The sequence below is a fragment of the Brevibacillus jepli genome (assembly GCF_047229145.1).
Classification (GTDB): domain Bacteria; phylum Bacillota; class Bacilli; order Brevibacillales; family Brevibacillaceae; genus Brevibacillus.
Genome location: NZ_JBFEFW010000022.1, coordinates 1 through 57,671 on the forward strand (window position 1 = coordinate 1; position 57,671 = coordinate 57,671).

Consider the following 57,671-nt stretch of genomic DNA (forward strand, 5'->3'; position numbering starts at 1 on the left):
AGCTGTCGCCGTGTCAACTCCACTTGTGTTAAGCGTCCGGTAACGACGACACATAAGAAATCCCCACTTCAACCGGTAGGTAAGTGGCGGGAGTATTCATTCAATGGCGGGTGATAGAGTGAAACGATTGGACTTAATATACCAGAAGTTGGTAGACTCTGGTCCTGATAAAAAAGTAAGCGCTTCAGATTTGGCAGAGCTGCTTGGTCTGAGTCGTGCGAATGTGAGCAGTGATTTGAACCGTTTGTGGAAGGAAGGACGAATTGAGAAGGAAGAGGGGCGTCCGACGCTGTTTTTTGCCAAGCAGGGCAATGATTCCTTATATTTGGCAGAGACATCTCTGGACAGGCTGGCGAAAACCAACAAGAGCTTGATCACGCGTATTGAGCAGGCAAAGGCGGCCGTGTTATATCCACCGCGAGGAATGAATTGCTTGATTTTGGGAGAGACCGGCGTGGGCAAGTCATGGTTTGCTGGTATGATTCACGAGTTTGCCGTTGATATTGGGCGCTTGGACAAGCATGCACCGTTCGTGATTTTTAACTGCGCTGATTATGCCAACAACCCACAGCTCTTAATCAGTCAATTGTTCGGGGTGAAAAAAGGGGCGTATACCGGAGCGGAGATGGATCGCAAAGGACTGGTGGAGAAGGCAGACGGCGGTATTCTTTTTCTCGATGAAGTTCATCGGCTGCCAGCGGAAGGACAGGAAATCTTTTTTACCTTCATGGATAAGGGCATTTTCCGCCGAGTAGGGGAAACCGAGGTGGAGCGGACGGCTCACGTGCAGATTGTCATGGCGACGACAGAAAATCCGGAGTCGAGTCTTTTAAAAACGTTCATGAGGCGTATTCCCATGGTCATCAAGCTGCCATCATTGGTGGAGCGTGGCTTGGAGGAGCGTTTTAGTATTACGATGGAAATTTTTCAAGAAGAAGCTTTTCGGTTGGGGAGAGAGATTCAGATATCGGCGAATGCTGTGCAGGCATTCTTGTGCTATCACTGCCCGAATAACATTGGACAGCTAAAAACGGATATTCAGCTCACCTGCGCCAGCGCCTATGCCGAATTCATTTCGTTAAAAAAGAATCAGCTGCACGTGTCGGTTCAGGACCTGCCGCATCATGTCAAGCAAGGGCTGCTTTTGGTGAAGGATTATAAGCAGGAGCTGGATGGAATCATTGGGACGGAGCACAACTGCTTTGTCGTGCAGCCATCAAAAGAGGGCATATGGATCGGACGAGAAACAGGGGATACGACGGACAGTGTCTATGAAAAAATCGAGCAAAAAATATATGAGCTGCAAAACCTGGGTGTGAGTGAGGAAGAACTGGAGTTTGACATCGAGAATTATTTTACGACCTTTATCAAAGGCGTTCATCAACGAGTGAATCAGGGCGACATGGCACGAATTATCGATCCGTTTATCATTCACCTTGTGGAGGAAATCGTTCGCTACGCAGAGGCCAAGCTGGAGAAAATATTGAGCCAGAAGGTGATCTTTGGTCTTGCGCTGCATATTCAGACGTCGAAGGAACGTCTGGCGCAAGGCAAGCAGATCGTGAATCCGCAGATCAACCATGTGCGAATCAAATACAAGAAAGAGTTTGCCGTAGCGCTGGAGTGTGTGCGCATGATTGAAGAAGCGATACTGATGGATCTGCCGATTGGTGAGGCTGGATATTTGACCATGTTTTTCGTGCTGGACGATGTCAGCATGGAAGAGGAGCGGGAAACCATCGGGGTGCTTGTCATTACGCACGGTAGCGGTGGCGCGACAGCGATGGTCGATGTGACGAATCGACTTCTTGTTACCCAGTATGCAAGAGCCATTGATCTGCCGCTCGAAGAAGATTCCATGAGTGTTTTGGAGAAAGCACTGAAGGTAGCCAGAGAGATCGGAAGCAAGGCTGGACTGCTGTTGCTCGTCGATATGGGGTCATTGCTTGGTTTTGGCGAGATTATTGAACGGGAGATTGGCATTCCTGTAAAGGTCATCCCTATGGTCAGCACGCCGCATGTGATTGAAGCGACGCGCAAGGCTATGCTCGGTCATACACTAGAGGACGTTTACCGCGATGTTATGGGCATTTCACTGTACCAGCGCGAGGAGCAGCCGAAAGAGCTGGTGCAGAAGCATGTCCCGGCACTGACCATCGTCGCCGCCTGCTTGTCTGGGGAAGGCAGTGCTTTGTTCTTGAAAAAGCTGCTGGAATCGCGGCTCAGGTATGACGATAACCTGCTGGAATTTGTACCGCTGCAACTGATTGATAAAGCACAGGCCCGCAGCCAGCTTCGAAAAATCAAGGAAGAGAGAAAAATCCTCTTCGTGGTGAGCAATTACATTCTCGATCGGGACTTGCGCCATCACAGCATGGACGATGTTTTGAACGGAGAGGCGATGTCTGATATCCAGCAAGTGATTGATTTGGAAGAGGCCTACCTGAAGATGCAAGAGTCGCTGGGAGAGCATCTGCAAATGGTAGAGGGTCAAGATATTCTCGCTGACGTGAGGATGTGTGTGGGCCGTATGGAGGAGCGCCTGAACAATTCCTTGGTTTTTGACACGCGAATCGGGGCCTACTTGCACATCTGTTGCATGGTAGATCGCTTGAAAGCAGGGACGCAATCAGTGGCGTATATTCAAAAGGACAGCTTTTTGCTGGAGAACCGCAAGCTGTACAGCTTAATCCGACATGAATTATTGCCGCTGGAAGACAAATATGATGTATCAATTAGTGAAGACGACGTTTGTTTTATCATGAATTTCTTCATACACAATAAAACACTGGCGTAACCAGTGTTTTATTTTTTTGCTTTTCGATCTCTGATCTTAAACACTACAGCGCTTACAAGAAAACACTAATGGGAGTGACAGGCGATGACCGGGCGAAATATGGCTAAGCATGCGGGTTTTTCGGAAAGCGCATACATTTTTTGGTGTTTTGGCACGTAACTTGCTCTTACATAGGGGCATAACGGGCCAAGAGGAGGGGGTACAATGAATATTTTATTGTGTTGCGCAGCGGGTATGTCGACTAGCTTGCTGGTTCAAAAAATGGAGGAGGCTGCCAGAGAAAAAGGGTTGGACGCAAAAATATGGGCAGTTTCCGCAGATGAAGTAAAGCATCATATCGATCAGGCAGCAGTGCTCTTGTTGGGGCCACAAGTACGTTACAAGCTGACTGAGATGAAAAAAGAAGGGGCATCCAGAGGAATTCCTGTAGACGTAATCAGTACGGTCGATTACGGAACGTTGAACGGGAAAAACGTGCTTGAGTTTGCACTTCGTCTAAAACAGTAGGAGGGGGATGCGTATGGGCGGATTTGTTTCTTTTATGGAAAATCGCATGATGCCGATAGCAGGAAAAATGGCGGAGCAAAAGCATCTGCAGGCCATTCGTGACGGAATTATCCTTACTTTGCCTTTGTTGATCATTGGTTCACTGTTCCTCATCATTGGCTTCATACCGATACCTGGTTATGACGAATTCATGAGTGGTATTTTCGGTGAAAAATGGCGGACGAAGCTGCTGTATCCGGTAGGTGCTACTTTTGACGTCATGGGATTGATTGTCAGCTTTGGCGTCGCCTACCGACTGGCGGAGAAGTACAAGGTCGATCCGCTGTCGGCTGGAGCGATCTCTGTCGCATCTTTCTTGCTCGCTACTCCGTATAAAATCATGTTCACTCCTGAGGGAGCGAGTGCAGCCCAAGAGGTTGGTGGAGTCATTCCTCTTACGCTGATGGGGAGTCAGGGACTTTTTGTAGCCATGATATTGGCGATCTTATCAACGGAGATTTATCGCAAAATCATTCAAATGAAAATCGTCATTTCCATGCCTCCCGGAGTTCCTCCTGCCGTTTCCCGTTCATTTGTGGCATTGATCCCCGCGGGTGCTGTGCTTGTAGTTGTCTGGCTGCTTCGGATTCTTTTGGAAAACACCTCTTTCGAGAGTATTCATAATATTGTGCGAGATCTGCTTGTTGGACCATTGAGCGTTGTTGGCAGCAGCTTGATTGGGGGCATTATATGCGTGTTGCTTATTCATGTGCTCTGGGCCGTCGGTTTGCACGGTGCGGCAGTTGTCGGCGGAATTATGAGTCCGATCTGGCTTACGTTGATGGACCAGAACAGAGCGGCGTTTCAGGCAAATCCGGACGGTGATTTGCCGAACGTCATCACCACGCAATTTTTTGATATGTGGGTATATGCAGGGGGATCAGGTGCAACTTTGGCCCTCGTCGTCCTGATGGTATTCATGGCACGCAGCAAACAGATGAAAAACATCAGCAGACTCTCGCTCGGACCTGGTTTGTTTAACATTAATGAACCAGTCATATTCGGGATGCCGATCGTCATGAACCCACTCTTGATCATTCCTTTTGTGCTTACACCTGTCGTATTGGTCATTGTCAGTTATTTTGCCATGTCGCTCGGATGGGTAGCAAAACCAAGCGGAGTATCTGTTCCGTGGACGACACCATTGCTTATCAGCGGATATTTGGCTACTGGCGGAAAAATATCGGGAATGGTACTCCAACTTGTAAATTTCATCATTTCACTAGCGATCTACTATCCGTTCTTCCGACTGTGGGATAAACAAAAAGTAAGCGAAGAAAAAGCTGGTGCTGCTTCCGATACAGCTGTGACTATGTAATCGCTAGAGGAGAGGCTATCTATGAAATTGATTGTGAATGCAGACGATTTTGGGTATTCCAAAGGCGTCAATCTGGGTATCGTCGAGGCGCATCGGGAAGGAGTCGTTACTTCCGCGACCATGATGGTCAATATGGATGGTTTCGAGCACGCTGTAGGATTGGCCAAAGAACATCCCTCGCTCGGAATAGGCATTCATCTGGTACTGACATGCGGTTCGCCAGTCAGTCAGGATGTGCCATCGTTAACGGATGGGGAGGGGCGTTTTCGACGGGGGCAAGATCATTTGTCTTCTGCTGCACCGGAGGAGATCGAGAGGGAGCTGCGGGCTCAATTGGAGAGGTTCGTGGCATCAGGGCTCAAGCTGACGCACATCGACAGCCACCACCATGTGCATGCACATCCAGCCGTTTTGCCGATTGTTCTGAAACTGGCAGAGGAGTATCGGGTGCCTGTTCGCTATCCGTGGATGTCCGGGTCTCGGGAGCAGCGAGACCAGTCGAGTGTTCCTACGACAGAAGGCTTTTCTCATCATTTTTATGGAGACGACCTAACCGTACAATCATTCATAAGGATTGTGGAGGATATGGCAGATTATCCAGTAGTTGAGATCATGACGCACCCTGCTTATTTGGATGAAGCGGTACTGACAGGCAGTTCATACACAAAGCAACGAGCCACAGAATTGAAGATCTTAACGGCAGCAGAGTTAAAGCAATACATTCGTGATCAAAAAATACAGCTCGTGACATTTAGCGAACTTGGATAGGTGGAGATAGATTTGGACCATACAGACGTTATTTTTCAACTAATACTTCACGGAGGCAACGCACGGAGTCTGGCAATGGAAGCGATCGCTCTGGCTAAAAATAGAGACTTGTCAGGCGCGCAGGATGCGTTGAAACGTGCTGGAGAAGAACTCGGTCGTGCACACCAAAATCAAACGGCCCTTATTCAGAAGGAAATTGCGGGTGAAAAAACAGAGATCAGCATGCTCTTGATTCACGCCCAGGATCATTTGATGAACGCGATAACAGTCAAGGATTTGGCTACGGAGTTCGTAGAGCTGTACAGCCAAATCCATGCAGGTAAGGAGGCAGGAGTATGAGCGGAATCAAAATTGTAACGATCGGTGGAGGGTCTAGCTATACACCTGAGCTGGTAGAAGGCTTCATCAAGCGCTACGATGAGCTGCCCGTGCGGGAATTGTGGCTGGTTGACATTCCAGAGGGCGAGAAAAAACTGCAAACAGTGGGTGCTCTTGCAAAACGGATGGTGGAGAAAGCAGGGGTACCAATCGAGATTCATTTGACCCTGGATCGCCGAAAAGCACTTGCAGGCGCTGATTTTGTCACGACACAAATGCGCGTAGGTCTTTTGGAAGCGCGGATCAAGGATGAGCGTATTCCTTTGAAATACGGCGTAATCGGACAGGAGACGAATGGACCTGGCGGCTTGTTCAAGGGCTTGCGCACCATTCCGGTCATTTTGGATATTTGCCGTGAAATGGAAGAGCTATGTCCAGATGCTTGGTTGATTAACTTTACAAATCCGGCGGGGATGGTTACAGAGGCAGTGCTGCGACACACAAATCGCAAAAAGGTAATCGGACTGTGCAACGTTCCCATCGGCATGAAAATGGGTGTCGCTACTGTATTAGGCGTGGAGCAATCGCGGGTTCATATTGATTTCGCAGGTCTGAATCATATGATTTTCGGACTTGGTGTGTACCTGGATGGGGAAAATGTCATTTCCCAGGTAATCGATAAAATAACGGGCGACCAATCCGGTATTACGATGCAAAACATATTGGACCTTGGCTGGGATAAAGACTTCCTCAAAGCCTTGGGGATTCTCCCGTGCCCGTATCATCGTTACTACTATCAGACCAGCACGATGCTTGCGCATGAGCTGGAGGATGCGGAGAAGAAAGGTACACGGGCTGAAGTGGTTAAACAAGTGGAAGCAGAGCTATTCGCGCTCTACGAAGACCCAGACTTGGATATCAAGCCACCACAGCTGGAGAAACGTGGCGGGGCTTATTACAGTGAGGCTGCGTGCAATCTCATTTACTCTATTTACAACGACAAGCGCGATATCCAGACGGTAAACGTTCGCAACAATGGAGCGATTGCCAGCATTCCGGATGATTCGGCGGTCGAGGTAAACTGCGTCATTACAAGAGAAGGACCGATTCCTTTGGCTGTTGGTGATTTGCCTGTTTCCGTGCGTGGACTCGTACAGCAAATCAAATCGTTTGAGCGAGTAGCTGCTGAGGCTGCAGTAACGGGTGATTACCATACGGCGCTGTTGGCTATGAACATTAACCCGCTGGTGCCGTCGGATGTGATCGCCAAACAAATACTCGATGAAATGCTGGAGGCGCACAAGGAGCATTTGCCCCAGTTTTTCAAGCCCGTAACGTAAGGATGGGACTTGTGTGAAATACAAGCTTCTCGCTTTGGACGTAGATGGAACGATTCTCATGTCGAACCATTCCTTATCCAAAGTAACAGAGCAGGCTATCACCCAGTTGGTGAAGCAAGGAGTCCACGTCACACTGGCTACAGGCAGAGCATATCCATCGGCCAAATCGTTGGCGCAGCAGTTTCAGATCAGTGCACCGCTTGTTTCTCATGATGGCGCATTCGTAGCAGATCCCAAGACGGATCAGGTGCTGTATGTTCAGCGTATTCCATTTGAAATAGCGGTGAGAATTACAGATATACTCGTAGCACATGGCTTGGATGTCATGGTGCTGCATGAATCATATGCTGTCACGAATCGCACTTGGAAATGGACGGACTTGTTTCCGCTGTTAAATGCCTGGACACTGCGTCAGCTCTGGAAAAATCAATACCCGCTAAAAATCCAGGCGTCACGCTTGTTAGCCGGATACGTTCGAAAGCATGAAGTGTGTGCTCCAAAAATATTCGTCACGGGGGACGAGAAGCGCTTGTCGGCAGCAAGACGGGAGCTTGCGAATGCCGAACTCACAGGGGTTCGAGTGACAGCTTCAGGAGCAAACAATATGGAGATTTTGCCTGAGGGCATTTCCAAGGCGAGTGGTCTTGCTGTGGTGAGTGAAAGGCTTGCGATTTTACCTGAAGAGATCGTAGCTGTGGGCGACAATTACAACGATGCCGAGATGCTTCAATTTGCCGGAATGGGTGTCGCGATGGGCAATGCTCCTGATGACCTGAAACAGCTCGCCAGGCATGTCACGGAAACGAATGATCGGCATGGAGTGGCAGAAGTCATCGAGAAGTTTTTCGGGGTGAAGATGACGACATTTTGAACGTGCAAGGCAAATACAAGGACAGGAAGGGAGGCGTGAAATGATCCGTATTAATCTTGAAGTAGCCGTGAGTGGAGGTCTCCATGCTCGCCCTGCTTCTGTCTTGGTGAACCTGCTCAATCAATACAGCTCGTCGGTCAAAATGATCTACAACGACAAGCAGGCCAATGGCAAAAGCATCCTCAGCGTAATGGCTCTGGGAGCAAAGACCGGAGATGAAATTATGTTTGAGGTGGAGGGAGCGGACGAACAAGAAGTGGCTGCTAGCGTTCAATCGCTTTTTGAAAGAAATTTTGCAATCTAGCAGTTGAATTGCCAAATAATAAAGCCAGTGTCTAAACAATGAATTGTGACCATGCCTGTAGATAGTTTGACGCCTGAAATCATCGAAGCCACTGATAAAGTCTATATCTGAAAAAGAGAATACCCTTCCGTGCGTTTCAGGAAGGGTATTCTCTTTTGCTGTATAATGGTTGTACTATTATGTTTTCTTAAACGATATAGTTTATTATCAATGGTTGTTTTCTAATCTTATAAGTCTGTTAAAATTAATTCGATTGTCCCTGTGTTCATTTTAGATTGAGAATTGAGATTTCTGTAATAATTAGCGTAATGGTTATGTTTAAATACTATACCCGCATCGTTGTTGGTCACGCGAACACCAGGTTCATAAACAAAATTGCTTTTAGCTGTTTTTTTTCCTAAAACAAAATCAACAACCCACTTCGTGTAATTATCAGAGATGCTAGATTCATCAGAAATACTTGATGATTTTGTGTTGAAAGTCCAACTGACAGACGGTAATAAACCTGATAGCCCTACGGATGCCGAAGAGTCTGTATCAGTTGTATATGGGCCGTATGAGCGAATTGTCTGCTCGTCAGCATCACTTCCACTGTGTCTATATCTCATAGATAATTCGCGAGTTTGATAATCGTTTCTTGGCTCAGATTGATTGAAGAACTTCACGTCCCAAACAGAAACTTTCTCTCCTTTTAGAGTTGAAGTACCTCTTCTAATATAGTCTACATTGCTAGTATAAACACCCGCTAATTCGTTTCTATTATCATCTCTCACTCTATATGTGTACGATTCGGAATACGTATCGTCTTCGCTACTTGCGGAAGCACGTAAAGACTGAGCTTTAATTCCACTATTATTTTCAGCAATTTCAACTTTCCCTTCAATTTCTTCACGTATTTCACTTAAAGGAACTTCATCTATTTGATCGAATATGTAATCAACATGCCTATCTCCATTTTGTTCATAGACACCTACACCTACTAGTTTTGGGGCTATTCCTTCATCTTCAGAAGAGCGAGTTATCTTGAGTTCTGCCTTAATGTAATCCTTTATTTTTTGGGGGTTTATTTCCGCCCCTTCATTATGGATAAAGTAATACGTTTCCTCGTTATCATTATTTTTCAAAGCTTTCAATGATCGAGAGGAGCGAGAATCATCTAATGAGATTTCAACCACCTCCATTTTATTCTGGTGCTCTTTGGCACGAACTGTATCACTTATTCCAGGAATTAAGGTCAATGTTGTAGCTAAGCAAACACACAAGAGAGATTCCATCTTTTTCATAAAAATCCCACCTTTTACCAAATTATTTTCGGTGCTATTATATACAATAAATACAAAAAAAGGAAGTTGAATATAAAATGTTTAAATTGCTTGAATTATCAATAATTATTGCTTTGGGATTCTTTACTGGAATGTTGTTTGGAGGTGGCAGTAACATTTTGTTTGGGGGGATATTTTGGGCTTTGATTTTTATTTTATTAAAATTGTATGATAGGAAAATATAGGATCTTTCCTTGTCGTTTTGGAACCTACCAACTTCGAGTTCATCTCGGGATGGATAACGGTTATCAGAAAGCGAGTTTAATAATGGTTTCCCTATTAAATGAACTGTGACCCGCAAGAGGGTCACAGTTCATTTACTTCGTTTTTTGCGTACGTTTGTTGTTCGACAGACAGGGTTGATTGTACATCAACTGTTTAGCATGTCGAGCCGTTAAGTCCGGTTTTAGCTGTGCTTGCGAAATACGACGGTGACTTTGAAGTAATCCCCATCAATTTCGATAGACAGCCTGCCGCCTTGCAACTCTACGATGCTTTTTGCGATAGCGAGGCCAAGGCCAGAGCCTTCGGTATTGCGGGATTGATCGGCGCGTTTAAAGCGTTCAAACAGCTCTTGGGCATCAAAGTCGATTTCATAGGCAGAGACATTTTTGAACGTCAGGATGACATCGTCCTGTGTCTCCGCCAAATGGATCAGGACTCGCGTGTTCGGCATGGAATACTTCAGGGCGTTGCCTATCAGATTCTCGAATACACGCCACGTTTTCTTGCCATCCAGAGGGGCGACGATCTTCGGCTGCTCCGTCGTTACGCGGAAGGTGAGCGTCGATTGCTCGATTTTGTCACTGAATTCAGCGATGGATTGGTTGAGCAGGGAGGCTACATTCACTTGCTCGATATTCAGTTCCACCGCTCCGCTGGACATTTTGGCTGCGTCAAACAGGTCATCGATGAGGACGCGGAGTCGATCTGCTTTGCGATCTAATACATCGACGTAGTTCTTGCGTTCCTCTGGCGTCAAGTTCTCTTGTTTGAGCAAGGTAACGTAGTTGATAATCGACGTCAGCGGTGTTTTTAAATCATGGGAAACATTTGTGATCAATTCGGATTTCATGCGCTCGCTTTTGATTTGCTCTTCCATGGCGTGCTTGAGTCCCTGCTTGATGTTGTTGAGAGAGTGAGCGAGATCGGCAAGCATTCCTTTTTTGTGAACCTTCTCAATCGTTGCACTCAGGTTGCCCGAGGCCATGGACGAGGCACCGAGCAGGATGCGGTTCATCAGCCCCAAACGGCGAAGCAGATAAGGGAGTACAGCTACCACGTAGAACAAGCCATACAATAAGCTGAGAAACACAAGGAATTCCCCGTCGCCTGTCACCAAGGCATGAAATACAATCCCCATACTCATCCCCATAAAGATCGTGAGGGTGAACAGTACGGATACTTTAAAGAACATTCCTCGGTTGGCGAAGCTTTCTTGAAGAAGAACACGTTGTTTGGCGAAAATACTGTTTTGCCACTGCTGTGAAAAACGTTCAGGTTCTTTGTACATGAGCCACGCCTCCAGCAACTGTAGAAGCAGATAAGCGGTGAACAAGGAGATGAACGCAAGGGTAAAGAATTGCTCCGAACCTATTGGAAAGAAGAAAAAGCGCATGTTAAAAATCATGACCAAATACATGAATCCGACCGGGATCAGTGCAGCCATTCGAATATCCAGTGGAATGCGGCGGAACAAAGCCATGATTTTTGCGACAATCGGCATCTGTATCATTCTGCTCAATGGCAAATACCAGTAGCCAAGAACAAAGATAATCAGAATGATCAAAAGCATGACACCTTCGGCTTGAAGTCGCTCTCGAATGGAATCGAAATACAGAGCATCTGCATGAATCTGACTATATCCATCCGGTGAATATGGAACATAAAAGATTCCGCTCAATTCGTTCAGTTGATAAGTGCGACTGATGTTTTCGACACTTCCTTGCGGTTGGGGGGAGGTGTCCGGAATATTGATCCAAAAACGCGCATGTCGATTCAGTTCATCGTCTGAAGGGTAATGACCAAGATTGGTGTAAACTCTGTCGTTCTTCTTATCGGTGACATAGTATCTGTAGGAACCGGACCGCAGTGTAAGGCTGTTTTTTCGTTCCTTGTACTCGGCATCCTTATCAACGATAGCTTGCTTCACTCGCTCTTGCCAATTCGCTACTTCATGATCGGTATGTTCTTGCAGCCTGTTTTTTTGTTCTACCTTTAGTCTGTTGACCTCGTCTATATTTCCATCTTCTGTTGCTTGCCGTATTCGTGACGAGTATTCCTCTGCGTTATCCTTCTGGATAGATTTGAGATTGTCCTCATGCTCTTTCTTTAACTGATTCGCTGTATTCTCGTCGAGCTTTCCTGGAACGAAGCCCGCGAAATCTAAATGGACGTCTTTCACCAGTCCGGCCATGATCGACAATTCGCGATGAAAGGCTGAAGTCTGAAAGTAATTGTCCTCTTGCAAATACTCGCGCTTCTGGAAGAGATCCACCATGGTCAAGAGCGCGAGGGAGACGCTAACGATCAGGATGAACAGTACGGGCACCGCAAAGCGTCTATTTTTCGATTTTGTATCCAATTCCCCATACCACCTTCAAATATTTTGGTTCCTTCGGGTTGATTTCTATTTTTTCCCGTATGCGCCGCACGTGGACAGCGACCGTATTTTCCGCGTTCATATAAGGCTCTCTCCAGACTCGTTCATAAATTTCCTCGATCGAAAACACTCGACCCTTGTTTTCCATCAACAGCTCCAGGATTTTGTACTCGGTAGCAGTCAGCCGGACCTCATTACCGTCAATCGCTACATTTTTCGTGCTTTTGTTCAAGGTCAAGCCGCGTACCTGAATCTCATCTTCTGTCATTTGAGCGCTTCCCAGATTGGTAAAACGTCTTAACTGAGACTTGACTCTGGCGATGAGCTCCAACGGATTAAAGGGCTTCGTTACATAGTCATCTGCACCGATGTTGAGCCCAAGGATTTTATCGGTATCCTCTGATTTGGCAGAGAGCATGATAATCGGGATGTTTTTTTTCTGGCGGATTTGAAAGGTAGCGGTCATCCCGTCCATTTTGGGCATCATGATGTCCATGATGATGAGCTGGATCTCTTCGCGCTCCAGTACATCCAGCGCTTCCATTCCATTGCTTGCCGTAAAAACGGTCATGGATTCATTTTTGAGATAGATTTCGATTGCGTCGCGGATTTCTTCCTCGTCGTCGACTACGAGGACCTGATACTTGGTCATGATTCGTCCCACCTTATGAATGCATTCATGGTACTATCTTAACGCCCAGCTCTAACAAAACAGTAATGAAATGTCTTACAAATTTCTTAATAAACCAAGTTCAGGAAATGCTGGTTGATAGGATCGAGCCGAGAAATAAGGTAAGATGTGAGGAAGAATACGAGAAAATTGGTGATTGCTTTGCTGGAATGGACAGGGGAGAGAATTATCCCCAAGCTGTTAAAACCTACAAACGGCATGCTGCTGGAGCACATAGCCAGATATTATTTTGCCGCTCCCTATGTAAAAGGTAGGGTGCTGGATATTGCTTGCGGTACCGGCTATGGATGTCATATGATCGCAAAGGACCGAAAACGAGAGCTGACGGAATTAGTCGGGGTAGATAACGATGAAGCAACGATATACTACGCCAATCGGGAATACAACCATCAAAAGATTACGTATCAGCAGGGTGATGCTCTCGATCCGGCTCTACCCGATCAATTGGGATTGTTTGATACGATTTTGAGCTTTGAGACCATTGAGCATGTCGCAGATGATTTGCTCTTTATGGATAATTTGTATCGAATGCTTGCGCCAGGTGGTACGCTCGTGCTGTCCAGTCCATTTGGCAGAGGGAGGGGCAAAGAGACGAGTGAGCCCTTCCATGTTCACCAGCTGACGCAGGAAGAATTCGCGGAGCTGTTTGTGCGCTATTCCGAGGTGGATATGTATTATCAAAGAGGCGTTACGTTCGAAAAAACACCCCGCGATGGTGTTCGATACTTTATCGGCATGGCAGTATGTACGAAATAATAACGGATCGATTTATGAATGGAGATGGAGAAACTGGCTGATTTTTGGAGATTGGGAATTCGCAAGGAATTGATACATGCTCTGCAAGAAAACGGGATTACTGAACCGACACCCATTCAGGAAAAAGCAATCCCGGTTGTACTCGAAGGAAAAGATGTGATCTCGCAAGCGCAGACGGGGACAGGAAAAACGCTCGCTTTTGTCCTGCCGATTCTGGAGAAAGTGGACACGCAAGCGACACATGTTCAGGCATTGATTTTGACGCCTACACGCGAGCTGGCTCTGCAAATTACGGCAGAGGTAAAAAAGCTGACGGAAATGATGGAAGATATCCATGTACTCGCCGTTTATGGTGGACAAGATGTGAATCAGCAGTTGAGGAAGCTGTCTAGAAACGTTCATGTGGTCATTGCTACACCGGGACGTTTGCTGGACCATCTGCGCAGAGGGACAATCGATTTGTCACAGGTATCGATGTTTGTTCTGGATGAAGCGGATCAAATGCTCCACATGGGTTTTTTGCCGGAAGTAGAAGATATTATGGCCAAAACGCCGTTCGACAAGCAGACGATGCTGTTTTCGGCCACCATGTCGGAACAGGTACAATCTCTTGCGAAGCGTTTTATGCAAAAGCCGGAAAACATAAAAGTGCAGGGTAAGCGAATTACGTTAGAAGACATTCGCCAAATCGTGGTGGAGACGACAGATCGTGCGAAGCAAGCTACGCTGTGCAGTTTACTGGATGAAGAGAGACCGTTTCTCGCGGTGATCTTTTGCCGAACAAAGCGCAGAGCCAGTAAGTTAAATGGAGAACTGCAAGGTCTCGATTATATGTCTGACGAGCTGCACGGCGATTTGTCACAGGCGAAGCGCGAGGATGTCATGAGGCGATTCCGCGAGGCCAGAATTCAGTTCCTGGTCGCAACCGATGTGGCTGCACGTGGATTGGATGTAGAGGGAGTTACGCACGTTTTCAACTATGATATTCCAGAAGATGTGGACAGCTATATACATCGGATTGGCAGAACTGGGCGAGCCAAGGAAAAAGGAACGGCATACACCTTGGTGACGGCAAAAGATCGGGGGCAGCTTGAGGAAATTGAAGCTGGGATCAAATTGTCTCTGGAGAGACGAGTAATGGGTCGTGGGGAGCAGGAACACGCTGATCAGAAAAAACCGTCAAGACAGCAAAAGACTGTTCCGGATCGCAAAGGGAAGGACGAGCGTCGCGGGGAGAAGTCTGGTCGAGGCAAGGCAAGACCAGGTGAGCGAAGACAACAAAGCGCTGGCGAACGCCAAAGAGATGGAGAAGACCGTCAACAGAAGAGTCGCGGATTCGAGCGCAAGCCAAAGGAATTCGAGCGAGCAGCTGGAGGTTATGGTGATCGGAAGTCGAAGGACGGAAGCCGAGCAGCTAGCGGTTATGTTGAACGTAAGCCGAAGGACGATAGCCGAGCAGCCAGTGGGTATGTTGAACGTAAGCCGAAGGACGGAAAGCGAGCAGCTGGCGGTTTTGATCGCAAGTCGAACGGCGGAGGCTTTGGCAAGAAGTCACCGTCTGCACAACGCAATTCGGCTCGCTCGAATGCTAAACCGAGCAAAAGGACAAGCTCTGCTCCTGCAAAACGTAGTTCTCGCAACCAATCCAGATAGCAGCCTAGCAAAAAAGACCGTTCCCGCCAGCAAGAGGGGGAACGGTCTTTCATTTTTAAGCATCGGGAAAAACGCGGGAACGTGTGAGGAAGCGAAGCCCCTCTGGCCCTTCCAGTGAAAACATACCGCCCCGCCCAGTGACGACATCAATAATGAGCTGGGTATGCTTCCAATATTCATACTGCGCTTTTCCCATGTAGAACGGGCAGCCACCGATCTCTCCCAAGAGGACGTCCTGATCACCCACGAGAAATTCTCCAAGCGGGTAGCACATCGGGGAGCTGCCGTCGCAGCAGCCCCCTGACTGGTGAAACATCAGGTCACCGTGTTTGGTGCGAAGTCGTTCAATTAATGCCAGTGCAGCATCTGTCGCGAGCACTTTTTCAGGCTTGCTCATCGATCAAAAGAAGCCGAGAGCCTGATCGCTGTAGCTGACCAGCAGGTTTTTCGTTTGTTGGTAGTGGGACAGCATCATTTTGTGTGTCTCGCGGCCGATACCGGACATTTTGTAGCCGCCAAATGCTGCGTGAGCCGGGTAAGCGTGATAGCAGTTGGTCCAGACGCGGCCAGCCTGGATTTCGCGGCCCATGCGGTATGCCGTGTTCGTATCGCGTGTCCATACACCAGCGCCCAAGCCATACAACGTATCGTTTGCCATGGCGAGCGCTTCTTCCGTATCCTTGAAGGTCGTGACTGAGACGACCGGACCGAAGATTTCTTCCTGGAAGATGCGCATTTTGTTGTGACCTTTGAAGACTGTCGGTTGGATGTAGTAGCCGCCTTCGAGATCACCAGCAAGCTGTGCACGAGAGCCGCCAATCAGGCATTCTGCGCCTTCCTGTTTGCCGATATCCAGGTAGGAGAGGATTTTTTCTACCTGCTCCAACGAAGCCTGTGCTCCGATCATCGTATCGGTGTCGAGCGGGTTTCCTTGTTTGATATTGGCTACACGTTGCAGGGCACGCTCCATGAATTGGTCGTAAATGCTTTCGTGGATGAGCGCACGGGATGGGCATGTGCACACTTCGCCCTGATTGAGCGCAAACAGTACGAATCCTTCAATCGCTTTGTTGAAGAAGGCGTCGTCTTTTGCAGCCACATCCGGGAAGAAGATGTTTGGCGATTTTCCTCCCAGCTCCAGCGTCACCGGAATGATATTTTGGGAAGCGTATTGCATGATTAAGCGTCCTGTCGTCGTTTCACCTGTAAAGGCGATTTTCGCGATGCGATTGCTTGAAGCGAGAGGCTTACCCGCTTCCAGGCCGAAGCCATTGACCACGTTGACGACGCCAGGTGGGAGCAGGTCACCGATCAGCTCCATCAGCACCATGATGGAAGCAGGTGTTTGCTCAGCGGGCTTGAGGACAACGCAGTTACCGGCAGCAAGGGCTGGAGCCAGTTTCCACGTAGCCATGAGGAGCGGGAAGTTCCACGGAATGATTTGACCGACAACACCGAGCGGCTCATGGAAATGGTAAGCAACTGTATCGTTATCGATTTCGGCTAGTGTGCTTTCTTGTGCACGAATGGCACCAGCGAAGTAACGGAAATGGTCAATCGCCAGCGGAATATCGGCAGCGAGTGTTTCCCGAACGGGCTTGCCGTTTTCCCACGTCTCGGCGTTTGCCAGCATCTCCAGATTCGCTTCCATACGATCCGCGATTTTTAACAAAATGTTTGCGCGTTGTGCGACAGAGGTGCGACCCCACGCGTCTTTTGCCTCATGGGCGGCGTCTAGTGCCAGCTCAATATCTTCGGCTGTCGAGCGGGCTACCTCGCAAAAAACCTTGCCTGTTACAGGTGATACGTTTTCGAAATACTCACCTTTCACTGGGGGAACCCAATTACCCCCGATGTAGTTTTCATAACGATTTTTGAAAGTCACCTTGGAACCGGCTTGGCCGGGCTGAGCATAGATCATTGCGAGCGCCTCCTCATTTATCACATATTTCTTTACAGCCCTCTCTAAAAGCAAGTCTCGTACCAACGTAAAAAAGCTCGAAATGACAGCGTTTTCTTGAGCGGACAAGGTAAAAATTGTTCCATAATGGACCATTGTATGTTCCGTATTGGGACAAAAGAGCAAATGTGTGTCGGAAAATGACCGATTACGGCTTGGGGGTGTAAAACATGTTTGACACATTCTACTGTCATGTTCTATAGTTGGGGTGTAAAAGGTTTTTTACACCCATCCGTGTATGGAAGGTGAACGTCTACTATGAAAAATCGAATAAAGGAATTTCGAGAAAAGGGGAACATCTCGCAAGGCAAGCTGGCTGAGCTATGCAATGTCAGCAGGCAGACCATCAATGCGATAGAGAACAACAAATACGATCCGAGCTTGCAATTAGCTTTTGATTTGGCGAGGAACTTAGGGGTTACAATTGACGAGCTGTTTCAACCATACGGTGAGGAGTGAGAGAAGCTATGAAAAAGTTCAATGTGATTGTATCCGCGATCCTACTGTTGGCGATTGCGGGGTACGGGGGCTATCGTTGGGTTCGTTATGAGATGCTGGATGTAAGCACGATCATTTTCGGTTGCATTGCGCTGTCGTACTTGCTGAACTCGATCACATGGGGAGACTACGAGGGTGGGAAATACAGTGAGAATGACGAGCTAGACAAGCATATCAAGACACAAAGTGCGCGAATCGGATACTATGCGCTCATGGTGCTATCTGCTGGTATCTTGTTTCTAACGGAAGGTGTTACCTCACTCAATGACATTCAAAATATACCTTTGGCAGTCGTTGTCGGTTTGACGTTCATTGTGGCGCCGATTACGGAATTCTTCTATGCAAGAAGGTTTAGATAAATCATAGCCAGTTGGACAAATGTGTACGTGTTGTTTCGACTGGTTTTTTCTGTGACAAAGTCTCTCGTGTTATACTGAGGGGGAATGATTTTTGGGGGAGGGAATCGTGTTGTCGACGATTGTTCAGCAATCTTGGAAGCGCTGTCAGGAATCGAACCTCAAGGCTACGGAGAAGAGCAATGACCAAATCATTTCTGCCCGACGAATCAAAGAAATCATTCAGGAAAATCACCCTCTGATTCGAGAAAGTCTCCCGCTTTTTAACAAGCTTGCTCCCTTTTTGTTATCGACAGAGCACATCGCACTCTTGTCTGACCGGGAAGGAAATATTATTCAAACAATTGGGGACCCGGTCTTCGCCAACCAGGCGCAAAAAGTACAGCTGCAAATCGGAGCGAACTGGACAGAAAATTACAAGGGAACCAATGCGATTGGGACAGCCCTGATTGCGCAACAGCCGATTCAGGTGCAGGGAGACCAGCACTACTTCTTGGAAAATCGCTTTCTGACGTGCTCAGCGGCACCTATTTTTTCTCCTGCGGGTGAGCTGTTGGGCATCATTGACATTAGTACGCGAAAAGAGTATTCCCATCCGTTTGCCCTGACGATTGCCTGCATGATCGCAGAGGCTCTGCAAAACCGTTTTTTGTTAACGGATGCCGAACGCGTGATTGCACTACCCGCTTCATCACGATCAGGAGATGGTCGAGGAAAGCTGTCGCTCGTTGGCTTGGATCGGGACGAGCGTATTGTAGGCTTAAATGGCGTCGCGCAACAGCAGCTCGGAAAGGAAGTACTGGGAACAAGATTGAATGCAGAACAAGAGCGTGCAGGCCGTAATCTGCAAGATCATCGTCCGCGCTTCTGGTCTGCTGCACCCAAAGCACAGCTGAAGCCATTTCCGCGATTAGCTGGTTCATGCCCGCTCTTCTTGCAGGCAAAGCTGCTCGGACAAAAGGCGGCGCAGGTAGATTTTCCTGTGATCATCTTGGGGGAAAGCGGTACGGGGAAAGAGCTGTTCGCTCAAATGGTCCATGAGACAGGTCCGCGTGCGCATGAGCCTTTTATCGCAGTGAACTGCAGTTCGATTCCGGAAAATTTGATCGAGAGTGAATTGTTCGGATATGAAAGCGGGTCATTCACAGGGGCACACCGCGAAGGAAGAATCGGAAAGTTTGAGGCGGCGAAAAAAGGCACGATCTTTTTGGATGAGATCGGGGATATGTCTTTGCGTGCACAAGCGGCACTTCTGCGTGTGTTGCAGGAGAAGGTCGTCACCCCGGTGGGGAGCAATCAATCTCGACCCATTTATGCGCGAATCATTGCAGCTACGCATCGAAATCTGCCAGAGGAAATCAAGGCGGGACGTTTTCGGGCGGACCTGTACTACCGGCTCAAAGGGGTCTCGATTCATTTGCCGTCGTTGAAAAAGCGCAGTGATATCATTCAGCTGGCCGAGCATCTCTTACAGCAAATTGATACAGGAAAGCCGTACATATTGACCACAGAGGCAAAGGATAAGCTATGTTCTTATTCATGGCCGGGCAATGTGCGGGAACTGCAAGGCGTCCTTATTCAGGCGGTCTTTTTGGCAGAGGACGGCACCATTGATAGCGATCATGTCCAGCTGGAGGGACTGACAGAAGCGGATTCGGATGAGTCGTCTGATCATGTCGTTCCTTCGTTGCGCGAAACAGAGAGAAAAGCCATTCTGAACGCACTTGAGAAAAGTGGTGGCAATGTCAGCAGAGCGGCCAAAATGCTGCAAATCGGTCGAAACACGTTGTACCGCAAAATAGAAGAATACCAGATTGGAGCAACGATCGATCAAGAGGAGCGATGATGGATGTTGCAAGGGATGTTGCAACATTTTGTTGCGTTGCTTGGCTTAATGTTTGGACCATGGACACATGGAGATGGATAATGTAAGAGGATTGCCCGGTCAGTGGGGAATAGAATTACTTTGGCATTAATCATGCAAGAGTAGTGAAGTATATAGTCGAAAAATTTTGATGATTTAGGGGGGAGACTGTTGCTTCACTACTCGATTGCAGTAATTCCAGGAGACGGAATCGGTCCCGAGGTAATGGACGAGGGCCTGAAGGTAGTAAGCGCCATAGAAGAGAGCCATGGCGGCATTCGGTTTGCCCGAGATGTCATGGACTGGAACTGTAGCTATTATCTCAAACACGGCAGGATGATGCCGGAGAATGGACTACATATATTAAAAGATTACGATTTGATCCTGCTTGGTGCTATTGGTGCGCCGGAGGTTCCAGATCACGTGTCTGTGTGGGAGCTGATTTTGCCCATTCGCCGAGCGTTCCAGCAATATGTGAACCTTCGCCCGGTCAAGCTGCTCAAAGGTCTGGAAAGCCCTCTTCGCTACAAGGGACATGCCGATCTTGATTTCGTCGTTGTGCGGGAGAATACGGAAGGTGAGTATTCCAATATGGGCGGGCGCATGCACCAAGGCACACCATACGAAATGGCGGTGCAAAACAACGTATTTACCCGGTACGGTACAGAGCGCATTCTCAAATATGCGTACTCGCTAGCCGAAAAGCGTTCGAAAAAGAGCGTGACCGCGGCTACGAAGTCCAACGGCATCAATCATTCCATGCCGTTCTGGGATGAGATCGTGAAGGAAGTCAGTCAGGAGTATCCGGGCATCCAGACCAATCTGTATCATATCGACGCACTGGCTGCCTATTTCATCACGCGACCGGAAACATTTGACGTCGTTGTCGCGAGCAACTTGTTCGGGGACATTTTGACCGATCTCGGGGCGGCGATTGTCGGTGGTTTGGGCTTGGCTCCTTCCGCGAATATCAATCCAGAGCGTCAGTACCCGTCCATGTTTGAGCCGATTCACGGTTCTGCGCCAGATATCGCGGGCAAAGGAATTGCGAATCCGATCGCCCAAGTTTGGAGCCTCGCCATGATGATGGATCATCTTGATCTGCCAGAGCTCAGTACGGTTATCATGAACGCTATCGAAAACGTGCTGCAAGATGGCAAGGTACTTACTCCTGATCTTGGGGGGACGGCGACAACGAAACAATTGGGAGACGAAATCGTTCGCCACATCTATCACACAGCGAGATAAATATAAGGGAGGAAGAGGACATGGAAGCGAGATCGTTTGATTTGTACATCGGCGGAGAATGGGTGAAAACCGATAGCTATATTCCCGTCCTTCACAAATACACGGGCGAGTGCATCGCTCATATTGCCAAGGCCCAGCAGCATCACGTAACAGAAGCGGTGGAAGCTGCGTGGGAGAAGTTTAAGGCGGACAAATTGACTCCTTTTCAACGATACAAAATCTTGCTGAAAGCCTCTGAGCTCATGGAGGAACGTCGGGATGAGATGGAGCGATCCTTGATTCGCGAGGTAGGCAAAACGCGCAAGGACGCGATGAATGAGCTGGATCGGACGATCAATACGCTGCGCTTGTCGGCAGAGGAAGCCAAGAAGATTCACGGAGAAATGATTCCGCTGCAAGCGACAGAGGGCTCGGAAAACCGTCTAGGCTTTACAATTCGGGTGCCAAAGGGAGTGATTGGTGCGATTACGCCGTTTAACTATCCATTGCTGCTCAGCACGCACAAGATCGCGCCAGCGCTAGCCGCAGGAAATACGCTGGTGGTTAAGCCAGCTACCGTTACGCCTATCGCAACCTTTCTGTTGGTGGAGATCCTGGAGGAAGCGGGCTTGCCAAAAGGCTATGTGAATATCGTGACGGGAGCTGGCAGTCAGGTAGGGGAATGGCTTCTGGATGAGGAGCGCATCGCCATGTACACGTTTACCGGGTCAGGAGAAGTCGGGCGCCACATCAAGGAGCGCAGTGGCATGCGTCCGGTTGCGCTGGAGTTAGGCAACAACTCGCCGAACATCGTGCACCTCGATGCTGATTTGGAGCTGGCAGCTCGTCAAACAGCCGCTCGCAGCTTTCACAATGCAGGTCAGGCGTGCATTGCTGTCCAGCGCATTTATGTACATGAATCGGTCATGCAACAGTTCAGCGACTTGTATATTTCGCATGTTAATCAATTGAAGGTAGGCGACCCGGAAGACCCGGATACAGATGTGGGACCGATGATCAGTGAAAAAGAAGCGAGCCGTACAGAGGAATGGGTACAGGAAGCGATTAGCCAAGGTGCGAGATCACTCTCGCCTGTTAAACGAGAAGGAGCGCTTTTCTATCCGGCTGTGTTGGTGGATACGAAGCCAGAGATGAAGGTGGTTTGCCGGGAAGTGTTCGCTCCGGTCGTCACGATCATTCCGTACAGTGACCTCGACGATGCTTTTACACAAGCCAATGATTCGGAGTACGGCTTGCAGGCGGGGATATTTACCCGTGATTTGAACATCGCGATGAAAGCGGCACGCGTGCTTGCGTACGGTGGTGTCGTAATCAACGATGTATCGACCTATCGCAATGACGTCATGCCATACGGTGGTGTGAAGAACAGCGGACTGGGCAAGGAAGGCCCGCGTTACGCAGTCGAAGAGATGACGGAAGAACGAATGGTGGTGATCAACCTGTGAGAGGACAGCTTTTGCAAGGGAAAACAGCGATTGTAACAGGGGCCGCATCCGGAATGGGCAAGGCCATTGCCCAGCTGTTCGCGGCCGAGGGAGCGAACGTCATACTAGCTGATTTGAACAAAGAGGCGGCAGTAGCGGTTGCGCAAGAGCTGCCAGAAGGGAGTTGCCATGCGGTGCAAACCGATGTGGCTGACGATCAGAGCGTCGCTGCACTCATCAAGGAATCGCTCGAAGCATTCGGCTCGATAAATGTCCTGGTCAATTGTGCGGGCGTTCCCCAAGCGTTTACACCCATTGAGGAGCTGACCTTGGAGCAGTGGGATCGCATCATGTCTGTGAACACGAAGTCGATCTTTTTGACGACAAGGCATGCGGTTCCCCACATGAAGGAGAAGGGGAAAGGGAGCATCATCAACATTGCTTCGATTGCCGGGATTCGTGCGCGTCCAGGGCTGAATGCGTACTGCGCGTCCAAGGGAGCTGCAATCATGTTGAGCAAGGCACTGGCGATTGAGCTCGCTCCCTATCAAATTCGGGTCAATGTTATCAATCCAGGGCCAGCAGAGACGCCAATGCTGGGCAAGTTCATCAATGGAGATGCAGCGGAGGTAGAGGCAGGGAAAAAAGATATTTTCATCAGCAGCGTGCCATTGGGTATGTTGATTCAGCCTGAGGATATTGCGCAGGCAGCTATCTATTTGGCTTCTGATCTATCGAAAATCGTCACGGGCGAGGTCATGAATGTAGACGGGGGAAGAGGCATCTAGTCAAATGTATAAAATTTTCATATTATTAAATATATTTAAAAAATAACGAATGATCAACAGGAGGTACTATCGCATGTTTCGGAAGAAGTGGAGCTACGTACTGGCTGGCATCATGTCTGTTTCTTTATTACTGGCGGCGTGTGGAGGAGGCGGCGCTCAACAGACTGCCCAGCCTGCGGGACAAGCCGGAGGGACAGAAGCACCGAAAAGTGACGGACAAAGCTATGTTTTCAAAGCAGGGCATTCGTTGACGGAGGATCATCCGTACCATTTGGCATTGAAAAAAATGGCGGAGGACGTCGACAAGCGCTCGAACGGGAAAGTGAAAATTGAGGTGTATCCGCTGAGCCAATTAGGAGCGGAGCGTGAATTGACAGAGGCGTTGACCTTTGGAACGGCTGATATGTCGATTACCTCGACTGCGCCTGTGATGAACTTCCACCCGAAGCTGGGTGTACTTGATCTCCCGTTCCTGTTTGAGAGCCGTGAGCAAGCGTACAAGGTGCTCGACGGACAAGTCGGACAGGATCTGCTCAAAGATCTGGAGAATGCCAATCTGGTCGGGCTGGCATGGGCTGAAAACGGCTTCCGCCATATTACGAACGGAACGAAGGTGATCAAGAAGCCTGAGGATGTGGCCGGGATGAAGATACGCACGCAGGAAAATCCGATCCATCTGGCAGCATTCGAAGCATTGGGAGCGAAGCCGACACCAATGGCTTGGACAGAAGCGCTGACGGCGCTGCAACAAGGCGTCGTAGATGCCCAGGAAAATCCGGCGATCGTGGCACAGACCTACAAGCTCTATGAATCGAAGCAGACGCAAATGGCCTTGACCGGACATGTTTATTCCGCAGCGATGATCTTGTTCAGCAAGCCTGTATGGGACAAGCTCCCGGCAGATGTCCAGCAGCTTCTTGCCGAAGAAGCCAAAAAAGCGGGTCAGTACGAGCGAGAATTGATGATCAAGATGGAAGAAGAGGCCATCTCCAATATTCAGGCAAAAGGTGTAGTCATTACCGAGGACGTGGACAAGCAAGCCTTCCGCGATGCGATGAAGCCTGTCTATGACAAGTTTTCCGGTCAGTTCGGCAAAGAGCTGGTGGATCAAATTGTGAATACGAAATAAACGGCAGAAGGGAGAGGGGCCACTCTGGCTTTTCTCCCCTTTTTCCTGCGAAAGGAGATTGTGTGTGGGCAACCTGGTTACCAAAATAAACAGCGTTCTTCGTTTGTTCATCATTGCTCTTCTAGCCATTATGGTGATCGCTGTCTTCCTGCAGGTGCTTTTCCGATTTTTGCTCGATCAGCCCTTGGCCTGGACGGAGGAATTGGCTCGGTATTTGCTAATCTGGATTACGTTTCTCGGATCAGCGTACGCGATGGCCATCAAGGCACACATCGGTACGGAATACATTCAAAAATACTTGTCGCCTCGCATGAACAAAGTGGTGCTGGTTGTGGCCGCTTTGTTTAGTCTGATCTTCTTCCTCGTCATGGTTCAGCAAGGCTACTTGTTGTCAGCGAGAAGCATGACACAAACCTCACCCACTCTGCTCGTTCCCATGGGCTATGTTTACATGGTGATTCCGATCAGCGGTGCTCTGCTCATCATGAACGTGATCCATGTGACGTGGAAAGACATTACCGGGAAGGAGTGACCAGATTGTGGGTACGATATTGTTTTTGACACTGTTGGTTCTCCTGATCCTAAACGTACCGATTGCGGTTGCATTGGGGTTATCAGTAGTTGTCGTGTTTATGCTGGAGGGAAACATCCCTCTTCTGGTTGTCATTCAGAAAATGTTCAACGGGACAGATTCGTTCCCGCTGATGGCGATCCCGTTCTTCCTCCTGGCAGGAAAGCTGATGGAAACAGGGGGAATCTCGGCCAGACTGATTCGCTTTGCGAATACGATTGTCGGGAATCTGCCAGGAGGATTGGCAATAGTGGCGGTCATGGGGTGTACCTTTTTTGCCGCTATTTCGGGTTCTTCTGCAGCGACGACGGCAGCCGTAGGGGGAATTTTGATCCCGCACATGGTCAAAAAAGGGTATAATGTCCGGTTTTCTGCGGCCTTGCATGCAACAGGTGGAACGATCGGTGTCATGATTCCTCCGAGCGTGCCGATGGTCTTATACGGGGTAGCAGCGAGTGCCTCGATTAGTGACTTGTTTATTGCCGGGATCGGGCCGGGCGTTCTCGTGGCGATCTCGCTGATCCTGTATTCGTATTGGATCAGTAAGAAAAACGGCTGGGGCGGCGGAGAGAAGCATACGCCACAAGAGATTTGGCTGGCATTCAAGGACGCAATTTTGGCGATACTCATGCCGATCATTATCCTCGGCGGTATATACGGAGCCATCTTTACTCCTACAGAAGCAGCGGTCGTAGCGGTTATTTACGGTCTGGTTGTTGGTCTTTTCGTCTATCGAGAGATCAAGTGGAAGGACTTGGGGGAAATATTCACGGGCGCTGCCAGTATGACAGCGGTTATCATGCTCATTATCGCGACTGCGAATGCATTTGGTTATCTAATGACGAGAGAAAACATCCCGCAGGAAATTGCGCAATTCATGCTGGGGATTACCGACAGCACGATCATTACGTTGCTCATCATCAACATTTTACTGCTTATTTTGGGGACATTCATGGAAACGGCGGTTACGATCATTCTCCTGACGCCCATCCTGCTGCCGATCGCGACTTCTTTGGGCATTGATCCTGTGCTATTCGGGGTGATCATGGTCGTCAACTCTGCCATTGGCATGCTGACTCCGCCGGTTGGAATCAATTTGTTGGTAGCAGGAAATATTGCGAAGCTCCAGAATACGGAGATTGAGCGAGCGGTAATTCCGTTTTTGATCATTATGATCGTCGATTTGCTGCTCATCACATACATTCCTGAAATTAGCTTATTCCTGGTCAACTTGAGCAAGTAACGAGGGGGAACCAACGTGGATTACAAGCAAGCGTTAGTGGGACTGCTTGGAGAAGAGCGGGTCTCGACCAATCCTACGATGCTGGAGCACCACAGCCATGATGAGTCGTACCATACGCCGCATCTACCGGATGTAGTGGTGTTTCCGCAGACGGCAGAGGAAGTCAGTCACATCATGAAGCTGGCCAACGATAATCGCATTGCAGTAACACCGTTTGGATTGGGGACCAGTCTGGAAGGCCACGCGATTCCTTATGAGGGTGGAATCAGCATGGATTTTTCCTTGATGAACCAGGTACTGGAGGTTCGGCCGAAGGATTTCCTCGTGAGGGTCCAGCCGGGCGTGACGCGTACCCAGCTCAATAAAGAATTGAAAAAGCACGGATTGTTTTTCTCCGTCGATCCTGGTGCGGATGCGACTCTGGGTGGAATGGCTGCGACGAATGCCAGTGGAACCACCTCTGTCCGCTATGGCGTGATGCGAGATCAGGTACGCGATCTGGAGGTAGTGACGGCTGATGGTCGTATCATTCGTACAGGAAGCATGACTGCCAAATCCTCCTCAGGCTATCACCTGACAGGACTGTTTGTCGGTTCAGAAGGGACGCTTGGCGTTTTTACAGAGCTGACCTTGCGCGTCTATGGAATCCCGGAGGCGACGATGGCAGCACGTGCCAGCTTCCCGACGGTTCAGGATGCTGTCGATACAGTCGTGGATATTCTCGGAGCAGGTATACAGGTAGCACGTATCGAGCTGGTCGATGAGAGGTCGATCCAGCAAGTGAATCTTTACAAGGAAACGAGCTACCCGGAAGCGCCTACGCTCTTTATCGAGTTTCACGGCAGTGAACAGGGCCTGGGATATGATATCGAATTTGCCCAAAACATTGCAGCGGGGCATCACTGCACGGAGTTTTTGTTTGAAACCGATTCGAAGGCAAGGGCACAGCTCTGGGATGCGCGTCATAACCTGGCTTATGCATTCCTGCACAAATCGCCGGGCAAAAAGCTGATGGTAACAGATGTCTGCTTGCCTATTTCCGAGCTGGCAGGAGCTGTGGTGGACGCGAGACTAGCCATTGATCGCGCTGGCCTTGATGGAGCAATTGCAGGCCATGTCGGCGATGGGAACTATCACGCGATCCTGATGATAGATCTGACTGATCCCGAAGAAGTGGCACGTGCTGAGGAAGTAAATGCCCATCTGGTGGAATACGCATTGAGTCGGGGAGGCACCTGCACCGGAGAGCATGGTGTGGGTGTGGGGAAAATCAAATACCAGCGCAAGGAACACGGAGAAGCACTGGACGTCATGCAAACCATGAAGCATGTACTGGACCCGAACGGCATTTTGAATCCGGGAAAAATTTTCGGAAAATAAAACAAAGTCTGCATTCTGAACGTTTGTCGGAATGTGGGCTTTTTCTTTTGCGTAATGTGTCGAAGAGGAAAGGAGAAAGGACGATGATGCAGAATGTAGAAGATTGGTAACTGGTGCATTATATTCTGGTGTGGCAGGGAGGCAAACATGAAGTCGATTGTTGAAATTGCCAAGATTGCAGGTATCGAAGAAGAGCATTTGGAGCTATACGGAAAGTATAAGGCCAAACTATCAGATGAGCTATGGGAGCAAGTGAAGGATCGCCCAGATGGCAAACTGATTCTTGTTACAGCGATGAACCCTAATCCGGCGGGGGCAGGCAAGACGCTCACGACGATTGGTCTGTCACAATCATTAAATTATCTCGGGAAGAAAACAATTGCAGCGCTTCGCGAGCCGTCCTTGGGTCCTTGCATGGGGATCAAAGGAGGCGCAACCGGAAGCGGGCAGGCGCAAATTCTCCCGGCAGATGAAATTAACCTGCATTTTACTGGGGACATTCATGCGATCACCGCTGCCCATAACTTGTTGGCAGCGATGATCGACAATCATATTTTCCATGGCAATCCGCGCGGGCTCAATCCAAAGAAAATCGTCTGGAAACGGGCGATGGACATGAATGACCGCGCTCTGCGCAACATTGTTGTCGGCTTGGGTGACGGCAATGGGATGACGCGTGAGGATGGCTTCATGATTACGACCGCATCGGAAATCATGGCGATTATGTGCTTGAGTGAGAATCTGGCAGACTTGCGCGAGCGGTTGAATCATATCATTATTGGCTACGATTTCGATGATCAGCCAGTACGGGCGGAAGAAATCAATGCGGTAGAAGCGATGTGCGTTCTCTTGAAGGAGGCGATCAAGCCAAACCTTGTACAGACAATCGAGGGGACTCCGGTCATCATTCACGGCGGGCCTTTTGCCAATATTGCGCATGGGTGCAGCAGTGTGATCGGAACCAAGACGGCTTTGAAGCTGGCGGATTACGTCGTCACAGAGGCGGGCTTCGGTGCTGATCTGGGAGCGGAGAAGTTTTTTGACATCAAGTGCAGAAAAGCAGGACTGACTCCATCGGCTGCTGTTGTGGTGATTACGGTCCGGTCCTTGAAATTCAACGGCGGGGTCAAAGTACCTGACCTGGCAGTGGAGAATTTGTCTGCTCTGGAAAAAGGCTTCGAAAACGTCAAGCGACATCTGGAAAACCTCCAGAAGTTCGGTGTGCCAGCAGTGGTTGCCATCAATCATTTTGCTACGGATACGCAGGCAGAGATCGATGCCGTAATCGCACTGTGCCAAGCGGCCGGAGCCGAAGCGGCACTCTCCAAGGTATGGGCAGAAGGAGGAGCGGGCGGCGTGGATCTGGCTGAGAAGGTTACACGCGCAGCAGAGCGTCCATCATCCTTCCGTTTCTTGTATGAGGAAGACCTCAGCATAAAAGACAAGATTGAGACGGTTGTGAAAGAGGTTTACCGCGGATCAGGGGTAGTCTTTTCACCGCTTGCGTTGAAAACGATGCAAAAGGTAGAAGAAATGGGCATGTCCCATCTGCCTGTGTGCATGGCAAAAACGCCTTATTCCTTTACGGACCGTGCCGATCTGTTGGGGGCGCCTGTTGACTTCACCATTCAAGTCAGTGAAGTGCGTATTTCGGCTGGAGCTGGTTTTATTGTGGCGTTGACCGGAAGCTTGGTTACGATGCCAGGCCTCCCGAAAAAGCCGGCTGCGGAATCGTTATATGTAGACGAGGATGGACATGTGATCGGATTAAGCTAATCAAAAAGTTTGACAAAAAGCTGACACCTGTAAAAGGTTGTCAGTTTTTTTCATTTTTTTGGTTTATAACCGAGAAATTATGGGAAAAGAAAGGTGAGATTGAAAAATGTGGACTTTAATTAAAAACCAACAAGGAATGACAAAGGCAAACCTGCTGAAAAGCAGGGACGCAAAGCCACGGGTCTAAGGACGAAAATCTATGATTTTCGCAGCTAGGACAGCCGGGTTGCCATACCGTAGTCATGATGGACTGTCGGTGGGCAGTCTTTTTTTTGTTGAAAAGAAGAGAAGGGAGAAGTGGTTCGGTATGAAAAATAGTTTGAAGAATAAGCTAATTATCGTTTTGTGCTTGCTGTTGGTCATAAGTTTGGGCACAGTTTGCGGTGCAAGCTATTGGAGTGCTTCCAATCTACTGGCAGACAGTCTGGACAAAGAAGCTGAGTTGTCAGCCAGTAACCTCTCGAATCGAATCGATAGTTTCATGCAGGAAAAAATTGAAATTGTAAGAGCGGTTGGAGGGATGATCTCTGAAGATAACAATTTCGAACAAGACCTGAAGCTGATTCAAACAGCCCAGAAGAAAAATCCGCAGTTTGAGACTTTCTTTTTTTCACATGATTTGACTGGTAAGAAAGTGATCAACTTCAAGGGAGAAGTGACCGATATTTCGGATCGGCCGCATATTATTGAAGCCAACAAAGGGGAAGGCAAAGTTGTCGTATCTGAGCCTGTGGTTTCTAAACGGACAGGGAATAACATCGTGACGCTTGTCGTTCCGCTGATGAAAGACAATCGTCAATACGGTTATATCGGTTCCACCATACCGATCGATGAAATTCAGGAAAAGGTGTCCCAAGAGAAATTTGGGCAAAATGGCTACGCTTTTTTAGTAAGCAAAACGGGGACTTTCATTTACCATCCGACGAGCGAGTACATTCTGAAGGAATCGATTCTTAACATGGGCGTTCTCGAACTTCAAACAGCCTTTGAAGATATCAAGAAGGGGAACCATGGAATCGCTCAGTACAAATGGGAGAATACAGAGCGGTTTGTTTCCTATGCTCCTACCAATCTGAACTGGGGCGTTTACATCACTGCACCGATCGCTGAGCTGCATGCTCCGGTTGATGCGCTGTCGATGCAATTGATGGTCATATCTCTCATCGTGCTGGCTATTGGTGTTGTTCTGGTTTATATCTTGGCTGTGCGCATGGTCAAACCAATTGAGCGTCTGAATCAAGCTGTAAATATAGTGGCACAGGGGAATTTGGCTGAGACGGTAACTGTTGAAGGAAAAGATGAGATTGCAGTTCTGTCGCGCGACTTTAACCAAACCGTATCGCACTTGAAAAATTTGATCGAAGGCGTTTCGCTGTCGTCAGATCAGGTACAGGGCTTTAGTCAGGAAGTGTCTGCAGGCATTAAACAAGCGACGGAAAACATTAATCGAATCGGAATGTCTATCGCTCAGATTTCTGAGGGAGCCGAGGCACAGGCCACCAGCTCGCAGGATGTCGCCTTGTCCATGAATGACATGGCTGCTGGCATCGTAAAAATCGCGGAGACGTCCGCACATGTTTCAGAGGCTGCCCAGATAGCAACAGAGCAGGCTGAGCAAGGGACAGCCGTGGTAGAGCAAGCGGTTCGTCAGATGGGAAGCATTGGCGAGGGAACATCGAAGGCGACGGTAGCCATCGAGCAGCTAAACAATCGCTCCAAAGAAATCGAAGGAATTCTCGATACGATCAGTCAGTTGACCTCGCAAATTAACTTGTTGGCGTTGAACGCATCGATCGAAGCAGCACGCGCTGGCGAGCATGGACGTGGTTTTGCCGTGGTTGCTGGAGAAGTGAAAAAACTGGCGAACCAATCCGAAGAATCGGCATCCAAAATCGCCATGCTGATCGGGGAAATCCAGCAGGATACTCGTCATGCGGTAGAGGTCATGAACGAGGGCAACCAAAATGCCGTGCATGGTATTCAATTGGTCGAAGAGGTTCGCGATATTTTTGGGCATATTTTGGAATCCTCCCGAAACGTGGCAGCACACATTTTGGAAGTATCCGCAGCATCTGAACAAATGTCAGCAGGCTCCCAACAGGTGAGTGCCTCTGTGGATGAAATGCATAACATTGCCAAGCATGCCTCACTTGATGCGCAAACAGTGGTGAAGGCAACCAAGGAGCAACTTCAAGCCATCCAGGAAATTGGCCAATCTGTCGAGCGTTTGAATGCAGTAGCAGAAGAATTACAGCAAGGTATAGGCAGATTTACCCTGTAAGGCCTTTTCCTTTGAGAGGGGGGATGCCATTAGGGGATGATGGAGTTTGTTTCTTATAACTAAATTCATTACCGAATATCAGGAGGAGAAACCAAAATGAAAAAAATGACAAAGACAATCTTGGCGAGCACACTCGCTGCTACTATGCTTTTGACAGGAGGAACAGGTGCTTTTGCCGCAACGGCGGTTAAGCCTGTCCCAACCGTAGCTGCTGAAGCTGCTAAAAAACAGGAAGCGAAGAAGTTTGAGTCCCGTTTGGATGAAATCATTGCGAGAGGCTACATCCTCGTAGGTACGCCAGGTGACTACAAACCGTTTACATATCTGAATCCAAAGACAAACGAATTTGAAGGCTACGATATCGATGCGATGAAAGAATTCGCTAAAAGCCTGGGAGTAGAGGCTCGTTTTGTACAAACCTCTTGGCCGACACTGATGGACGATCTGCTGGCTGATAAATTCGATATCGCAGTCGGAGGCGTAACGCGCAACACAGACCGCCAGAAAAAAGCGCACATGAGCGATCCTTACATTCAGTTCGGTAAAGCTCCACTCATTCGCAAAGAAGACAAGGACAAGTACAAGAGTGTAGCAGACATCAACAAGCCAGAGGTGCGCATTGGTGTGAATCCAGGTGGCACCAACGAAAAATTCGTTCGTGAGCATCTGACAAAAGCAACCGTGACGGTTGAACAAAACAACCTCGACATTCCTGGTCTGGTAGCGAGCGGAAAGTACGATGTGATGATCACAGATACGCTGGAAGCGATCGTTTATTCCAAAGCAGATCCTCGCCTGTATCCAGCTCTGACCGACAACCCGTTCACGAAGAGTGAAAAAGCATACATGATCCATCGCGGAGACGCTATCTTTGCTAACTACCTGGATCTGTGGATGGACGAGATGAAACTGCAAGGAATGTTTGATGAGCTTTATAACAAATGGGTAAAATAATTCCATGACAGACAAGCAGCCCGATCCTGGGCTGCTTTCTTATTTTTTCTGACTGAATCAGCACAAAATCGGGTAATTTGGGTATATATGCAGTTTGCTTTTTCAGCCATTGCATGGTACGATTACAGCTATGTTCTTTAGGGTGCGTTTGTACAATCGGGGATAAAAGGGCATGTTCCGGATCGTAAGGAATAGTGCCCTTTTTTTTGAGAATTTTATAGAAGAAGGTATTGATAAAGGAGACTGACATTCATTGGCGACTTTTCATGATTTTGGCTTACATCACTCCATCGTTAGAGCTTTGAGCAATATGGGCTTCGAAGAGGCTACAGCGATTCAGGATCAAACGGTTCCTGTAGCATTGCAAGGACGCGACCTGATCGGTCAAGCGCAAACAGGTACTGGTAAAACTGCTGCATTCGGTATTCCATTGATTGAACGCATGGATGAAACAAGCGGAAACATTCAAGGGGTTGTATTGACTCCTACTCGTGAGCTGGCTGTTCAGGTTGCAGAAGAGATTAATAAAATTGCCCAATTTAAAAACATCTCTGCTCTGCCAATCTACGGTGGCCAAGACATCACACGTCAAATCAAAGCGTTGAAAAAACGCCCGCAAATCATCGTTGCAACACCTGGTCGTTTCATGGACCACATGAGAAGAAAAACGATTCGTCTGGATGCGATTGAAGTTGTTGTTTTGGACGAAGCGGATGAAATGCTGAACATGGGCTTCATCGACGACATCAAGGAAATCTTGAAAGAGGTTCCAGAAAATCGTCAAACACTGCTGTTCTCTGCGACCATGCCGAGAGCGATCCAAGAAATCGCGCAGCAGTTCATGAACGAACCAACCATCATTCAAGTCAAAGCAAAAGAAGTAACGGTGCCAAACATCGAACAGCAATATATGGAAGTGGCTGAGAAGCAGAAGTTCGATGTACTCTGCCGTTTGCTGGATATCCATTCTCCTGAGCTGGCTATTATTTTCGGTAGAACGAAGCGCAGAGTAGATGAGCTGTCCGAAGCGCTGACCAAGCGCGGTTATGGCGCAGAAGGTATCCACGGCGACCTGAACCAAGCGAAGCGCGATAGCGTACTGCGCAAGTTCAAGGAAGGTACGATTGAAGTACTGGTAGCGACTGACGTTGCAGCTCGCGGTCTGGACATCAGCGGTGTAACTCATGTATTTAACTTTGACATTCCACAAGACTCCGAGAGCTACGTTCACCGTATCGGAAGAACGGGACGTGCTGGTAAAACTGGTCTGGCAATTACGTTTGTGACTTCCCGTGAAATCGACCATCTGCGTCTGATTGAGCGTACTACCAAGCGTCGCATGGAGCGTCATGCTGTTCCTACAATGGCCGAAGCACTGGAAGGTCAACAAAAGATGACAGTAGACAAAATTCTCGAAGCATCTGGAAGAGACGATCTGTCTGCTTATAAAACGCTGGCAGAGCAATTGCTTGAGGATGTCGATTCTGTAACACTCGTATCCGCAGCACTCAAGCTGTTGACCAAAGAGCCAGATATGACTCCTGTTCGCCTGACAGAAGAGGCTCCTCTCCGTGTAGGTAAGAAAAAGCTCCCTCCAAAAGGAAAAGGTGGCTTCGGCTCTGGTTCCGGTTATGGTGGCAAGCGTCCTTCCCGTCCACGCAGTGGAGAGTACCGTCCTCGCAGCGGCGATTCTCGTCCTCCACGTAGCGGTGATTCCCGTCCGCGCAGTGGCGAATCTCGTCCGCCGCGTAATCAGGAATCCAGCGGAAGACCGTACAACAAACAACGCTAATACAAAACAAAGGCCGATGCGACAAGGTGTGCATCGGTCTTTGTTTTGTAGCATGCTATCGCATAGTTTGGCGTGGTTGTGACAAACTACACTTAACAAGCTATGTTGATATCGAGGGGTGACACTATCATAAATAAAAAAGCCGTTTGGACTTGGATGAGTGTAGGGGCCATTACGTTAGCATTTTCATTGCCACTACATGCACATGGGCAAGTACAGTCTGGACATCCGGTACAGCAGACACAAATTACAGAGGAGCAAGCCAAACAAATTGCCTTGCTTCAAGTGAAAGGGCGAGTTGTACACGTAGAGCTTGAAACTGAAAATGGTGTTCTCGTATATGAAGTAATCATTCTTACCGATCAGAATCAGGTGTTCGAGGTAGAGGTTCATGCTCAAACGGGAAAGGTATTGAAAGTAGAAAGAGAGAACTTATAATCGTTGGAAGACAGTTATAACGGACCGTCAGGGGTTTGCCCTGGCGGTTATTTACCTGCTTAACCGATAAGCACATTTGAGCAAGTAAAGCATATGTGAAGTAGATACTTGCGAAAAGAATTTGTAAGGAGGTACTGCACATGGTGGAAAAGAAAGTTGTTGTACAGCTTGCGCATGGCTTGCATGCCAGACCCGCTGCCAATTTCGTAAAGGTCGCGACGTCTTTTTCAAGCGAAATCAAAATCGTCAAAAACGAGAAGGTCGTGAACGCCAAGAGCATAATGGGTATCATGGCAGCAGCTATCGGAAAAGGTTCGGAAATTACGCTGATTGTCGATGGTCCCGATGAAAACCAAGCGATTGTCGCCTTGGAAAAGGCATTGATGGAACAAGAATAGCAGTGTGAAGGCAAACCCTCTCTTACCAGAAGAGGGTTTTTTCTTTTTTTGTTAGAAAGGAGTCTGCCGCTTTTTTGTTCGTTGTTCTTTCAGGAGTAGCTCCATTTTTAGTCGAACACGTTCAGTATGGGGAGTCATGTAGAGTGGAGACGCAAGATTATGTGTTTCCAACGGATCTGACGTGAGGCGTGGAGATTTTTTTGGCTCCATGCACGGACTGCAGCGTCCTCATACACGGGAGGGTATCGCTCCTGATCCACAATGATCAGTAAGATATTCGGCTGTTTTCCCAAGCGATTTCTCGACATATAGATCCCCCCGGGCTGAGATGTACACATCTTTATCAACATATGGGGATAAACTTTGTCCTTATCCACAAAAAACATCGCCGATCCTCAGGAGATCGGCGAATGAGTAAACATAGGTTGAGTTATCCACAGTGTTTTTACACCAAAACCAAAGCGAAGGATAGCACAGACAAAAGAATAGAGGTAATACTCATGGCAATCAGCGGGCGTGCAGCTTTTGTCCGCAGTGCACGCAGATTGACGTTGAGGCCGAGTCCGACCATGGCCATAGTGAGGACGAAGGTTGTGACATTGGCTACACCATTATGAAACGAATCTGAGACAGGAATGGCTGTGCCGAGAACGTAGCTTCCAAAAACGCTCATGGCGAGAAACCCGATCAAAAACCAAGGAAATTCGATTTTGGTGTCGCGTTGTAGTTTTCCGGTGCGTTTCATCCAGAACATCAGGATAAAACAGAGGGGGACCAACAGAAGTACACGCCCTAATTTTGCCAGCAGCGCAATTGCTAGCCCATCTTGACCCGCTGGAGCAGCAGCAAGCGCGACATGAGCAATCTCGTGCAGGCTAATGCCGGACCACATGCCGTATTCGATCGCCGACAGGGGGAGGAATGGACGCAAGATCGTGTAGCAAATGGCAAATAAAGTCCCGACGAGCGCGATAATTCCTACCCCGATGGCAGTATCTTCATCCTTGGCAGCAACAATGGGAGAAACGGCTGCAATCGCTGCAGCTCCACATACACCTGTACCGACTCCGAGCATGAGGGAGAGGGAAGGGTCTGCTTTCAGCCACTTGGCTAACAGCATCGTAACGACGATGGCAAAGATAATCACGCCAGCATCATAAGCGAGAAGCCCAAGGCCTTGCGTCAAAACAACATCCATATTGAGCTTGAGACCGTACAAAATGATAGCGAGACGCAATAAACGTTTGGCAGAAAACTGAATCCCTGATCGCAATGCTTCCGGATATCCACGAAAATGACGGTACGCGACTGCGATCAGGATCGAACAGGCTAGGGGGCCTACTTTTTGGAAGCCAGGTACTATTGATAAGCCGTAGCCTGTCAGGGCGATGAAAAAAGTAAAAGCGATTCCGCCTATCCACAGCGAGAAGGATGCGGGGTTGCTTTCACTGTTTTTTACTTGCTGTACGTTGGCATTGCTGTTACTACTCAATGGCGTGCTGCTGTTAAACGGGGTTGCCATTGCCATCACTCCTCGAAAAGTTTTACAAACTCAGCATAAGGTAACTGTTATAATAAGAAAAATAAATCATTACGATAGTCATCATAAGTAATTTGATATAGCTGGTAGAGGACAGGAGGGTGAAGGTAGTTGGATCAGCATTTGCTTGTGTTCGTAACCGTCGCAGACAGACAGAACTTTTCCCGAGCAGCAGAAGAGCTTCACATGACACAACCTGCCGTTAGTCAGTATGTGCATGCTCTGGAGCGTTCAGTGGGGACAAAGCTCTTGGAGCGAAGCAATAAATATGTTCGCTTGAATAAAGCAGGGGAGGTCGTCTATCATCACGCCCGTGAGATTTTGGGCTTGTACACGCGGATGCAGAACCTCGTGGATGATTTGATGAATACGCCGAGCGGACATCTGACCATAGGTGCCAGCTACACATACGGAGAGTATGTACTGCCTCATGTCATAGCACGTCTTCGTCAGCATTACCCGTTAATTACCCCCACGATTACGATCCACAATTCTACAGTCATCGCTGATCTGGTGGCCAAGCGCCAGCTCGATGTCGGTATTGTCGAAGGGGAGTATGTGGACGAGAAAATGTGCGTGGAGCCGTTTGCCGATGATCGTATGTATTTAATTGCTTCACCCAAGCATCGTTTGGCAGGGCAAACCGAGGTCAGCACTGAAGAGTTGATGAAGGAAACATGGATTGTGCGGGAAGAAGGCTCAGGTACGAGAGAAGCAGCTGAAAAAATGTTTCGTCAGCTGCAATTCACACCGCAAAAGCGAATGGAATTCGGTAGTACGCAGGTGATCAAGGAATCTGTGGAGGCTGGATTGGGGATCAGCCTGCTGTCCTATTGGGCCATCCGCAAAGAACGCAAGCTAGGTACACTCTGTACACTGAAGGTAGCGGGGATGCCTGTTACCCGTGATTTTTCCCTTGTAACGAAATCAAACGAGTTTCATACCAAAGCATTAGACATTTTCATGGATCTCATACGCACACATGTGCCGGAGGGAGCCTATACGTAAAAAGAGGAAGCGGCACAGTTGATACGTGCCGCTTCCCTTGTTCATATCATGTTGATGAATCTGAATGGGCGAGTGTTAGACGAAAGGTTGTTCCTTCTGGAGATGTCTGAAGCAACTCTACATTGCCGCCGTGTGCTTTTGCTAAAAGGCGGGAGATCGTCAGGCCCAGACCCAGGCCTTGCTTCTTTTTGCGTTTGCTATCTCCGCGATAGTACCGTTCGAAAATGAAAGGAACCTCTGACTCAGCAATTCCTTTTCCGTTGTCGGTGACATCGATGGAGAGGAAGTCACTTTGGTTATGGACGTCGATCTTTATTTGGGTTGCGCTTGCGGCAGCACTATTCCCCAATAAATTGAACAAAATTTGTTTGACATGTGATTCATCGCCGATCCATACGATTTCAGCTCTAGTCGGATTAACTGTCACAGATACATCGGCAAAGGAGGGCAAGGCTTGCACCTGTGCAGTTATCTGATCCAATGTGCTGGCAATCTGAACAGGTTGTTTCTCGACAAATACTTCTCCTGCTTCCATTGACGAAAAATCAAGGAGGTCATTGACCATTGTCTGAAGTCGCTTAGCTTCGTCCATGCTTATTTGCATGAATTCATCCGCATCGGCACCTTTCACTACGCCGTCTTTGACCGCTTGAATCATCCCGCGGATCGAAGTGACAGGAGTACGCAGCTCATGGGACACCCCAGCCAAAAGGTCGGTGCGCATCCGCTCCAGCTGTCCAAGCCGTTTCGCCATTTCGTCAAAGGAATGAATCAGCTGACTGATTTCCGCTTCTTTAATTTGGGAAGAATCGGGCAATGAGGGCGTGTAGTTCCCGGTGGATATTTGTTCTGCCGCCATTGCCAACTGGCGCAGGGGTAGTGTCAGTGACCTGGACAACACATAGACGATCGCCCAACCGCATAAGGTAATGACGCCGATGGAAACCATGATCGTGATATAGGTCTGGACCAAGTCATCATTAAGCGGCGTGCTCACATAATAAGTGCCGGCGACGGCATTGTTTTCGTAGTAGGGCACACCTACCCGCAACCAGGTAGCTCCCTTTGTAGCGATAACCTCACGTGTTTCCTTTGTGTTGTCCACGGGCTGGATGGGGGTGGGTAATTTGATGATGGTAGCAGCAGTCTTACCCAACTGCTCTTTTTTAAACGTCTTGTCAGCGTCATCGTATATTTGAACGACGTGATCGGCCGGAACGGCTGGCATGACTCTGAGCGCGATCGTTGTGGTAGCGGCTGCGGGCGTAGTGTTTTCAGAAATAATAGCGGACGTAGGGCCAGTAACAGCTGTAGTGGCGAGTTTCGTAATCGTAGAGGTTACTTCCGCCACAGCTTCTTTTGTCTCAGGAGAAGCCGCGGCATTCTTGGTCAGCAACACCTTGGAATACGAGTCAGCGAGCATTTCCGTTCTGGCTTCCAACACTTGAAACTGCTGTTCCGTAGCCGCTTTGTTAATCCAATAGATGCCAAAAAATCCGATGCCAAGAAGGATCACTGACAAAATCAAGGCATAGCGCCACGTCCAGTAACGCAAGAGCGGCACGGCAGCTCTAGTAGAAGTAGATCGTTTAGTAAACACGCAGGCTGTACCCCATTCCTCTGATCGTGCTAATCTCCCCTTCGGAAGTCGGCCAAGGCTGCAAGCTTTTGCGCAAGCGCTTCACAGCGGTATCCACGGAACGATCCCCTCCTTCAAAATCCATGCCCCACACCTGATCTAGCAATTGATCACGACTAAAGCGTTGGTTCGGATGCCGTGCCAGGAAAACAAGCAGCTGCCAGTCCCTTGGCATTAAGGAAATGGGAGCTTTCCCGATCAACGCATTCTGAGCTGTAACATCTATCGAAAGAGTTCCGAGTCTGATCGTATCTGCTTCCGCGAGATAAGAGGAACGGCGGAGCACAGCTTGGACACGGGCAAGCACTTCTTCTGGATCAAAAGGCTTGGCGATGTAGTCATCTGCACCTTGGGCCAGTCCTTGGAGCTTGTCAGGCACAGTTCCGCGCGCTGTGATAATAATGACCGGGCAGCTGCCGTATTGGCGAATCTGATTGAGGATGTCCAGACCGTCGTGATCGGGCAGCGTCAAGTCAAGCAGGACAAGATCGGGCTTCCAGGAGAAGAAGGTAGGGATCGCTTCGTGGTCACCCTCATTCCACTTTACTTCGTAGCCCGCCCGTTCCAGGTAGACGCTGACAAGACGCGCAATCGGTATTTCATCCTCTATGAGTAGAATTCGTTTCACGAAGCATCACCTCAAAGCTATCTCAAATCAATATGTTCCTATCATAGCAAGGATGGACATCATTTCGATTGACATCATTTGTAAAAAAACGCACTTGTTTCATTTGTTTAGCATAATGGAGCTATGTGTCCGTTAAATGGCGAAGGGCATAACAAAACCTCTGGCAGTTTCCTGTCAGAGGTTTTGTGTAGGTTTGAAAGGCTACGTTTATTTTTTGATGGCAGGTACTGAGATTTTCGTAGCTTTTGTAATCTTCCCTTCTTTTTCGAGTTGTTTGATCAACGCTTCTACGCTGATGCCTTTCTCTTTTGCCATTTGCTCCAGACTGATTGCGTTTTGCATGGTGACGAGCTGCTTGCCGTTTGCATCAAACTTGAAGGAAACAGTAGTAGCCTCCTTGATCTTTCCTTCTTTTTTCATCTGTTCGATCAGTTCTTCCACGGAGATGCCTTTTTCTTTTGCCAGTTCCACCAGATTGATAGCCGGTTTTGCCATCGTTTGAGCGCCATCGATGTTAACCACCTGAAGTGGTACGACAGTACCTGGCGTTTTCGCTGGTTCACTTGCCGCAAACGCGGAACCTGCCATTGCGGATACTGCCAGAGCCATTACTGCCATTGTCATTTTCTTTTTCATCGTAAAATTCCTCCTTAGGGATCAGTAGATTGTGGTGAGCCTTGTTTGCGGGCTTGCCCGTCTCGGCTACAACACAAAGATAATCGGGGCGTGTGTCCGCAATATGACCGGAATATGGAAAAGTGACGGAATGCCGAAAACGCTTGCATTTTTCCTTGCCTTGTTCTACATTAGAGACAGGTATAAGAACACGAAAATAGCGTGTATCTTGTCCCAAACAAGTGAATAATCAAAAGGCAAAGGTGCCCTTGAACACGAAGCATGTTCTTTCGTGTCTAGGTACCTTTTTTTGCTTTTGATGGGAAGTTGTCTGAAAGGAGTGACACGCATGGAAAAACCAATTCGAGCGACGCCGCTTGCGATCCGACTGATTCCCAATGTCGATCCTCAATTTGCGGAGAAGCTGAACCTGCCTTCTCATATCCGCAGTCTAGGGCTCTTGACCTCAACGATTGACGATGTGGGGTATACGGCCATTGATGAAGCGACCAAAAAGGCAGCGGTAGAAGTTGTGTATGCCAAGTCGTTTTATGCAGGCTCAGGCCATGCGTCTGGACCATTGTCCGGCGAGTTCATCGGGATGATCGGAGGCGCGACGCCATCGGAGGTGCAGAGCGGACTGGATGCAGCCGTTGCATTTATGGAGAGCGGAGCATGCTTTTACTCTTTGAATGATGAAGGGACGCATGCGTATTACGCCCATGTTGTGTCGCGGACGGGAAGCTACTTGTCCCAACTGGCCGGAATCAGGGAAGGTGAACCGCTTGCCTACTTGATCGCTCCGCCGCTGGAGGCCATTTATGGTATCGATGCTGCTCTCAAGGCAGCAGATGTACAAATGATGCAGTTTTTTGGTCCTCCTACTGAAACGAACTTTGGGGGAGCGCTTCTCACTGGCAGCCAGTCGGCATGCAAGGCAGCCGCCGATGCTTTTGCCGATGCCGTAAGAAGTGTCGCCCAACAGCCTGTCAAACGATAATAGGGATTTTCCCTCTTGAAGGGGAGGTAATGTAAATGCGCGCTACAACATATTCACTCGGCATGATCGAGACACTGGGCTTGCCTGCTCTCATCGCTGCCGCAGACGCTGCTGCCAAGGCTGCAGACGTGAAAGTCGTCTCTTATGAAGGAGCGGACGCAGGGATCGTTACCGTGTATGTAATCGGAGATGTCTCCTCCGTACAGTCAGCAGTAGATGCTGGTGCTGAAGCTGCGAGACGTGTCGGAAGATTGCTGCACTCACACGTAATTCCACGTCCTGACGAAAATGTACCAAGAATGATTAAAAACCTGCTGAAACCAGAAGTGAAGGAAGAGCCGAAGTCAGAGTCGGCACCAGCGCAAGCGTCCGGATTGCAAGATCAGTCCATCAATGACCTGCGTAAAATGGCGCGTTCCTACGCCGACTTCCCACTCACAACGAATGAGATCAACACAGCGAAAAAAGAAGATCTCATCCGCTTGCTGGAAGAGAAGCAAGGCGGAGGTGACAAAGCCTAATGACACTCGACGCTGATCTGTACTCCATACAAGAAGTGCGTACCTACCTCGCACAAGCGAAGGAAGCACAAGCCAAGTTCGCTACTTACAGCCAAGAGCAAGTCGACAGAATCATCGAAGCCATGTCCAAAGCGGGCGTGGAGAATGCTGATCGACTGGCAGCAATGGCTGTAGAAGAAACAGGCTTTGGTAACGTCCCTGACAAACGGATGAAAAACCTGTTTGCTGCTCAAGATGTGTACGCATCTGTGAAAGATGTAAAAACGGTTGGCATCATCCGTAAGGACGAAGAGAACAAGGTATGGGAAGTGGCGCAGCCATACGGTATCGTGGCTGGGGTCGTGCCTTCCACTAATCCGACGTCCACGGTTATCTATAAATCGATGGTCTCCCTCAAGGCGAGAAATGCGATTGTCTTCAGCCCGCATCCGTCGGCAGCCAAATGCACGCTAGAAGCAGCGCGACTGATGGCACAGGCGGCAGTAGCGGCTGGAGCACCAGAAGGCTTGATCCATTGCGTTACGAAGCCTACGCTTCCAGGGACAAATGAGCTGATGAAGCACAAGCTGACCAATCTGATTCTCGCGACTGGCGGAACGCCGATGGTACGCGCAGCATACAGCTCCGGTAAACCTGCGTACGGCGTTGGACCTGGTAACGTTCCGGTCTACGTCCACCACAGTGCTGATTTTGCTGCTGCTGCAAGACGCATCGTGCAGAGCAAAACGTTTGACTACGGTACGATCTGCGCTTCTGAGCAAGCATTGGTAGTGGAGGAATCCATGAAACACCAATTGATTGCTGCCCTGAAGCGTGAAGGCGCCTACTTCCTGAACGAGCAAGAGAAGGAAAAAGTAGGGGCAATCGTCATGGTAAACGGCTCACTGAACGCGAAAATCGTTGGCCGCTCTCCGCATGTGATCGCTCAAATGGCGGGTATTACCATCCCTGCTGATACGCGTGTCCTGGTTGCGGAGGAGAACAATGTAGGTAAAGCGTACCCGATGTCAGTGGAAAAACTGGCGCCGATTCTCGCTCTCTACACGGTTCAAGGTGACAACGAAGCGTTTGCTCGTTGCCGCGAATTGCTGGATCACGGCGGACTTGGACATACGGCGGGTATTCACGCTCAGGATGACAATGTCATCGCAGCGTATGGTCAAGCAATGCCAGCATCCAGAATTCCAGTAAATACTGGAACGACCTTCGGGGGAATTGGTGCAACGACTGGCGTACAACCAGCGTTTACGCTTGGATGCGGTTCCCATGGGGGCAACATCACTTCCGATAACATCGGTGCGAAGCACATGTTCAACATCAAGCGTGTTGCATTTGGTATCAAAGAAATGCCACAATCAACACCAGTTCAGGCTGCTCCATCTACGCAAGCGGAAGAAGCTGTACTACAGGCTGTCTCTTCCATGAATGTTGGATTGAGCCGCGATGAGATCAAAAACATTATCAAATCCGTGTTAACAGAAATGACGACTTAGAGTCGTAAAACACTAAAATTTTGGAGATATAATTAAGGAGGAAATGAAAATGGCTGGAGAAATGTCCGCATTGGGAATGGTAGAAACAAAAGGTTTGGTAGGAGCAGTTGAAGCTGCTGATGCAATGGTAAAAGCAGCAAACGTAAAACTGATTGGTAAAGTACACGTAGGTGGCGGTCTCGTAACTGTTATGGTACGTGGTGACGTAGGTGCAGTAAAAGCTTCCACAGACGCAGGTGCCGCTGCTGCTGAAAAAGTAGGAGAGCTCGTATCTATCCACGTTATCCCACGCCCTCATGGAGACATTGAACTGATCCTGCCTAAACTCGAAGGGTAATAAATCCCTATGGCAGTGATTACAGAAGCATCCTTGAGAGCCATGCATAAGTCAGGTATTCCAAACCCCTTTCTCGTTGAGAAAGGGGATAAAATAACACCAGCAGCGGCAGATTTCTTGAAAGGAAGAGGGATTCAAGTGAAACAAGTTGATCAGAACCAGCAGCCTTCCACCAATCAAGCTGCCGAGGCAGTGCGTGAAATTCCTTTGGGCGTATCTAACCGTCACATTCATTTGTCGCAAGCAGATGTCGAGAAGCTTTTCGGAGCTGGACATCAATTGACGCCAATGCGTGATTTGTCGCAACCGGGCCAGTTTGCTTGCCAGGAAACAGTCACCATCGTAGGACCAAAAGGCAGCATCCACGGAGTTCGTGTTTTGGGACCAGCTCGTGGCGCGACACAAGTGGAAATTTCCAGAACAGACGGCTTTGCAGTAGGTGTTCAAGCACCTGTGCGTATGTCTGGAGATATTGAAGGAACACCAGGGATGGTACTTGTTACGGCAAAAGGGACAGTCGTGATGGACAAAGGCGTAATCGTAGCGAAGAGCCACGTTCATATGTCTCCAGCAGATGCCGAGCAATATCAAGTGAAGGATGGCGATACGCTGATCCTGGCGACACAAAGCGATCGTCCTATCATCTATCCAGATGTAGTCGTTCGTGTACATCCGCAGTTTGCACTTGATTTCCACGTGGATACGGATGAAGGAAATGCCGCTAATTTGAAAACGGGCGACCGGGTAAAAGTGATCGGCAAGAACGGGCAATTTTACTCCGGCTAACGGAGGTTGAGCTTGATGGACATCAGAGAAATGGTGGCGTCGATTACAAAAGAAATTTTGCAATCGATGAATACAGAAAAGAAAAGCGAAGCGCCTCGTGTCCTGTACGTCTTTTGCGACAGCCAGGCTCATGAGGCGTATCAGGATCATTTTATCCAACTGAAAAACCACGGGATCTGCCATGACATTCTCTTCCTGGACGGAGAAACTTCTTCTTGGTTGGGAATGCACAAGATCGAATGTGGGGGAGCAGGCAAAATCCTAACTGCGGATGAGTACGCTCCTGTCCCGTTGGAAGTGCCGAAAGATTACGTCGGTATCGTGATTCCTGAAATCGATTTGGATAATGCAGCAAGAATTGCTTCCGGTCTAAAAGGAACGATCAAAGCAGAAATCGTCTTTTCCGCATTGGTGATGGGCAAATTCGTCATCGCTGGCTCCGATGTGCCAGGGATCAAGCGCGCAGACCGTCGTACCCTGCAAACATTGACGCTGACACCTGCTTATGAAAAGCTGTTCAACCGTCACGTTGAGAGCATGAAAGAGCTGGGTGTGGAGTTTGTAGAACAACGTCGTCTGGCGGATCGAGTGGTTTCCAAGCTGAAGTCACAACTGCAAAAAGTAGAGACGACCAAGCCTGAACAACCGACCCTGACACCATTGGATGAGGAAGAAGCAGTCTTTTCCGGGAAGCTGTTGACAGCGGATTGGATCAGATCTCAGCCTGAGCTTCGCGACACGACATTGATCGTGAAAAAAGGAGCAATCGTTTCTCCACTTGCTTATGACAGCATGAGAGAGCGCGGCATTACGGTCAGCTATTTAGGAAAAGGGTGATCGCATGTTTTTGGGAAAAGTGATCGGCAGCGTCTGGGCCACTCAAAAAGAAGCAGGTATGGAAAATCTCAAGCTCATGGTGGTTCAGCCGGTTGACTGGCGTGGCGAAGAAGGCGGACAAACCGTTATCGCGGCGGACAGAATTGGCGCGGGAATCGGAGAGCAGGTTATCGTCTCTCGTGGGACGCCTGCCCGAATCCTTTTCTCCGGCACCAGTGTGCCGATCGATGCGATTATCGTAGGCATTGTGGATTCGTTTGAGGTGCCGGGTGCCGCAGGAAGAGAGGAATAGGAATGGAACAGGAACGTTCACGAGTCATACAGGAATTCGTACCAGGGAAACAGGTCACGTTGGCTCATGTGATCGCCAACCCTGACCCAATGCTCTATACCAAGCTAGGTATTAAAGAGGCTGGTGCCATCGGCATTTTGACTTTGACGCCTACAGAAACAGCCATTATTGCCGCAGATATTGCGACAAAGGCAGCAGGTGTCGAGCTTGGGTTTCTCGATCGTTTCACAGGATCACTGATTGTCGTAGGAGATGTATCTGCTGTTGAGATGGCAGTAGACGCGGTCAATCAGGTGTTGAGCGAAAAACTGCGGTTTACACCGGCGCTGGTGACGAAATCATGACCGGTCGTGTAATGATTATCGGTGCAATCGAAGCAGGTAAGTCTTCTCTGGTGCGGGCGCTGTTCAATGACGAACAGCCTGCCAGGAAGACACAGGCGCTCGAATATCGAGACTGGGTGATTGACACTCCAGGTGAATATAGCGAAAACCCGATGTTTTATCGCACGCTTATGGCTACTTCCCTTGAGGCGACCATCGTCATGATGGTGCAGGATGCTACGCGGGATCGGAATTATTTCCCTCCTGGCTTTTCACAAGGGTTTCCGCAATCGTGTATAGGGGTTATTACCAAAACGGATCATCCTGACGCGAATGTGGAGAGGGCAGAAGAATACTTGCGCCAATCACTCGGCGATGCGAGAATTTTCCGGACCTCCTCCCTTACCAGTGAAGGAGTGCCAGAATTGCGAGCGTATTTGCAAGAAATTGTCAGCGAGTAAACCCGTTTAACCAGTATTAAACCTCTTTCCGCCGTAGAGCGTCTGTGAGAAAATGAGGGCATATTAACTCCTAGCAGGTGAAAAGAGGTTCACATGCAATCAATACGAGAAGTGTGCAAAGCGTCCACGACGTTGAGTGATGACGACATTCGGATTGTGGAGGATCTGGCTTCCAAGCTACAGATTTTTGCTGATCTGTCGCAGGCAGACATGTTTATTGACTGTCCAACGGTAGATCGAAGCGCTGCGATGGTAGTAGCACAAGCTGCACCGAGTACGGCACGCTCCATGTACAGTGGATCTGTCGTAGGGCATCTGGCGACGGCGATTAATGAGCCGGCCGTGATGTATTGCCTGACAACAGGCAAGCCCGTCATCGGTTCACGTGGTGTTTCACAAGAGCAGGTCGTGATGCGACAAAGCGTCGTGCCAATCACGAATGCGGCTGGAAAAACAATCGGGACATTGATAACTGAACAAGATATTTCCAAGCAAGTGGAACAGGAAAAGAACGTCGAAATGCTCAAGGAAACAACGGAGCATTTAAGTGAGACGCTCATCCAGTTCGCTGTGCCTGATCTGCCCATTTCGTCGCTGTTGCACGAGGGCATGATTTTGTTTGATCAAAGTGGGGTTATCACGTACGCCAATGGTCGTGCCCACAAGCTGCTTTCCTTGATTGGCTTTGAACGGCCGGAAAAAGGAGAGAGCATCGAACGTATTTTCTCCTGGAGAGTTACCCCGGAAAATTTTGTGCGCAACGGGGGTTATATTCAGGAGGAGCTGTCAAAAGGTAAGCATTTTATCATGATGAAAGCGGTTTCGTCCGTCCGCAAGCAAGACATCATTGGAGGATTCATTCTCCTGCGAGATATCTCGGACATTCGTGAAAAAGAAAAGCAATTGATGATCAAATCCGCGGTGATCAAAGAGATTCACCACCGGGTCAAAAACAATTTGCAGACCATCTCCAGCCTGTTGCGCCTGCAAATGCGGCGTTCGCAGTCTGACGAGATTGAAAAGGTATACCGGGAAAGCATCAATCGCATCAACAGCATCGCCATTATTCACGAATATTTGGCACAGGATGGTCTGGAGCAGATTGATTTCAAAGAGATTTTAACCAAAATATCGAAAATAATCGTCTCTTCGATGAGACGTTCTGAGCAAGCTATACACGTAGTGGTGACAGGTGAGTCGGTATATCTGCCGTCTAATAAAGCAACATCATTTGCCTTGATCGTCACCGAGCTGATTCAAAATTGCATGATTCATGGGTTTCATGAGCAGCACGAAGGGAAAATCTCCATTGCACTCGTTTCCAAGGAAGACTTCGTAAGTCTGTCTGTGACGGATGACGGGGTAGGTATCGAGGACATGGAGCAGATCCACAAAAAAGGCCATCTCGGCTTGAAGATTGTCGATACGCTGGTCAGGGAAGACCTCGAAGGCACCATGCATTTCCGCAACACTGGGAACGGAACAGAGGTTACCATTCTCTATCCGATCCAAAAGGAGGATGAAGATGACACAGCCGAAGATTATGGTGGTTGATGACGAGCCGATTATTCGCATGGATTTGCGCGAGATGCTCGAAAATGAAGGGTATTTAGTGGTTGCCGAGGCGAAAAACGGAGAAGAGGCAGTCGAACTCGCCCATCGTCACAAGCCCGATCTGATCATCATGGATGTGAAAATGCCTGTCTTGAATGGGATTAAGGCAAGCAGCATCATTCGTTCCTTTTCAGACAGTTCCATCCTTCTCTTGACGGCGTATAGCCAAAAGGAACTCGTCCAGGATGCCAGAAAAGCGGGTGTGACGGCTTACTTGGTAAAGCCGGTGTCGGAGGATGACTTGATTCCCGCAGTGGAAATCGCCCTCAGCCAAAAGGAAAAAGTCGTTTCGTTGAAGAAGGATATAAACGATCTGAAGCAAAAGATCGAGGATCGCAAAGCAGTGGAAAAGGCAAAAGGAAAGCTGATGAGTGCCCTATCCTTGGAAGAGGATGCGGCATACAAATGGATGCAGCAAGTAAGCATGCAACGGCGCATGCCGCTTGTGAAGCTGGCAGAAGAGATTCTGTCGGGCGAGCAGGCCATTTTTACGCAAGGCTAGTACTGACGTTATCATAAAAAGCAGTGACAAGTAGATACGAACGAAGAGCAAAGGCGCTTGAATCAGACCGGAAGCAAGAATCCGGCTGTTCAGGCGTTTTTTCGTAGGGCCCGTCTGGCACGCCAATGGTTCAAGGAGGTTCATATGGATGAACAATGGATCCAAAGCGTCGGAATCGATGTGGGAACAAGCACAACCAAAATGATCGTAAGCCGATTGCGATTGGGTCGTATGTCCAGCACGTTTTCGCTGCCGCGTTATCAGATCGTGGAGCGACAATTGCTGTATGCGAGCGAAGTACATTCCACACCGCTGATCGGGTTTGATGAAATCGACGCAGAAGGAATCAGAGCGATTCTCGCAGCGGAGTACGACAAGGCACAAGTCAGCCTGTCTCAAATCAAGTCCGGGGCGGTCATCATTACCGGAGAAACCGCAAGCAAAAAGAACGCGCAGCATATCGTTCATCTGCTGGCTGAACGTTCCGGGGATTTCGTGGTAGCGACAGCAGGTGCTGACCTCGAAGGCGTGCTGGCGGGCAAGGGTGCGGGCGCGGAAAAACGTTCGCAAGCCATGCAAGGTGTAATCGTCAACGTCGATATTGGCGGAGGGACGGCGAATGCAGCCTACTTCCAACGTGGCCGCGCGATTGCGACTGTTACGTTCCACGTCGGCGGAAGGCTGATTCGTCTCAGTCCGCAGGGTGTTGTTCAATACGTGTCGCCGAACATTCAACAATGGCTGTCGGCAAAAGGATTGCGTATTCAAGTCGGCGAGGAAATCGGATTCGCGCAGCTCACAGAGGTTGCCGAACAGCTAGCTCGCAGCATGCTTGATTATTTGACAGGAAAAGAACGCCAGGTATCAGGCTTGCTTGTATTAGGACCGCATTTGCGCGATGGCATCGCTGTTGACGAATTGACCGTCTCAGGCGGTGTAGGTCAGCTCATGAGCGGACCGCCCGTGCGAACTATCGCAGATGCGAGCCGATATGGCGATTTTGGACCACTACTTGGATATGTACTGCAGCAGGAACGAGAAAAAGGGACGTATCCGGTACAGTGGCTAGACCCGGATCAGACGGTACGGGCAACGGTAATCGGTGCGGGAATGCAGAGCACGGAGATTAGCGGTTCGACCGTGCATATCAAGCCGGAGCTTTTGCCGATCAAAAACATTCCGATTCTCAAGCTGGAGCTTACCGAGGAACAATTGGCAGACGCCGCACGATTGCGCCAGGAAGTGGGTTCGATCTATCAACTGGGTGAGCGTCTATTTGAGAAAACAACAGGGATACCATTCGCGCTCGCGATCTCCGGCATCGGGTACTGCTCGTATGCACTGCTGCAGACGTTGTCCCAGGAGCTGTCTGATCAATACCGGGGTACGTTCCCCGAGAGTCAGACGATGGTAGTCATCTGTGAAACGGATATGGCAAAAGCTCTCGGGCAGGCCCTGGCGTTGCGTTGCAAAGGGGCACCAGAAATCATTTGTATCGATCAGGTGCGTGTGGAATACGGCGATTACATCGATCTGGGTGAGCCGATCTCGGGAACGATTATTCCCGTCGTCGTAAAAACACTTGCTTTTGATGAGAGGGCGTAACGTAAGAAGGGGTGAACGTGATGAACACGAAAACGACTGTACTTGGACATACCTATCAATTTCGCGATTTGAAAGAGGTTTTCGCGAAGGCTAATGAAGATAAATCAGGCGACCAGCTGGCTGGTCTCGCCGCTGCTGATTCTAGGGAACGTGTAGCTGCCAAGCAGGTGTTGGCTGATCTGACATTGGCGGATATCCGTAACAATCCGATGGTTCCGGCAGAAGAAGACGAAGTATCGCGTGTGATCGAAGAAGGCATCAACGAAAAAATTTACAACGAAATCAAAAACTGGAGTGTAGCTGAACTGCGCGAGTACATTTTGAGCCATCAAGCAGGCGATAATGAACTCAAGCGCATCAGCCGCGGCTTGTCCAGTGAAATGATCGCAGCGACTGCCAAGCTCATGAGCAATCTGGACTTGATTACGGCTGCAACGAAAATTAAAGTTGTAACGCATGCCAACACGGCAATTGGTCAGAAGGGCGTATTGGCTTCTCGTGTACAGCCGAACCATCCATCCGATAACGTACAAGGCATCAAGGCGTCTCTGTACGAAGGACTGAGCTACGGAATCGGCGATGCGGTTATCGGAATTAACCCGGTTATCGATACAGCGGACAGCGTCAAGGATATTTTGAACATGACCAAAGACGTGATGACCAAGTTTGATATCCCGACGCAAAACTGCGTATTGGCTCACGTTTCCACGCAAATGCGTGCCATCCGTAATGGGGCACCAGCGGATTTGATTTTCCAGAGTTTGGCGGGTAGTGAAAAAGGAAACAATGCATTTGGTATTGATGTAGCGCTGCTGGATGAAGCAGACGAGCTGATGCGCAAAGAGGGTACCTCCTACGGACCGAACTTCTGGTACTTCGAGACAGGCCAAGGCTCTGAGCTGTCCTCTGAGGCGCATCACGGCATGGACCAGGTAACGATGGAAGCGCGTTGCTACGGACTTGCTCGCAAGTACAATCCGTTTATCGTGAACACGGTAGTCGGCTTCATTGGACCTGAGTACTTGTACGACAGCCGTCAAGTAATCCGCGCGGGCCTGGAAGACCATTACATGGGCAAAATGCACGGTTTGCCAATGGGCTGTGACGTATGCTACACGAACCACATGAAGGTCGATCAGAACGATATGGACAATCTCGGTATCTTGCTCTCGTCGGCAGGCGTTAACTTCGTCATCGGCGTAGCGATGGCTGACGATGTCATGCTCAACTATCAATCGACGAGCTTCCATGATATTGCCGCGTTCCGTGAAGTGATGGGACTGCGCCCGGCACCTGATTTTGAAAAATGGCTGGAGAAAATGGGCATCATGGAAAACGGTAGGCTGACTGCAAAAGCAGGCGATCCGACAATCTTCATGTAAGATCAGGAGGTGAAAGACGGATGGAACAACAATTAGATTTCTTGGTAGATAAAGTAGTAGCAGAGCTGCAAAAGAAGCTGGGTGAGTCCACAGAACAAGCTCCGTCACCAAAAGCAGAGACAGGCTTGATCCAACTGAGATCGGAGAAAAAGGCCGAGCCAGTAGCGAGTGCGACGACTGCACCTGCACCGGCTCCTGCAGTGAACGAGCACCTTGCTCCATCAGCTGAGCCAGAGAGAACGACACATGTACCGAATCCGAAGTACAAGGAAGGCTTGGAAGAGCTGCTGTCCAGCACGCCAGCGCGTATCGGGGTTTGGCGTACAGGTGTAAGACCTTTGACCAAAACGATGCTCGAATTGCGTCGCGACCATGCTGCGGCTGTAGATGCTGTATACGGTGAAGTCAGTCAAGCGGTGCTTGATCAGTTTTCCTTGTTCACTGTGGAAACACAGTATGACAACACCGAAAACTATCTAAAACGTCCAGATATGGGGCGTGTCCTCACGGAGGAAGGCGTGCGCTTGCTGCAAGAGCGCGGCCAAAAGAAACCACAGGTACAAATCGTCGTTTCAGACGGCTTGAGTGCCGCTGCGGTGGATGCGAACCTGAAAGACGTGCTTCCATCCCTGATGGACTCTCTGAAAAGCTACGGACTGACCTGCGGTACTCCGTTTTTTATCAAAGGCGGACGCGTAGCCAGCATGGATCACGTCGGCGAGATCCTGGAGCCAGAAGTATTGGTGCTCCTGATCGGGGAACGTCCAGGATTGGTTACGGCACATTCCATGAGTGCGTACATGTGCTACCGTCCACGCAAAGGTATGGTAGAATCAGAGCGTACAGTGATCTCGAATATTCATCGTCAAGGTACATCTCCGGTTGAGGCGGGGGCCCACATCGGGACCATCCTCTCCAAAATGCTGGAGCAAAAAGCAAGTGGTGTGAAACTGGTCTTGTAATAGAACCAATGACGACGAGGAGGATTTTTGCATGACATTCCGCAGAAAAAAAGTAGCCGTAATCGGTAGTGGTTTTACTGGAGCGACAACTGCGTTCATCATGGCGCAAAAAGAGCTGGCTGACATCGTATTGGTTGATATTCCACAACTGGAGAACCCAACAAAAGGGAAAGCTCTGGACATGATGGAGGCTTCTCCAGTTCTCGGCTTCGATGCTAGCATTACAGGTACTTCTGACTACAAAGACATCGAAGGCTCCGATATCGTAATCATTACAGCAGGGATTGCTCGTAAGCCAGGTATGTCCCGCGATGACTTGGTAGCAACGAATGCAGCTATCATGCGCTCTGTTGCTGAGCAAGTGAAAACATATGCACCAAACTCTATCGTACTCATCCTGTCCAACCCGGTAGATGCGATGACGTATACATTCTACAAAACGTCCGGCTTCCCGAAACACCGCGTAATCGGTCAATCCGGCGTACTCGATACAGCTCGTTTCCGTACGTTCGTAGCGATGGAACTGAATGTATCCGTAAATGACGTAACGGGCTTCGTATTGGGCGGTCACGGTGACGACATGGTGCCACTCTTGCGTTACTCCTACGCAGGTGGTATCCCACTCGAAAAATTGATCCCACAAGATCGTCTGGATGCTATCGTTGAGCGTACGCGCAAAGGCGGAGGCGAAATCGTAGCTCTCTTGGGTAACGGTTCTGCTTACTACGCACCTGCGGCAGCTCTGGTAGAAATGGCAGAAGCTATCTTGAAAGACAAGAAGCGTATCCTGCCATCCATCGCTTTACTCCAAGGCGAGTATGGCTACAATGATATCTACCTGGGTGTACCAACTCTCTTGGGTGGAAAAGGTATCGAGCAAGTCATCGAGCTGGATCTGACTGCTGCTGAGAAAGCAGCATTGGATAAATCCGCTGATTCTGTTCGTGCAGTTATGAAAGTGGCTATGCAATAAGCACGGATTTAAAATGAAAGCTTCGCCAGATGTTTTGGCGGAGCTTTTTTGCAGTGAGGATATAAGTAGCTGTAGTGGTGGGGAAGAAGCGGATTTCCAGTCTACGCTTCGACCTACGCCCTGCTGGGGGCGGGGACTGTCCGCTTCGAAATAAATGGCGGGAGCGCTTCAAAAGTAGAGTTTCGACGAAGTATTCGCAGAGGTTGAAGCTGAAAACCCCCGCCATTCATTTCGAAGTTGAGTAGGGCTCCAGAGGCGCTTGGACTGGAAATCCGCTTCTTCCTGCGCGGTTGTATTCGCTTGAAAGCTGATTCAAGAGGGCGTAAATGTCACGAAGTGCAAACACATGTAAGACATTGGAGGAATTGTGCGAAAAGTGACGAATTAGTTAACTGAAATGTTAAGAAATGTAAAGATACAACCTTCCAAAAATATCCAATATATGGTAAAATAAAGAAAAAAACTAGGGGATGATTCTTTATGGGGGGGCTGCAAGGGACATTGCACGGGTCGCTGCGGTCAGAAATTGAAAGACACCGTAGAGAGTGCGGCTATACCTTGAGTAAACTAGGGGAATTAACGGGCATTAACCATGGGAGTTTAAGCGAAATTCTGAACGGAAATCCACCGCGGGCTATGACTATTGGTCAATTAGATGCGCTAGCTGCGGTGTTTGGCCGCGAGCCGGGTTGGATGTATGAATGGTATACGGAAGAATGCATATCGGAGGGGAGAATATCGCGCCCTCGGTTGATCCCATATTTAGTACGATGCGCGGAGGTTGGGCGGCAAGATTGCATAGATGAGGTTGTTCCCAAACTGTTGGACAACCCTAGAAATATTTCGACCCTCTTTTTAGTGGCGGAACAGCTATATGAAAGCGGGAAACAAAAAGAGTCCGTGCCTTTTTATCAGGCTGTCGTTGATAGCGAGAAGGATGGTTATTCTGAGCAATTCGTAATAAGTCAGTATCGATTATTTCGGGCTGCACTCGGAACCAATTCTGAAGAAAATGGGGAAGCAGTGATCCGGTTTTCCCCCTATCGGAATAGGCTTCCTGAGAACTACCAGCTGGATGCTTTATTTCAATTAGCGCGGGTTTGTTATTCTTTGCATAAATGGAAGAAGTCGGAACAGTACGCTGATGAATTACGGTATCTTGCGGAAACGATTTACATATATGAGTTGGACAGATTGAAAAGAGATAAAAAAAGTGAACTGCCTGAGACAGAACGTCCTCTTGTGTATTATTACGCCATGGGACATTTATATAAAGGCGCGATATTGGAAATGCAAGGAATGTATGCACAAGCCAAGTCGTATGTACAAATTTATGCTGATTTAGGATGGTTTGAACTGCTGGATGAAGTTGGACATCAAGAGGTAGAGCGGTTCCGGATTTGGGCAAAGGCTAACTTATACACATTAGAGGTATTGGCTGGTAATACCAACACCATTGAGGAGTATGCCGATTATCTTGAGAGTCTTCCCCCAAATGAAATACTTCCTGGTTTAATTTCTATTATAAAATCAGCTAATATTTACGATTTTTGTGTGGATGAGATATTAGAGCGCTTTTCAATGCACATCACCAATTTTGGTCAATATACCGACGCAATTCGTTTGGACAGGCATCTCCGATTTCGGTATCAGGCAGCCATTTATGAATTCGCTAAAGGGCGACTAGAGAAAGGGATTGAAGAAACGATATGCTGTCTTTCTTTAGCCAGTTTGATAAATCGCTTTGAAGATGCTCTTAAATGCATAGCGTTATTTGAAGAGTACCGGCAACATGCATCGCCAACACAAGTGGAACGATATCAAACCATTGTAACGGGCAGAAAAAAGGAGAATCTTCTTCCTGAAAATAATTAGATAGTTAAACCTGTAACCTTGTTATATGGTGTTTTTGGTATATTTATACAAAATTTAGGGGGGTTACATCTATGAAAAGTTTCTTTCTATCACTGGTTATGGTTCTAGCTTTATTTGCTGGTTCTCCATACACAGAGAAGCCCAATAATATCAGTATAATTATGTTCGACCATGGAACAGAGGGCTAAAGAATTGACATTCATTGAATAGTCAGTTAAATAGATCGTAACCAAAAAAACATCCCTTCGATGGGATGTTTTTTTCTATTCAATTTTTCTTAGTCGGTCAATTTCTGCACATTCCTGTATAGTAGATTATGACATAAATTGTAAATAGAGAGGGGGCGTTGGATATTACTGCTATCGCTGAGGTCTTAGGAAGTGACGTTTCTTTACACCCAGGAACATCCACAAAAAGAGAAACAGCAGCAGCCCCTAAAAGTAGGTGTACAATCCGGGGCATGGTAAAGGAAATCGGTTGCCATTTAGAATTGGATAATAGAATCGAACAGCTACGACGGGAAATGACCGAATTGGCAGGAAAGTATGGTCTCTCACATGATAAAGTTTTGGCTGTAAGCCAGCAATTGGATAAATATATAGTCATTGCGCAAAACAGAATTCAAACGGGAAAGCAATGATCAGGCTAGTCCTTCTCACACCTTAAGGCCCCCAAAAACTCTTCCATTAAGCCATTAACTAGGTATTTACCGATTCCTGTAATGTTCGGGGTCAAAAAGCTCCGAACTTGATGACGAAATGACAGGAGTGTTAAGTAGTATATTTCTAAAAATCAATCACTGTTGTAAAATAAAGGAAAAATCGAGAGGATGATCCTTTATGGGGGGGCTGCAAGGGACATTGCAACGGTCACTGCGGTCAGAAATCGAACAAAATCGGAAAAAGCACAGTTATACATTAAGCAAGCTGGGTGAATTAACTGGCATTAACCCTGGTAGCTTGAGTGAGATTCTAAATGGAAATCCGCCGCGGGCTATGACCATTGGTCAATTAGACGCGCTAGCCAAGGTGTTTGGACGCGAGCAGGGTTGGTTATATGAATTATACCCGGAAGAATGTTTATCAGAGCAGAGAATTTCGCGCCCCCGATTAATACCGTATTTGATTCGCTGCGTGGAGATAGGGCGAAAAGATTGCATAGAAGCAGCTGTCCCCCAATTGATGGAGAATCCGAAAAACATCACGAGTCTATTTGCAGTGGCAGAGCAACTGTATGAGAAAGGGCAACTGAAAGAGTCGGTGCCCTTTTATGAATATGTAATTGAGAATGAGAAAGATAGCTATTCCAACCACTTTTTGATAGGTCAGTATCGGTTATTTCGTGCTGTACTTGGGACAAATGCTGAAGAAAATTGGGAGATTGTGATTCGGTTTTCTCCGTATCGCAACCGTCTTCCTGAAAACCACCAACTCGATGCTTTAATCCAATTGGCGAAGGTCTGTTTCGCTTTGCAAAAGTGGGAGAGATCAGAGCAGTACGCAGACGAATTAAGACTTTTGGCAGACAATGTTTACAGGCATGAATTGGACAGGTTGAAAAGAAACAAAATAGGCGAATCTCTGAAAACAGAGCGCCGTCTTGTCTATTATTACGGAATGGGGTATTTATATAAAGGTATTACACTGGAAATGCAAGGACTGTATGAAGAGGCGAAGCAGTATGTACAAGGTTACGCTGATTTAGGCTGGTTTGAATTACTTGATGAAGTCGGGCGTAAATATGTAGAAAATTTTAAGGTATGGGCAAAGGCGAACTCCTACACATTGGAGGTATTGTCTGGAAATACAAGCATCATTGAAGAGTATGCAGACTATATCGAAAGTCTGCCCACGAATGAAATACTTGCTGGTTTGATTTCCATTATGAAATCG

General features: G+C 48.6%; 54 protein-coding genes and 1 riboswitch (1 of these 55 running past the window's edge). Of the genes, 45 read left to right on the forward strand and 9 right to left on the reverse strand.

Features of this window, described 5'->3' with window-relative positions; genetic code table 11:
- Positions 1–118: 118 nt before the first annotated feature.
- The 8 genes from AB1L17_RS21635 (at position 119) to AB1L17_RS21670 (ending at position 8,262) form a co-directional block, all read left to right on the forward strand.
- Complete coding sequence (locus AB1L17_RS21635; RefSeq protein ID WP_412847284.1) at positions 119–2,797, forward strand: sigma 54-interacting transcriptional regulator; 2,679 nt, start codon at positions 119–121, stop codon at positions 2,795–2,797.
- 204 nt (positions 2,798–3,001) lie between these two features.
- Positions 3,002–3,304: a PTS sugar transporter subunit IIB gene (locus AB1L17_RS21640; protein WP_106839536.1), complete on the forward strand. Its 303-nt coding sequence runs from the start codon at positions 3,002–3,004 to the stop codon at positions 3,302–3,304.
- Positions 3,305–3,317: 13 nt separating this feature from the next.
- Positions 3,318–4,661, forward strand: a complete 1,344-nt coding sequence (gene celB, locus AB1L17_RS21645; protein ID WP_412847189.1) for a PTS cellobiose transporter subunit IIC — start codon at positions 3,318–3,320, stop codon at positions 4,659–4,661.
- A gap of 21 nt (positions 4,662–4,682) precedes the next feature.
- Positions 4,683–5,429, forward strand: coding sequence for a chitin disaccharide deacetylase (gene chbG, locus AB1L17_RS21650; protein ID WP_412847190.1), 747 nt, complete (start codon positions 4,683–4,685; stop codon positions 5,427–5,429).
- A gap of 12 nt (positions 5,430–5,441) precedes the next feature.
- The gene (locus tag AB1L17_RS21655; RefSeq protein WP_412847191.1) at positions 5,442–5,768 is read left to right on the forward strand and encodes a PTS sugar transporter subunit IIA; all 327 of its coding nucleotides are present in this window, start codon (positions 5,442–5,444) and stop codon (positions 5,766–5,768) included.
- Positions 5,765–7,087 carry a 6-phospho-beta-glucosidase gene (locus AB1L17_RS21660; protein ID WP_412847192.1) on the forward strand — a complete coding sequence of 441 codons (1,323 nt, stop codon included), beginning with the start codon at positions 5,765–5,767 and terminating at the stop codon, positions 7,085–7,087. The genes AB1L17_RS21655 and AB1L17_RS21660 overlap by 4 nt, the downstream gene beginning before the upstream one ends.
- 13 nt (positions 7,088–7,100) lie before the next feature.
- Positions 7,101–7,958 carry a Cof-type HAD-IIB family hydrolase gene (locus AB1L17_RS21665; RefSeq protein WP_412847193.1) on the forward strand — a complete coding sequence of 286 codons (858 nt, stop codon included), beginning with the start codon at positions 7,101–7,103 and terminating at the stop codon, positions 7,956–7,958.
- 40 nt (positions 7,959–7,998) lie between these two features.
- Complete coding sequence (locus AB1L17_RS21670; protein ID WP_412847194.1) at positions 7,999–8,262, forward strand: HPr family phosphocarrier protein; 264 nt, start codon at positions 7,999–8,001, stop codon at positions 8,260–8,262.
- Positions 8,263–8,489: 227 nt separating this feature from the next.
- Here the strand turns inward: AB1L17_RS21670 and AB1L17_RS21675 are convergent, their stop codons facing one another.
- The 3 genes from AB1L17_RS21675 to AB1L17_RS21685 form a co-directional block, all read right to left on the reverse strand.
- On the reverse strand, positions 8,490–9,545 hold the full coding sequence (locus tag AB1L17_RS21675) for a hypothetical protein (protein ID WP_412847195.1): 1,056 nt from the start codon (positions 9,543–9,545) through the stop codon (positions 8,490–8,492).
- Positions 9,546–9,990: 445 nt separating this feature from the next.
- The gene (locus tag AB1L17_RS21680) at positions 9,991–12,168 is read right to left on the reverse strand and encodes a sensor histidine kinase (RefSeq protein WP_412847196.1); all 2,178 of its coding nucleotides are present in this window, start codon (positions 12,166–12,168) and stop codon (positions 9,991–9,993) included.
- Complete coding sequence (locus AB1L17_RS21685; RefSeq protein WP_412847197.1) at positions 12,146–12,838, reverse strand: response regulator transcription factor; 693 nt, start codon at positions 12,836–12,838, stop codon at positions 12,146–12,148. The genes AB1L17_RS21680 and AB1L17_RS21685 overlap by 23 nt, the downstream gene beginning before the upstream one ends.
- A 168-nt stretch (positions 12,839–13,006) precedes the next feature.
- Between AB1L17_RS21685 and AB1L17_RS21690 the strand changes: the two genes are divergently transcribed.
- Together AB1L17_RS21690 and AB1L17_RS21695 are read left to right on the forward strand one after the other, a co-directional pair.
- Positions 13,007–13,633 (forward strand): class I SAM-dependent methyltransferase, encoded by a 627-nt coding sequence (locus AB1L17_RS21690; RefSeq protein ID WP_412847285.1) that lies wholly within the window; start codon positions 13,007–13,009, stop codon positions 13,631–13,633.
- 18 nt (positions 13,634–13,651) lie between these two features.
- The gene (locus tag AB1L17_RS21695) at positions 13,652–15,286 is read left to right on the forward strand and encodes a DEAD/DEAH box helicase (protein ID WP_412847198.1); all 1,635 of its coding nucleotides are present in this window, start codon (positions 13,652–13,654) and stop codon (positions 15,284–15,286) included.
- Positions 15,287–15,341: 55 nt separating this feature from the next.
- Here AB1L17_RS21695 and AB1L17_RS21700 read toward each other — a convergent pair whose 3' ends face one another.
- Together AB1L17_RS21700 and adh are read right to left on the reverse strand one after the other, a co-directional pair.
- On the reverse strand, positions 15,342–15,683 hold the full coding sequence (locus AB1L17_RS21700; protein WP_412847199.1) for a DUF779 domain-containing protein: 342 nt from the start codon (positions 15,681–15,683) through the stop codon (positions 15,342–15,344).
- A gap of 3 nt (positions 15,684–15,686) precedes the next feature.
- Positions 15,687–17,207 (reverse strand): aldehyde dehydrogenase, encoded by a 1,521-nt coding sequence (gene adh / locus AB1L17_RS21705; protein ID WP_412847200.1) that lies wholly within the window; start codon positions 17,205–17,207, stop codon positions 15,687–15,689.
- A gap of 297 nt (positions 17,208–17,504) precedes the next feature.
- Between adh and AB1L17_RS21710 the strand changes: the two genes are divergently transcribed.
- The 16 genes from AB1L17_RS21710 (at position 17,505) to AB1L17_RS21785 (ending at position 35,386) form a co-directional block, all read left to right on the forward strand.
- Positions 17,505–17,705 carry a helix-turn-helix transcriptional regulator gene (locus AB1L17_RS21710; RefSeq protein ID WP_412847201.1) on the forward strand — a complete coding sequence of 67 codons (201 nt, stop codon included), beginning with the start codon at positions 17,505–17,507 and terminating at the stop codon, positions 17,703–17,705.
- A gap of 8 nt (positions 17,706–17,713) precedes the next feature.
- Positions 17,714–18,103, forward strand: a complete 390-nt coding sequence (locus AB1L17_RS21715; RefSeq protein WP_412847202.1) for a hypothetical protein — start codon at positions 17,714–17,716, stop codon at positions 18,101–18,103.
- Positions 18,104–18,212: 109 nt separating this feature from the next.
- On the forward strand, positions 18,213–19,946 hold the full coding sequence (locus AB1L17_RS21720) for a sigma-54-dependent Fis family transcriptional regulator (RefSeq protein WP_412847203.1): 1,734 nt from the start codon (positions 18,213–18,215) through the stop codon (positions 19,944–19,946).
- Between the two features lie 189 nt (positions 19,947–20,135).
- Positions 20,136–21,212: a tartrate dehydrogenase gene (locus AB1L17_RS21725; protein ID WP_412847204.1), complete on the forward strand. Its 1,077-nt coding sequence runs from the start codon at positions 20,136–20,138 to the stop codon at positions 21,210–21,212.
- 20 nt (positions 21,213–21,232) lie between these two features.
- The gene (locus tag AB1L17_RS21730; protein WP_412847205.1) at positions 21,233–22,657 is read left to right on the forward strand and encodes an aldehyde dehydrogenase family protein; all 1,425 of its coding nucleotides are present in this window, start codon (positions 21,233–21,235) and stop codon (positions 22,655–22,657) included.
- Entirely contained in the window at positions 22,654–23,424 is a 771-nt protein-coding gene (locus AB1L17_RS21735; protein ID WP_412847206.1) for an SDR family oxidoreductase, read from the forward strand. Before AB1L17_RS21730 ends, AB1L17_RS21735 begins: the two co-directional genes overlap by 4 nt.
- A 73-nt stretch (positions 23,425–23,497) precedes the next feature.
- Positions 23,498–24,553 (forward strand): TRAP transporter substrate-binding protein, encoded by a 1,056-nt coding sequence (locus AB1L17_RS21740; protein ID WP_412847208.1) that lies wholly within the window; start codon positions 23,498–23,500, stop codon positions 24,551–24,553.
- A gap of 64 nt (positions 24,554–24,617) precedes the next feature.
- Positions 24,618–25,085 carry a TRAP transporter small permease gene (locus tag AB1L17_RS21745; protein ID WP_412847210.1) on the forward strand — a complete coding sequence of 156 codons (468 nt, stop codon included), beginning with the start codon at positions 24,618–24,620 and terminating at the stop codon, positions 25,083–25,085.
- Between the two features lie 7 nt (positions 25,086–25,092).
- Positions 25,093–26,367 (forward strand): TRAP transporter large permease, encoded by a 1,275-nt coding sequence (locus tag AB1L17_RS21750; protein WP_412847211.1) that lies wholly within the window; start codon positions 25,093–25,095, stop codon positions 26,365–26,367.
- A 15-nt stretch (positions 26,368–26,382) separates the two neighbouring features.
- Complete coding sequence (locus AB1L17_RS21755; protein WP_412847212.1) at positions 26,383–27,747, forward strand: FAD-binding oxidoreductase; 1,365 nt, start codon at positions 26,383–26,385, stop codon at positions 27,745–27,747.
- A gap of 147 nt (positions 27,748–27,894) precedes the next feature.
- Positions 27,895–29,523 (forward strand): formate--tetrahydrofolate ligase, encoded by a 1,629-nt coding sequence (locus tag AB1L17_RS21760; RefSeq protein WP_412847213.1) that lies wholly within the window; start codon positions 27,895–27,897, stop codon positions 29,521–29,523.
- A gap of 134 nt (positions 29,524–29,657) precedes the next feature.
- Positions 29,658–29,757: riboswitch (cyclic di-GMP riboswitch) on the forward strand.
- Between the two features lie 73 nt (positions 29,758–29,830).
- Positions 29,831–31,804 (forward strand): methyl-accepting chemotaxis protein, encoded by a 1,974-nt coding sequence (locus AB1L17_RS21765; protein WP_412847214.1) that lies wholly within the window; start codon positions 29,831–29,833, stop codon positions 31,802–31,804.
- A 96-nt stretch (positions 31,805–31,900) separates the two neighbouring features.
- A complete protein-coding gene (locus AB1L17_RS21770) occupies positions 31,901–32,758 on the forward strand; it encodes a transporter substrate-binding domain-containing protein (RefSeq protein ID WP_412847215.1) in 858 nt (285 codons plus the stop codon).
- Between the two features lie 253 nt (positions 32,759–33,011).
- Positions 33,012–34,550, forward strand: a complete 1,539-nt coding sequence (cshA, locus tag AB1L17_RS21775) for a degradosome RNA helicase CshA (RefSeq protein ID WP_412847216.1) — start codon at positions 33,012–33,014, stop codon at positions 34,548–34,550.
- A 156-nt stretch (positions 34,551–34,706) separates the two neighbouring features.
- Entirely contained in the window at positions 34,707–34,988 is a 282-nt protein-coding gene (locus AB1L17_RS21780) for a PepSY domain-containing protein (protein ID WP_412847217.1), read from the forward strand.
- A 140-nt stretch (positions 34,989–35,128) separates the two neighbouring features.
- A complete protein-coding gene (locus AB1L17_RS21785; RefSeq protein WP_412847218.1) occupies positions 35,129–35,386 on the forward strand; it encodes an HPr family phosphocarrier protein in 258 nt (85 codons plus the stop codon).
- 445 nt (positions 35,387–35,831) lie between these two features.
- On the opposite strand, the gene AB1L17_RS21790 is transcribed toward AB1L17_RS21785, so the two are convergent.
- The gene (locus AB1L17_RS21790) at positions 35,832–36,908 is read right to left on the reverse strand and encodes a YeiH family protein (RefSeq protein ID WP_412847219.1); all 1,077 of its coding nucleotides are present in this window, start codon (positions 36,906–36,908) and stop codon (positions 35,832–35,834) included.
- 129 nt (positions 36,909–37,037) lie between these two features.
- Between AB1L17_RS21790 and AB1L17_RS21795 the strand changes: the two genes are divergently transcribed.
- Complete coding sequence (locus tag AB1L17_RS21795; protein ID WP_412847220.1) at positions 37,038–37,934, forward strand: LysR family transcriptional regulator; 897 nt, start codon at positions 37,038–37,040, stop codon at positions 37,932–37,934.
- A gap of 46 nt (positions 37,935–37,980) precedes the next feature.
- Here AB1L17_RS21795 and AB1L17_RS21800 read toward each other — a convergent pair whose 3' ends face one another.
- The 3 genes from AB1L17_RS21800 to AB1L17_RS21810 form a co-directional block, all read right to left on the reverse strand.
- A complete protein-coding gene (locus AB1L17_RS21800) occupies positions 37,981–39,534 on the reverse strand; it encodes a HAMP domain-containing sensor histidine kinase (protein WP_412847221.1) in 1,554 nt (517 codons plus the stop codon).
- The gene (locus tag AB1L17_RS21805; protein ID WP_412847222.1) at positions 39,524–40,201 is read right to left on the reverse strand and encodes a response regulator transcription factor; all 678 of its coding nucleotides are present in this window, start codon (positions 40,199–40,201) and stop codon (positions 39,524–39,526) included. Before AB1L17_RS21805 ends, AB1L17_RS21800 begins: the two co-directional genes overlap by 11 nt.
- Positions 40,202–40,408: 207 nt before the next feature.
- Positions 40,409–40,837: a hypothetical protein gene (locus tag AB1L17_RS21810; RefSeq protein ID WP_412847223.1), complete on the reverse strand. Its 429-nt coding sequence runs from the start codon at positions 40,835–40,837 to the stop codon at positions 40,409–40,411.
- Between the two features lie 328 nt (positions 40,838–41,165).
- Between AB1L17_RS21810 and eutL the strand changes: the two genes are divergently transcribed.
- From eutL to AB1L17_RS21900, 18 genes are all read left to right on the forward strand, one after another.
- Positions 41,166–41,816, forward strand: a complete 651-nt coding sequence (gene eutL / locus AB1L17_RS21815; protein WP_412847224.1) for an ethanolamine utilization microcompartment protein EutL — start codon at positions 41,166–41,168, stop codon at positions 41,814–41,816.
- 35 nt (positions 41,817–41,851) lie between these two features.
- Complete coding sequence (locus AB1L17_RS21820; protein ID WP_412847225.1) at positions 41,852–42,337, forward strand: BMC domain-containing protein; 486 nt, start codon at positions 41,852–41,854, stop codon at positions 42,335–42,337.
- Entirely contained in the window at positions 42,337–43,830 is a 1,494-nt protein-coding gene (locus tag AB1L17_RS21825; RefSeq protein WP_412847226.1) for an acetaldehyde dehydrogenase (acetylating), read from the forward strand. The genes AB1L17_RS21820 and AB1L17_RS21825 overlap by 1 nt, the downstream gene beginning before the upstream one ends.
- A gap of 49 nt (positions 43,831–43,879) precedes the next feature.
- Positions 43,880–44,167: an ethanolamine utilization microcompartment protein EutM gene (eutM, locus tag AB1L17_RS21830; protein ID WP_007720104.1), complete on the forward strand. Its 288-nt coding sequence runs from the start codon at positions 43,880–43,882 to the stop codon at positions 44,165–44,167.
- A gap of 9 nt (positions 44,168–44,176) precedes the next feature.
- Positions 44,177–44,953 (forward strand): phosphate propanoyltransferase, encoded by a 777-nt coding sequence (pduL, locus tag AB1L17_RS21835; protein ID WP_041749711.1) that lies wholly within the window; start codon positions 44,177–44,179, stop codon positions 44,951–44,953.
- Positions 44,954–44,968: 15 nt separating this feature from the next.
- Positions 44,969–45,790, forward strand: coding sequence for a hypothetical protein (locus tag AB1L17_RS21840; RefSeq protein ID WP_412847229.1), 822 nt, complete (start codon positions 44,969–44,971; stop codon positions 45,788–45,790).
- Positions 45,791–45,794: 4 nt separating this feature from the next.
- Complete coding sequence (locus AB1L17_RS21845) at positions 45,795–46,082, forward strand: EutN/CcmL family microcompartment protein (protein ID WP_412847230.1); 288 nt, start codon at positions 45,795–45,797, stop codon at positions 46,080–46,082.
- Between the two features lie 2 nt (positions 46,083–46,084).
- The gene (eutS, locus tag AB1L17_RS21850; RefSeq protein ID WP_005827522.1) at positions 46,085–46,426 is read left to right on the forward strand and encodes an ethanolamine utilization microcompartment protein EutS; all 342 of its coding nucleotides are present in this window, start codon (positions 46,085–46,087) and stop codon (positions 46,424–46,426) included.
- Complete coding sequence (locus AB1L17_RS21855; RefSeq protein ID WP_412847232.1) at positions 46,423–46,866, forward strand: EutP/PduV family microcompartment system protein; 444 nt, start codon at positions 46,423–46,425, stop codon at positions 46,864–46,866. The genes eutS and AB1L17_RS21855 overlap by 4 nt, the downstream gene beginning before the upstream one ends.
- Before the next feature lie 93 nt (positions 46,867–46,959).
- Complete coding sequence (locus AB1L17_RS21860; protein WP_412847233.1) at positions 46,960–48,420, forward strand: sensor histidine kinase; 1,461 nt, start codon at positions 46,960–46,962, stop codon at positions 48,418–48,420.
- Positions 48,386–48,982 carry an ANTAR domain-containing response regulator gene (locus AB1L17_RS21865; RefSeq protein ID WP_486599052.1) on the forward strand — a complete coding sequence of 199 codons (597 nt, stop codon included), beginning with the start codon at positions 48,386–48,388 and terminating at the stop codon, positions 48,980–48,982. Before AB1L17_RS21860 ends, AB1L17_RS21865 begins: the two co-directional genes overlap by 35 nt.
- 144 nt (positions 48,983–49,126) lie before the next feature.
- Entirely contained in the window at positions 49,127–50,587 is a 1,461-nt protein-coding gene (locus AB1L17_RS21870) for an ethanolamine ammonia-lyase reactivating factor EutA (RefSeq protein ID WP_412847235.1), read from the forward strand.
- A gap of 20 nt (positions 50,588–50,607) precedes the next feature.
- A complete protein-coding gene (locus tag AB1L17_RS21875) occupies positions 50,608–51,969 on the forward strand; it encodes an ethanolamine ammonia-lyase subunit EutB (protein WP_412847236.1) in 1,362 nt (453 codons plus the stop codon).
- A 20-nt stretch (positions 51,970–51,989) separates the two neighbouring features.
- Positions 51,990–52,931, forward strand: a complete 942-nt coding sequence (gene eutC / locus AB1L17_RS21880; protein WP_412847237.1) for an ethanolamine ammonia-lyase subunit EutC — start codon at positions 51,990–51,992, stop codon at positions 52,929–52,931.
- 31 nt (positions 52,932–52,962) lie between these two features.
- Positions 52,963–53,904, forward strand: coding sequence for a malate dehydrogenase (gene mdh / locus AB1L17_RS21885; RefSeq protein WP_412847238.1), 942 nt, complete (start codon positions 52,963–52,965; stop codon positions 53,902–53,904).
- A 480-nt stretch (positions 53,905–54,384) separates the two neighbouring features.
- A complete protein-coding gene (locus AB1L17_RS21890) occupies positions 54,385–55,779 on the forward strand; it encodes a helix-turn-helix domain-containing protein (protein WP_412847239.1) in 1,395 nt (464 codons plus the stop codon).
- Positions 55,780–56,125: 346 nt separating this feature from the next.
- Positions 56,126–56,419: an aspartyl-phosphate phosphatase Spo0E family protein gene (locus tag AB1L17_RS21895; protein ID WP_412847240.1), complete on the forward strand. Its 294-nt coding sequence runs from the start codon at positions 56,126–56,128 to the stop codon at positions 56,417–56,419.
- A gap of 199 nt (positions 56,420–56,618) precedes the next feature.
- On the forward strand, positions 56,619–57,671 hold the 5' portion of the coding sequence (locus AB1L17_RS21900; RefSeq protein ID WP_412847241.1) for a helix-turn-helix domain-containing protein. 291 nt of this gene lie beyond the right edge of the window; 1,053 of the gene's 1,344 nt are visible here — the first part of the coding sequence; its start codon is at positions 56,619–56,621; the stop codon falls past the right edge of the window.

What these genes read in the sequence shown, in the direction of transcription:
- AB1L17_RS21695 (WP_412847198.1), top strand. Translation starts at nt 13,652, where the DNA reads ATGGAGATGGAGAAACTGGCTGATTTTTGGAGATTGGGAATTCGCAAG.
- mdh (WP_412847238.1), top strand. Translation starts at nt 52,963, where the DNA reads ATGACATTCCGCAGAAAAAAAGTAGCCGTAATCGGTAGTGGTTTTACT.
- eutS (WP_005827522.1), top strand. Translation starts at nt 46,085, where the DNA reads ATGGAACAGGAACGTTCACGAGTCATACAGGAATTCGTACCAGGGAAA.
- AB1L17_RS21700 (WP_412847199.1), bottom strand. Translation starts at nt 15,683, where the DNA reads ATGAGCAAGCCTGAAAAAGTGCTCGCGACAGATGCTGCACTGGCATTA.
- AB1L17_RS21870 (WP_412847235.1), top strand. Translation starts at nt 49,127, where the DNA reads ATGGATGAACAATGGATCCAAAGCGTCGGAATCGATGTGGGAACAAGC.
- chbG (WP_412847190.1), top strand. Translation starts at nt 4,683, where the DNA reads ATGAAATTGATTGTGAATGCAGACGATTTTGGGTATTCCAAAGGCGTC.
- AB1L17_RS21875 (WP_412847236.1), top strand. Translation starts at nt 50,608, where the DNA reads ATGAACACGAAAACGACTGTACTTGGACATACCTATCAATTTCGCGAT.
- AB1L17_RS21640 (WP_106839536.1), top strand. Translation starts at nt 3,002, where the DNA reads ATGAATATTTTATTGTGTTGCGCAGCGGGTATGTCGACTAGCTTGCTG.
- AB1L17_RS21760 (WP_412847213.1), top strand. Translation starts at nt 27,895, where the DNA reads ATGAAGTCGATTGTTGAAATTGCCAAGATTGCAGGTATCGAAGAAGAG.
- eutL (WP_412847224.1), top strand. Translation starts at nt 41,166, where the DNA reads ATGGAAAAACCAATTCGAGCGACGCCGCTTGCGATCCGACTGATTCCC.
- eutM (WP_007720104.1), top strand. Translation starts at nt 43,880, where the DNA reads ATGGCTGGAGAAATGTCCGCATTGGGAATGGTAGAAACAAAAGGTTTG.
- AB1L17_RS21740 (WP_412847208.1), top strand. Translation starts at nt 23,498, where the DNA reads ATGTTTCGGAAGAAGTGGAGCTACGTACTGGCTGGCATCATGTCTGTT.
- celB (WP_412847189.1), top strand. Translation starts at nt 3,318, where the DNA reads ATGGGCGGATTTGTTTCTTTTATGGAAAATCGCATGATGCCGATAGCA.
- AB1L17_RS21820 (WP_412847225.1), top strand. Translation starts at nt 41,852, where the DNA reads ATGCGCGCTACAACATATTCACTCGGCATGATCGAGACACTGGGCTTG.
- AB1L17_RS21710 (WP_412847201.1), top strand. Translation starts at nt 17,505, where the DNA reads ATGAAAAATCGAATAAAGGAATTTCGAGAAAAGGGGAACATCTCGCAA.
- adh (WP_412847200.1), bottom strand. Translation starts at nt 17,207, where the DNA reads ATGATCTATGCTCAGCCCGGCCAAGCCGGTTCCAAGGTGACTTTCAAA.
- AB1L17_RS21890 (WP_412847239.1), top strand. Translation starts at nt 54,385, where the DNA reads ATGGGGGGGCTGCAAGGGACATTGCACGGGTCGCTGCGGTCAGAAATT.
- pduL (WP_041749711.1), top strand. Translation starts at nt 44,177, where the DNA reads ATGGCAGTGATTACAGAAGCATCCTTGAGAGCCATGCATAAGTCAGGT.
- AB1L17_RS21855 (WP_412847232.1), top strand. Translation starts at nt 46,423, where the DNA reads ATGACCGGTCGTGTAATGATTATCGGTGCAATCGAAGCAGGTAAGTCT.
- AB1L17_RS21865 (WP_486599052.1), top strand. Translation starts at nt 48,386, where the DNA reads ATGAAGATGACACAGCCGAAGATTATGGTGGTTGATGACGAGCCGATT.
- AB1L17_RS21670 (WP_412847194.1), top strand. Translation starts at nt 7,999, where the DNA reads ATGATCCGTATTAATCTTGAAGTAGCCGTGAGTGGAGGTCTCCATGCT.
- AB1L17_RS21785 (WP_412847218.1), top strand. Translation starts at nt 35,129, where the DNA reads ATGGTGGAAAAGAAAGTTGTTGTACAGCTTGCGCATGGCTTGCATGCC.
- AB1L17_RS21675 (WP_412847195.1), bottom strand. Translation starts at nt 9,545, where the DNA reads ATGAAAAAGATGGAATCTCTCTTGTGTGTTTGCTTAGCTACAACATTG.
- AB1L17_RS21770 (WP_412847215.1), top strand. Translation starts at nt 31,901, where the DNA reads ATGAAAAAAATGACAAAGACAATCTTGGCGAGCACACTCGCTGCTACT.
- AB1L17_RS21660 (WP_412847192.1), top strand. Translation starts at nt 5,765, where the DNA reads ATGAGCGGAATCAAAATTGTAACGATCGGTGGAGGGTCTAGCTATACA.
- AB1L17_RS21810 (WP_412847223.1), bottom strand. Translation starts at nt 40,837, where the DNA reads ATGAAAAAGAAAATGACAATGGCAGTAATGGCTCTGGCAGTATCCGCA.
- AB1L17_RS21730 (WP_412847205.1), top strand. Translation starts at nt 21,233, where the DNA reads ATGGAAGCGAGATCGTTTGATTTGTACATCGGCGGAGAATGGGTGAAA.
- AB1L17_RS21685 (WP_412847197.1), bottom strand. Translation starts at nt 12,838, where the DNA reads ATGACCAAGTATCAGGTCCTCGTAGTCGACGACGAGGAAGAAATCCGC.
- AB1L17_RS21765 (WP_412847214.1), top strand. Translation starts at nt 29,831, where the DNA reads ATGAAAAATAGTTTGAAGAATAAGCTAATTATCGTTTTGTGCTTGCTG.
- AB1L17_RS21845 (WP_412847230.1), top strand. Translation starts at nt 45,795, where the DNA reads ATGTTTTTGGGAAAAGTGATCGGCAGCGTCTGGGCCACTCAAAAAGAA.
- AB1L17_RS21790 (WP_412847219.1), bottom strand. Translation starts at nt 36,908, where the DNA reads ATGGCAACCCCGTTTAACAGCAGCACGCCATTGAGTAGTAACAGCAAT.
- AB1L17_RS21780 (WP_412847217.1), top strand. Translation starts at nt 34,707, where the DNA reads ATGAGTGTAGGGGCCATTACGTTAGCATTTTCATTGCCACTACATGCA.
- AB1L17_RS21825 (WP_412847226.1), top strand. Translation starts at nt 42,337, where the DNA reads ATGACACTCGACGCTGATCTGTACTCCATACAAGAAGTGCGTACCTAC.
- eutC (WP_412847237.1), top strand. Translation starts at nt 51,990, where the DNA reads ATGGAACAACAATTAGATTTCTTGGTAGATAAAGTAGTAGCAGAGCTG.
- AB1L17_RS21860 (WP_412847233.1), top strand. Translation starts at nt 46,960, where the DNA reads ATGCAATCAATACGAGAAGTGTGCAAAGCGTCCACGACGTTGAGTGAT.
- AB1L17_RS21715 (WP_412847202.1), top strand. Translation starts at nt 17,714, where the DNA reads ATGAAAAAGTTCAATGTGATTGTATCCGCGATCCTACTGTTGGCGATT.
- AB1L17_RS21840 (WP_412847229.1), top strand. Translation starts at nt 44,969, where the DNA reads ATGGACATCAGAGAAATGGTGGCGTCGATTACAAAAGAAATTTTGCAA.